This is a genomic window from Novosphingobium mangrovisedimenti (assembly GCF_025153475.1).
GTDB classification, from domain to species: domain Bacteria; phylum Pseudomonadota; class Alphaproteobacteria; order Sphingomonadales; family Sphingomonadaceae; genus Novosphingobium; species Novosphingobium mangrovi_A.
In genome coordinates this window covers 1-54,714 of record NZ_JANZXA010000009.1, presented here as the reverse complement: position 1 = coordinate 54,714, position 54,714 = coordinate 1, and the positions used below count along the sequence as shown (strand labels likewise).

General features: G+C 62.2%; 55 protein-coding genes and 2 tRNA genes. 40 read left to right on the top strand and 17 right to left on the bottom strand.

The genetic code is table 11. From position 1 onward, the window contains the following. The first annotated feature begins 116 nt into the window (after positions 1-116). The 6 genes from NZK81_RS13650 (at position 117) to NZK81_RS13625 (ending at position 7,963) form a co-directional block, all read left to right on the top strand. The gene (locus NZK81_RS13650; protein ID WP_260046677.1) at positions 117-365 is read left to right on the top strand and encodes a hypothetical protein; all 249 of its coding nucleotides are present in this window, start codon (positions 117-119) and stop codon (positions 363-365) included. A gap of 377 nt (positions 366-742) precedes the next feature. Then, the gene (locus NZK81_RS13645) at positions 743-2,842 is read left to right on the top strand and encodes a type I restriction-modification system subunit M (protein WP_260046676.1); all 2,100 of its coding nucleotides are present in this window, start codon (positions 743-745) and stop codon (positions 2,840-2,842) included. 146 nt (positions 2,843-2,988) lie between these two features. Then, on the top strand, positions 2,989-4,239 hold the full coding sequence (locus NZK81_RS13640) for a restriction endonuclease subunit S (RefSeq protein WP_260046675.1): 1,251 nt from the start codon (positions 2,989-2,991) through the stop codon (positions 4,237-4,239). Then, positions 4,236-5,849 (top strand): ParB N-terminal domain-containing protein, encoded by a 1,614-nt coding sequence (locus NZK81_RS13635; protein WP_260046674.1) that lies wholly within the window; start codon positions 4,236-4,238, stop codon positions 5,847-5,849. Before NZK81_RS13640 ends, NZK81_RS13635 begins: the two co-directional genes overlap by 4 nt. A 501-nt stretch (positions 5,850-6,350) precedes the next feature. Continuing rightward, a complete protein-coding gene (locus NZK81_RS13630) occupies positions 6,351-7,100 on the top strand; it encodes a phosphatidylserine decarboxylase (protein ID WP_260046673.1) in 750 nt (249 codons plus the stop codon). Between the two features lie 80 nt (positions 7,101-7,180). Beyond that, on the top strand, positions 7,181-7,963 hold the full coding sequence (locus NZK81_RS13625; RefSeq protein ID WP_260046837.1) for a CDP-alcohol phosphatidyltransferase family protein: 783 nt from the start codon (positions 7,181-7,183) through the stop codon (positions 7,961-7,963). Here NZK81_RS13625 and NZK81_RS13620 read toward each other — a convergent pair. Together NZK81_RS13620 and NZK81_RS13615 are read right to left on the bottom strand one after the other, a co-directional pair. Continuing rightward, entirely contained in the window at positions 7,878-8,150 is a 273-nt protein-coding gene (locus NZK81_RS13620) for a hypothetical protein (protein ID WP_260046672.1), read from the bottom strand. The two genes, NZK81_RS13625 and NZK81_RS13620, sit on opposite strands and share 86 nt — an antisense overlap. Positions 8,151-8,381: 231 nt before the next feature. Beyond that, positions 8,382-8,933, bottom strand: a complete 552-nt coding sequence (locus tag NZK81_RS13615; RefSeq protein WP_260046671.1) for a nucleotidyltransferase family protein — start codon at positions 8,931-8,933, stop codon at positions 8,382-8,384. Positions 8,934-9,152: 219 nt separating this feature from the next. Between NZK81_RS13615 and rpsB the strand changes: the two genes are divergently transcribed. Next, positions 9,153-9,917, top strand: a complete 765-nt coding sequence (gene rpsB / locus NZK81_RS13610) for a 30S ribosomal protein S2 (protein WP_260046670.1) — start codon at positions 9,153-9,155, stop codon at positions 9,915-9,917. A 96-nt stretch (positions 9,918-10,013) separates the two neighbouring features. Beyond that, a complete protein-coding gene (gene tsf, locus NZK81_RS13605; RefSeq protein WP_260046668.1) occupies positions 10,014-10,937 on the top strand; it encodes a translation elongation factor Ts in 924 nt (307 codons plus the stop codon). 89 nt (positions 10,938-11,026) lie between these two features. On the opposite strand, the gene NZK81_RS13600 is transcribed toward tsf, so the two are convergent. Then, positions 11,027-11,959 carry an acyltransferase gene (locus NZK81_RS13600; protein WP_260046667.1) on the bottom strand — a complete coding sequence of 311 codons (933 nt, stop codon included), beginning with the start codon at positions 11,957-11,959 and terminating at the stop codon, positions 11,027-11,029. A gap of 196 nt (positions 11,960-12,155) precedes the next feature. On the opposite strand from NZK81_RS13600, the gene pyrH reads away from it, so the two are divergent. From pyrH to rpmE, 10 genes are all read left to right on the top strand, one after another. Then, complete coding sequence (gene pyrH, locus NZK81_RS13595) at positions 12,156-12,878, top strand: UMP kinase (RefSeq protein ID WP_260046666.1); 723 nt, start codon at positions 12,156-12,158, stop codon at positions 12,876-12,878. Positions 12,879-12,881: 3 nt separating this feature from the next. Further along, positions 12,882-13,439, top strand: a complete 558-nt coding sequence (frr, locus tag NZK81_RS13590; protein WP_260046665.1) for a ribosome recycling factor — start codon at positions 12,882-12,884, stop codon at positions 13,437-13,439. A gap of 37 nt (positions 13,440-13,476) precedes the next feature. Continuing rightward, positions 13,477-14,151 carry a polyprenyl diphosphate synthase gene (gene uppS, locus NZK81_RS13585; RefSeq protein ID WP_260046664.1) on the top strand — a complete coding sequence of 225 codons (675 nt, stop codon included), beginning with the start codon at positions 13,477-13,479 and terminating at the stop codon, positions 14,149-14,151. 33 nt (positions 14,152-14,184) lie between these two features. After that, positions 14,185-14,943 carry a phosphatidate cytidylyltransferase gene (locus tag NZK81_RS13580; protein WP_260046663.1) on the top strand — a complete coding sequence of 253 codons (759 nt, stop codon included), beginning with the start codon at positions 14,185-14,187 and terminating at the stop codon, positions 14,941-14,943. Next, a complete protein-coding gene (locus NZK81_RS13575; protein ID WP_260046662.1) occupies positions 14,940-16,100 on the top strand; it encodes a 1-deoxy-D-xylulose-5-phosphate reductoisomerase in 1,161 nt (386 codons plus the stop codon). Before NZK81_RS13580 ends, NZK81_RS13575 begins: the two co-directional genes overlap by 4 nt. Before the next feature lies 1 nt (position 16,101). After that, entirely contained in the window at positions 16,102-17,487 is a 1,386-nt protein-coding gene (rseP, locus tag NZK81_RS13570; protein ID WP_260046661.1) for an RIP metalloprotease RseP, read from the top strand. 173 nt (positions 17,488-17,660) lie between these two features. Then, a complete protein-coding gene (gene bamA / locus NZK81_RS13565) occupies positions 17,661-20,291 on the top strand; it encodes an outer membrane protein assembly factor BamA (protein WP_260046660.1) in 2,631 nt (876 codons plus the stop codon). Beyond that, complete coding sequence (locus NZK81_RS13560; protein WP_260046659.1) at positions 20,291-20,995, top strand: OmpH family outer membrane protein; 705 nt, start codon at positions 20,291-20,293, stop codon at positions 20,993-20,995. Before bamA ends, NZK81_RS13560 begins: the two co-directional genes overlap by 1 nt. Before the next feature lie 19 nt (positions 20,996-21,014). Further along, positions 21,015-21,467 carry a 3-hydroxyacyl-ACP dehydratase FabZ gene (fabZ, locus tag NZK81_RS13555; RefSeq protein WP_260046657.1) on the top strand — a complete coding sequence of 151 codons (453 nt, stop codon included), beginning with the start codon at positions 21,015-21,017 and terminating at the stop codon, positions 21,465-21,467. 113 nt (positions 21,468-21,580) lie between these two features. After that, a complete protein-coding gene (gene rpmE / locus NZK81_RS13550) occupies positions 21,581-21,808 on the top strand; it encodes a 50S ribosomal protein L31 (protein WP_260046656.1) in 228 nt (75 codons plus the stop codon). 57 nt (positions 21,809-21,865) lie between these two features. Here the strand turns inward: rpmE and NZK81_RS13545 are convergent, their stop codons facing one another. Further along, positions 21,866-22,213, bottom strand: a complete 348-nt coding sequence (locus tag NZK81_RS13545; protein ID WP_260046655.1) for a PilZ domain-containing protein — start codon at positions 22,211-22,213, stop codon at positions 21,866-21,868. A gap of 273 nt (positions 22,214-22,486) precedes the next feature. Between NZK81_RS13545 and NZK81_RS13540 the strand changes: the two genes are divergently transcribed. Continuing rightward, a complete protein-coding gene (locus NZK81_RS13540) occupies positions 22,487-23,035 on the top strand; it encodes a superoxide dismutase family protein (protein WP_260046654.1) in 549 nt (182 codons plus the stop codon). 42 nt (positions 23,036-23,077) lie between these two features. On the opposite strand, the gene NZK81_RS13535 is transcribed toward NZK81_RS13540, so the two are convergent. Continuing rightward, complete coding sequence (locus NZK81_RS13535; protein WP_260046653.1) at positions 23,078-23,710, bottom strand: prolyl hydroxylase family protein; 633 nt, start codon at positions 23,708-23,710, stop codon at positions 23,078-23,080. Positions 23,711-23,888: 178 nt separating this feature from the next. Here NZK81_RS13535 and NZK81_RS13530 point away from each other — a divergent pair. From NZK81_RS13530 to NZK81_RS13490, 9 genes are all read left to right on the top strand, one after another. Continuing rightward, positions 23,889-23,965 (top strand) — tRNA-His (locus tag NZK81_RS13530). Positions 23,966-24,086: 121 nt separating this feature from the next. After that, positions 24,087-24,818: a heme ABC transporter permease CcmC gene (ccmC, locus tag NZK81_RS13525; protein WP_260046652.1), complete on the top strand. Its 732-nt coding sequence runs from the start codon at positions 24,087-24,089 to the stop codon at positions 24,816-24,818. Then, entirely contained in the window at positions 24,818-24,958 is a 141-nt protein-coding gene (locus NZK81_RS13520) for a hypothetical protein (RefSeq protein WP_260046651.1), read from the top strand. Before ccmC ends, NZK81_RS13520 begins: the two co-directional genes overlap by 1 nt. Positions 24,959-24,960: 2 nt before the next feature. Beyond that, positions 24,961-25,413 carry a cytochrome c maturation protein CcmE gene (gene ccmE, locus NZK81_RS13515; RefSeq protein WP_260046650.1) on the top strand — a complete coding sequence of 151 codons (453 nt, stop codon included), beginning with the start codon at positions 24,961-24,963 and terminating at the stop codon, positions 25,411-25,413. Next, positions 25,410-27,359 carry a heme lyase CcmF/NrfE family subunit gene (locus NZK81_RS13510; RefSeq protein ID WP_260046649.1) on the top strand — a complete coding sequence of 650 codons (1,950 nt, stop codon included), beginning with the start codon at positions 25,410-25,412 and terminating at the stop codon, positions 27,357-27,359. Before ccmE ends, NZK81_RS13510 begins: the two co-directional genes overlap by 4 nt. Further along, positions 27,356-27,922 carry a DsbE family thiol:disulfide interchange protein gene (locus tag NZK81_RS13505; protein WP_260046648.1) on the top strand — a complete coding sequence of 189 codons (567 nt, stop codon included), beginning with the start codon at positions 27,356-27,358 and terminating at the stop codon, positions 27,920-27,922. The genes NZK81_RS13510 and NZK81_RS13505 overlap by 4 nt, the downstream gene beginning before the upstream one ends. Continuing rightward, entirely contained in the window at positions 27,919-28,353 is a 435-nt protein-coding gene (locus tag NZK81_RS13500; protein WP_260046647.1) for a cytochrome c-type biogenesis protein, read from the top strand. Before NZK81_RS13505 ends, NZK81_RS13500 begins: the two co-directional genes overlap by 4 nt. Beyond that, a complete protein-coding gene (locus NZK81_RS13495; RefSeq protein WP_260046646.1) occupies positions 28,350-29,012 on the top strand; it encodes a tetratricopeptide repeat protein in 663 nt (220 codons plus the stop codon). The genes NZK81_RS13500 and NZK81_RS13495 overlap by 4 nt, the downstream gene beginning before the upstream one ends. A gap of 103 nt (positions 29,013-29,115) precedes the next feature. Then, entirely contained in the window at positions 29,116-31,071 is a 1,956-nt protein-coding gene (locus NZK81_RS13490) for a potassium transporter Kup (RefSeq protein WP_260046645.1), read from the top strand. Positions 31,072-31,431: 360 nt separating this feature from the next. On the opposite strand, the gene NZK81_RS13485 is transcribed toward NZK81_RS13490, so the two are convergent. The 6 genes from NZK81_RS13485 to NZK81_RS13460 all read right to left on the bottom strand — a co-directional run bounded on the left by NZK81_RS13485 (position 31,432) and on the right by NZK81_RS13460 (position 37,871). Further along, positions 31,432-32,079, bottom strand: a complete 648-nt coding sequence (locus tag NZK81_RS13485; RefSeq protein ID WP_260046644.1) for an inner membrane-spanning protein YciB — start codon at positions 32,077-32,079, stop codon at positions 31,432-31,434. After that, positions 32,079-33,044 carry a signal recognition particle-docking protein FtsY gene (gene ftsY, locus NZK81_RS13480; protein ID WP_260046643.1) on the bottom strand — a complete coding sequence of 322 codons (966 nt, stop codon included), beginning with the start codon at positions 33,042-33,044 and terminating at the stop codon, positions 32,079-32,081. The genes NZK81_RS13485 and ftsY overlap by 1 nt, the downstream gene beginning before the upstream one ends. Then, positions 33,041-34,219, bottom strand: a complete 1,179-nt coding sequence (locus tag NZK81_RS13475; protein ID WP_260046642.1) for a MiaB/RimO family radical SAM methylthiotransferase — start codon at positions 34,217-34,219, stop codon at positions 33,041-33,043. The genes ftsY and NZK81_RS13475 overlap by 4 nt, the downstream gene beginning before the upstream one ends. Then, complete coding sequence (gene dapF / locus NZK81_RS13470) at positions 34,216-35,046, bottom strand: diaminopimelate epimerase (protein WP_260046641.1); 831 nt, start codon at positions 35,044-35,046, stop codon at positions 34,216-34,218. Before dapF ends, NZK81_RS13475 begins: the two co-directional genes overlap by 4 nt. A 54-nt stretch (positions 35,047-35,100) precedes the next feature. Next, the gene (locus tag NZK81_RS13465; RefSeq protein WP_260046640.1) at positions 35,101-36,810 is read right to left on the bottom strand and encodes a putative bifunctional diguanylate cyclase/phosphodiesterase; all 1,710 of its coding nucleotides are present in this window, start codon (positions 36,808-36,810) and stop codon (positions 35,101-35,103) included. Between the two features lie 125 nt (positions 36,811-36,935). Further along, a complete protein-coding gene (locus tag NZK81_RS13460; RefSeq protein WP_260046639.1) occupies positions 36,936-37,871 on the bottom strand; it encodes an isopenicillin N synthase family dioxygenase in 936 nt (311 codons plus the stop codon). Positions 37,872-37,934: 63 nt separating this feature from the next. Between NZK81_RS13460 and NZK81_RS13455 the strand changes: the two genes are divergently transcribed. Both NZK81_RS13455 and NZK81_RS13450 read left to right on the top strand, forming a co-directional pair. Next, positions 37,935-38,348: an EVE domain-containing protein gene (locus NZK81_RS13455; protein WP_260046638.1), complete on the top strand. Its 414-nt coding sequence runs from the start codon at positions 37,935-37,937 to the stop codon at positions 38,346-38,348. 97 nt (positions 38,349-38,445) lie between these two features. Beyond that, positions 38,446-38,664 (top strand): hypothetical protein, encoded by a 219-nt coding sequence (locus NZK81_RS13450; protein ID WP_260046637.1) that lies wholly within the window; start codon positions 38,446-38,448, stop codon positions 38,662-38,664. Positions 38,665-38,671: 7 nt separating this feature from the next. Here the strand turns inward: NZK81_RS13450 and NZK81_RS13445 are convergent, their stop codons facing one another. After that, positions 38,672-39,985: an MFS transporter gene (locus NZK81_RS13445; RefSeq protein ID WP_260046636.1), complete on the bottom strand. Its 1,314-nt coding sequence runs from the start codon at positions 39,983-39,985 to the stop codon at positions 38,672-38,674. Positions 39,986-40,185: 200 nt separating this feature from the next. Between NZK81_RS13445 and pgsA the strand changes: the two genes are divergently transcribed. Then, positions 40,186-40,779, top strand: coding sequence for a CDP-diacylglycerol--glycerol-3-phosphate 3-phosphatidyltransferase (pgsA, locus tag NZK81_RS13440; RefSeq protein ID WP_260046635.1), 594 nt, complete (start codon positions 40,186-40,188; stop codon positions 40,777-40,779). A gap of 37 nt (positions 40,780-40,816) precedes the next feature. On the opposite strand, the gene NZK81_RS13435 is transcribed toward pgsA, so the two are convergent. The 3 genes from NZK81_RS13435 to NZK81_RS13425 form a co-directional block, all read right to left on the bottom strand. Beyond that, the gene (locus NZK81_RS13435) at positions 40,817-41,713 is read right to left on the bottom strand and encodes a hydrogen peroxide-inducible genes activator (protein ID WP_260046634.1); all 897 of its coding nucleotides are present in this window, start codon (positions 41,711-41,713) and stop codon (positions 40,817-40,819) included. After that, positions 41,710-42,933 (bottom strand): ribonuclease D, encoded by a 1,224-nt coding sequence (gene rnd, locus NZK81_RS13430; protein ID WP_260046633.1) that lies wholly within the window; start codon positions 42,931-42,933, stop codon positions 41,710-41,712. Before rnd ends, NZK81_RS13435 begins: the two co-directional genes overlap by 4 nt. 72 nt (positions 42,934-43,005) lie before the next feature. Beyond that, on the bottom strand, positions 43,006-43,230 hold the full coding sequence (locus NZK81_RS13425) for a hypothetical protein (protein WP_260046632.1): 225 nt from the start codon (positions 43,228-43,230) through the stop codon (positions 43,006-43,008). 182 nt (positions 43,231-43,412) lie between these two features. Between NZK81_RS13425 and aspS the strand changes: the two genes are divergently transcribed. From aspS to NZK81_RS13390, 7 genes are all read left to right on the top strand, one after another. Then, positions 43,413-45,239, top strand: a complete 1,827-nt coding sequence (aspS, locus tag NZK81_RS13420; protein WP_260046631.1) for an aspartate--tRNA ligase — start codon at positions 43,413-43,415, stop codon at positions 45,237-45,239. A gap of 148 nt (positions 45,240-45,387) precedes the next feature. After that, complete coding sequence (locus tag NZK81_RS13415) at positions 45,388-45,624, top strand: acyl carrier protein (protein ID WP_039282540.1); 237 nt, start codon at positions 45,388-45,390, stop codon at positions 45,622-45,624. 125 nt (positions 45,625-45,749) lie between these two features. Continuing rightward, complete coding sequence (fabF, locus tag NZK81_RS13410) at positions 45,750-47,009, top strand: beta-ketoacyl-ACP synthase II (RefSeq protein WP_260046629.1); 1,260 nt, start codon at positions 45,750-45,752, stop codon at positions 47,007-47,009. A 16-nt stretch (positions 47,010-47,025) separates the two neighbouring features. Beyond that, the gene (gene mltG / locus NZK81_RS13405; protein ID WP_260046628.1) at positions 47,026-48,000 is read left to right on the top strand and encodes an endolytic transglycosylase MltG; all 975 of its coding nucleotides are present in this window, start codon (positions 47,026-47,028) and stop codon (positions 47,998-48,000) included. Continuing rightward, positions 47,997-48,545, top strand: coding sequence for a 2'-5' RNA ligase family protein (locus tag NZK81_RS13400; protein WP_260046626.1), 549 nt, complete (start codon positions 47,997-47,999; stop codon positions 48,543-48,545). Before mltG ends, NZK81_RS13400 begins: the two co-directional genes overlap by 4 nt. A 99-nt stretch (positions 48,546-48,644) precedes the next feature. Further along, a tRNA-Met gene (locus NZK81_RS13395) sits at positions 48,645-48,721 on the top strand. A 178-nt stretch (positions 48,722-48,899) separates the two neighbouring features. Next, positions 48,900-50,153: a tyrosine-type recombinase/integrase gene (locus NZK81_RS13390; RefSeq protein WP_260046625.1), complete on the top strand. Its 1,254-nt coding sequence runs from the start codon at positions 48,900-48,902 to the stop codon at positions 50,151-50,153. A gap of 15 nt (positions 50,154-50,168) precedes the next feature. Here the strand turns inward: NZK81_RS13390 and NZK81_RS13385 are convergent, their stop codons facing one another. Together NZK81_RS13385 and NZK81_RS13380 are read right to left on the bottom strand one after the other, a co-directional pair. Then, complete coding sequence (locus tag NZK81_RS13385; protein WP_260046836.1) at positions 50,169-50,360, bottom strand: DUF5818 domain-containing protein; 192 nt, start codon at positions 50,358-50,360, stop codon at positions 50,169-50,171. An 18-nt stretch (positions 50,361-50,378) separates the two neighbouring features. After that, a complete protein-coding gene (locus NZK81_RS13380) occupies positions 50,379-51,038 on the bottom strand; it encodes a lytic transglycosylase domain-containing protein (protein ID WP_419181681.1) in 660 nt (219 codons plus the stop codon). A 127-nt stretch (positions 51,039-51,165) separates the two neighbouring features. Here NZK81_RS13380 and NZK81_RS13375 point away from each other — a divergent pair, with 127 nt between their 5' ends. Together NZK81_RS13375 and NZK81_RS13370 are read left to right on the top strand one after the other, a co-directional pair. After that, the gene (locus NZK81_RS13375; RefSeq protein WP_260046623.1) at positions 51,166-52,074 is read left to right on the top strand and encodes a DUF7146 domain-containing protein; all 909 of its coding nucleotides are present in this window, start codon (positions 51,166-51,168) and stop codon (positions 52,072-52,074) included. 103 nt (positions 52,075-52,177) lie between these two features. Further along, the gene (locus NZK81_RS13370; RefSeq protein ID WP_260046621.1) at positions 52,178-54,634 is read left to right on the top strand and encodes a strawberry notch-like NTP hydrolase domain-containing protein; all 2,457 of its coding nucleotides are present in this window, start codon (positions 52,178-52,180) and stop codon (positions 54,632-54,634) included. Positions 54,635-54,714: the final 80 nt, after the last annotated feature.

Here is a 54,714-nt window from a genome sequence, read left to right as displayed (position 1 = left end):
TGACTATCAATCCACGGAGTATTAATCCCGCTGTTAAGATTTAGCGCTATTTTTCGGTGGGAATCGTCCTTCGCACTTCGCTTTTCGTCGTGCGAGGCTTGAGCGGGAGAACGACCGTGTTGGAAATCGCAGGCGGAATTTTGATTGCCGTCGCCGTGCTTTTCGCGCTTCCGTACATTCTGGCGGGCGCATATTGGGCAGTGGTAATTGGCTTGGGGCTGGCGTTGGCTGTCGGGCTGTGGCTCGGTGTCGCGTCGGTCGTCGGTAGCGGATGGGCATGGGCGATAACGGCTGCCGCTGTCGTGATTTGGCTGGGCTGGACAAGCGATGATTGGGCCGACGAAAATCCAAAGAATGAGCCGTAGCCGTTGATAAATTCCCGGTGCCGGGGAAATCCGGCGTGTCGGCTGCCTGCGTTACGTAAATCCCGTCTCCGAGCATTACGGTTTTCCAAGCTCGGCGGACGTCCTTGTCAGCGGGCTTGAGCAATAGGCCGCCAGGGCTAAAGATCCGCCCCGTCTCCGCTGATTTATCAATTTAGCGGCTGACTTCCTGAGTTGTGATTGCCGACAACCGGAATGTAGCTGGATCATCTCAAGATTTGCCGCCATGCGCGCCCACACCGATGATCGGTAGAAAAAACTTTGGAGCCGGTTTGGCTGCCCGCCCAATTCGACTATCAACGGTTCACGTTCCAAGGGGCAAGCGCAACGCGCTTGTGCCATCTCATGAGAAATGTTCGATGAAACAAACTTCTAGCGCTGCCTGGCTTCAAAGCGCGATCGATGGCGGCCATATCCAAATACTGGCAAGCGGACGATCGGAAAAGGTTCGATATGTCGCGCCAAATGTTTCAGAACGCTGGTCTGACCCAGAAGAAAAAGTTCGCGCCTCATACTATGCTGAGCTCGTATGTCGTTATGGATACGATCCTGAATGTATCGGTATTGAAGTTACCGTGCCAGATCGCGTTCCTCATGATAGAGCAGATATTGTTCTGTTTCGAGACAAGGCTAAAACTAAGCCGTATGCCGTTATCGAGTGTAAGCGGGACGGCGTTACCGATACTGAGTTGAAGCAGGCCATTGAGCAGGCTTTTGGCAACGGACATGCGCATAAATTTAGGGCTGAGTATATAGGCGTCATCGCGGGGCAAACGCGCGCCTTTTATGATTGTTCAGATCGCTTCGGCGTGCTCGAACGAGAGGCTAACATTATTGCCGATTTGCCAGTGAAATACGGCAAGCCCGAAGAATTTAAATACTATCACGCGGCACCTCCCAAGCCTGATATCAGCGCGGTCGGTCGCGACGATTTGATCAAGACAATTCGTAAATGCCACCAGACCCTTTGGGGTGGTGGCAGGCTGTCACCTCCGACTGCATTCGGGGAGTTATGCAAGCTCATTTTCGTGAAAACGCGCGACGAGAAAAAGCCGAGGAAGCGGGGAGAGGCGTACGAGTTTCAGATCAAATCTAATGAAACGCCTGATCGTCTGGCTAAAAGAATTCGCAGTCTCTATGATATTGAACGAGAGCGAGAGCCCGACGTTTTTACAGACACTATCAAAATCGATGATGTCACATTGAAGAATGTCGTCCTCCACTTGGAAAGCGTGAATCTCACCGCGACTGACCTCGACACAAAGGGGGTTGCATTTGAACAGTTCATGGATGGTTTTTTTAAGGGTGATTTTGGTCAATATTTCACGCCTAGGAATATCATCGCGTTTGCTGTGCAGATGTTGGGGATTGATGCTGAGGACACGGTGATCGACCCGGCTTGCGGTTCTGGAGGTTTCCTCCTCCACGCCCTTGATCATGTTCGTGCGCAAGCGGGACAATACTACGACGAAGGGACCTCTCAGCATTTCAACTACTGGCACGATTTTGCCGAGAAGCGACTGTTTGGGGTTGAGATCAACGAGGAAATTGCTCGCGTCGCAAAGATGAACATGATTGTCCACGATGACGGCCATACGAATGTCATCGGCAACGATGCGCTGGAACCGTTGACTGAAATCGCGGACAAAAACGAAGCCTTTGCTCGCATTCTTGGGATCGATCGTGCGACCGGCAAGAGGGATGAAACCAAGGGGTTCACAAAGATTCCGACCAATCCTCCATTCGGGGCGGTTGTGAAGGAAGAACTCCACACATATCTCAGCAGTTACGAGCTTTCCCGGTACGTCGCTAAAGGCAATGCCGACGATGAACTATCCGATGATGGTTGGGACCCTCGTTCTGCCAAGAAGGCGGTGAAGCAGCGAGCAAGCGTCAAAACAGAAATCATTTATGTCGAGCGCATTTGGCAACTGCTGAAGCCAGGGGGGCAGGCGGCTGTGGTCCTGCCCGATGGTTTGCTCACGAACGCCAGCTTGCAAGGAGTTCGAGATTGGCTGCTCGAACGCTTTAAGGTGCTCGCAGTGATTTCGCTTCCGCAGTTTGCATTCGCCCATTTCGGCGCGGGCGTGAAATCTAGTGTAGTGTTCTTGGAGAAGCGCCCTTTTTCGCGAGTCAAGCAGCGGCAAGGAGAGCTTATCGTCGTCGACGAAATCAGTGACGACGAACCAATCTTCATGGCGATGGCCGAGAACGTTGGGTACGACGCCGCAGGTCGAAACACGTACGAAGTCGAAGTACTGCGTGAAGACCCAAATGTTGAGCGTGTCGAGCGTCATCGCTGCGACCTTTTTGATTGGGAAGTAATATTCGATTGGAAGGTGGGAGAAGGGAAGAAGCCGGGTGACTGGACCGAGCGCCATCGCAAGGTAATGCCAAGCACTGGCCTGTTAGGTCAGTATGCAAACTTCCAGAGGGACCCAACGCCTTTTTTCGTCTGACCCCCGTTCCCGCAGGGCAGGCAATCTGCTTTGCGGTGCAGCGGGGGGAAACCGGCGCGAGATTCGATCCACAGTATCTCGAACTGCAACGGCGTAAGGAAATACGCTATGGCAGTCCGCGATACAGGCTAACCAAAATCGGCGCCTTGGCCGATTTCGTCCAATACGGCATCTCTAAGCGGGCCAATACGGATGGCCTTGGTGTGCCGATGATCCGCATGAACAACCTCCAGCCATTGGGTTGGGATTTCTCGGACTTGAAGCACATCGAGCTCAGTCATTCAGACCTTGAAAAGTACCGCCTTGAAAAGGGTGACATCCTTTTTAACCGGACGAACTCGAAGGAACTGGTGGGCAAATGTGAGGTATTCTCAGAAGACGGAGACTGGGTTTTCGCATCTTACCTCATTCGTGTCCGCCTCGATACGTCACGCGTATTGCCGGAGTTCGTGTCGGCTTTCTTGAACACAGATGCTGGTCGTATGCAGATTGATCAGGTCAGCCGCCAGATCGCTGGAATGTCGAACGTGAATGCGGAAGAATTGAAAGAATTGGAGATTCCTCTTCCTTCACTTGCGGATCAAAAATCGATTTTGAATGATCTTCGCCAAGCGCTCAATGAGCGGGACCAGCTGTTGACCGAAGCGCGGCATCGTCTTGCGTCAATTCAGCAAATCATCACCAAAGAAATTGGGGTGGGCGAAAAAATCCATGGGCAAAAAGTATTTGGGATCACTCGTTCTGAACTCCTCAGCTCATTGAATCCCGAACGTTATGCAGTTTTGCCGATTGAGAACCAACTAGGGGGGCAGCAATCTGTCGCTGATGCGGGCGAGATTATCCAAAAAAAGGTCTTTGCAAACAAGAAATACCCAGGCGAGCGTGTCGCATGGTTGAGGATCGACGACTTAGAAAATGAGCCGATTGGCGTCGAGAAATTACGGTATGAACTGTCTGAAGAGATAACAGGTGCGCTGATTGAGGTTCAAGAGGGCGACCTTCTTGTCGCAAGATTGGGGCCAACGATTCTAAATGGTAAGGCAGTGTTAGCACCAAGTGCTAAAGTACCTATTTTGGCCTCGCCAGAGTTTCATGTTCTGCGTTCTAATAAAAATTGGAATTCTACTTTCCTTCTTTGGCTTATTAAAACAGCAACGTACCGGTCAATTATGTATGGTCGGAGTCGCGGCGGCACGCCTAGTCGTTACAGGTTGTCATCCGACGACTTCGCGTCAATTCCGCTGCCAAGCATTTCGTTGCCCAAACAAGAGGAAGTTGCGGATGCTTGCCAAAGAGAAGTGATGCTATCCATCAGCTCGCGGCTTCGTGCCAATGAAATTTGGCAGTCGGCTCGAGTCAGGTTCGAAATCCAACTACTAGGTGAAATTCCCGCATGATCCTCTCAGGTATTCTGCATTCGACTTTGGGCGGATTTACTGTCATTCGTGGCGTGGCGCCCCTTGGCGAACTTGCAAGATGCTCGCGCTTCGATCCCGCCTATCAACGCAACCTGATCGAGACTCATCGCGATGAGATTGAGCAGTTCCTCGCAGATCGGCAATTTCTGTTTTTTCCCGAAGTGGTCCTGTCCGCATCGCTTCAGTTTGACTTTGACAAGGCGCGAGGCCGTGCCGTTGATCCGCTGGGGGATATCTTTTCAGGAAAAGGGTTCACTTCGAACATCAATGGGCTGAAGATCACGGTTCAGCATCCGAAACTGCCGAAAGCCATGGAAACTGTAGGCGGAGCCAACGCTCCGACGTTGGTTTACCTTGATTTGCCCGAGGAATTTCTAGCCACCGACGACGATATCAAGCTGTTTCGGATAGACGGGAATCACCGCTTAAGTGCGGTCAGCGAAACCAAGCCGGGCGAGGCAAACTACGGTCTCGAAACTCCGTTTTGTGTGGTTTTGCATCAGGACCGGTTGCTGGCACGGCAATTTGAGAAAGTTGTGTTTCACAACATCAATGCGAAGCAGATACCGTTGACTTCTGAAGAGAATCTTCGGCTCATTCTTGAAGATGGGCCAGAGGCGCTTTTTCGGGATAACGCGCTACTTGAAAATCCGAGTTTTGGCCCAGCGTACTTGTTAGCGCGAAAGCTTCTGCCGGATTTGGATGGAAAATTTTTGACGGGTCTCACCAAACACCTTGAGAACCGGTACACCCTTGCACTTGGTCTGACCCAGTATCTTTCGACTAAGGACGCTGCCTTGGCCGCCGTTGCTTCGACCGAGGATGTTGATGCCCAAATTCCTCGGCTGCGCGATGCGATCAAGCGAGCCAATGCTATGTACGAACAATCGCCGCACGCTCAACTTCGCGATGCGGCTTGCTTAGGTGTGCTTACCGCTACCGTGCATTTTGCGCTCAAGGAAGAAGGTGTGCAATTGCCAGCGTTCGCCCTTTGGATGCGGAATAATCGCATCGATCGGCTTAAGCCGACCGGGACGACCAAGGGGCTGGGCTATCATTATCATCTCGGTCAGACACAGGCGATTGACGCCTCTAGCCTGGTCGAAGTTTTCGAAAGCATCCAGACGGCGCGCAGCCGCGAGGTTTTTGTTTCGATGGAATTCGGTGATCACACGAGCGCAGTCTACAAAGCAATCGAGGAGGCCATAGGGAAGACCAACGCCACGCACGAGCTGGAGGCACTTGACCTTGCTCTCAAGCCGGTACGGATTGATCGCGTGTCGAAGGGACATTCCTTCACGATCGACAGTGAAATCCTCCGCATTATTGACGGTTCCGGACTTCTGATTGCTGATCTGACGCAAGGCAACAAGAACGTCTATCATGAAGTCGGTTTCATGATGGGCTTGAACAAGGGGCGCGGCGGAGAGCAGGATAATTTTATCCTAATTGCGGACCAGAGCAAATTGCAGGGTGACAGCGATATCGGGTTCAATTTGCGTGCTTGGCAGCAGTTGCGCTTCAACGATACCTTAGACCTAGTGGCAAAGTTGGTTGATGCTCTTGAAAATTATTACAAGTTGAAATGATGTTCGGCGTTTGGAAATCAGGGCGCGTTGGCAGGCGAGTTCTATGAACTGACGGGAGTAGGCGGCAGGGTCGCTTTGGGAAAATTGCGTCTATCCTGTGTGGCCACATGGATCAGTCTGCCCATGCCACTATCGAAGTCATCCCCCCCGGGAGGGTGGAAGTTGAGCGGGTCCCTTTTTGCATTTTTTCCGGGGCAGTTTTGGCCACACAAGCAAGAGTTTCCTCGCCCTTCGCCGTCACGACGACAAGCAAGGTTTTGCTCTCGACTCGTCCAATTATTTGAGTGCGAGCGGTGAAACCTTCGGAATTCTGTGGGGGTGAATGTGGGGGTATTTGTTTTGGTTTGAAAATAATTATAGGTATTACAAATAGTTGGTAAAAATGTTCGGTTCAAGCCCTGCCACCACCAGCTTCTTCAGAGACAGCCATGGCAAGGCAAGCCGGCCTGCTTACGAGCAGGCGGCATTGCGGTACTTGTGCACACCGACTAGATGGAAGCGATGCCCTCAGACATTCTCGATAATCAGGGCCGCGGCGAAGCTTCGTGGCAATGGCCCTCCATTCATGCCGAAGGGCGCAAGTTCGGCGCCATCGCCGGCGGTATTGCGCTGATCGCCTGGCTGCTGCTGGGCCCGTGGTTCGGTTGGCCGCTGGCCGTGCTGACACTGTGCGTGCTGGCGTTCTTCCGTGATCCTGTGCGCGTTACGCCGCTGGACGAACGCAGCATCGTCGCGCCTGCGGACGGCCTCGTCACGCTGATCCAGAAAGTGTCGCCGCCGCGCGAGCTGACCGTCGACGATGGCAGCGGTTCCGCGCCTATGGCCGGCGATCCGGTGACGCGAATCTCGATTTTCATGTCGGTGTTCGACGTGCACATCAATCGCGCGCCGATCGGCGGCACGGTCAAGCGGGTGATCTATATCCCCGGCAAGTTCGTGAACGCCGATCTCGACAAGGCGAGCGAGGAAAACGAGCGCCAGCACATCCTGATCGAGCGCGGCGATGGCGTGCGGATCTGCTTCACGCAGATCGCGGGTCTCGTGGCGCGGCGGATCGTGCCGTTCATCAAGCCGGGCGACATCATCGCGGCCGGGCAACGCATCGGCCTGATTCGTTTCGGCAGCCGGGTCGATGTCTATCTCCCGGCCGGGGTCGAGCCTCGCGTGCTGATGGGCCAGAGGATCGTTGCCGGAGAAACGGTGCTGGGTGAACTGGGTCACGCGCCGATGATCGAGGGCATTGCCCAGTGACTTCCGGTTCGCCCGAAGACCCTGACGGTTTTCCCGAAGGGCGAACCAGCCCGCAGCGCCGTCTTGCGCGCGCGCTGTCGATGCGGGCGATCGTGCCCAATGCGATTACCGCCGCGGCGCTCTGTTCGGGCCTGACGGGGATCCGCTTTGCGATCGGCGGTGATTTCGAGCGGGCGGTGCAGGCGGTGATCCTTGCCGGCCTGCTCGACGGGATCGACGGGCGTGCGGCTCGCCTGCTCAAGGCCCAGACTCGCTTCGGCGCAGAACTCGACAGTCTTGCCGATTCGATTTCCTTCGGTGTCGCGCCTGCGCTGATCGTCTACTTGTGGAGCCTCAACCAGCTCCCCAGCGTGGGCTGGATCTCCGCGCTGGCCTTCGCGATATGCTGTGTGCTGCGGCTTGCCCGCTTCAATGCCCGGCTCGACATGCTCGATCAGCCGCACAAGCAGGCGGGTTTCCTGACGGGGGTTCCTGCGCCGCTCGGCGCGGCGCTCGCGTTCCTGCCGATGTACTTGTGGATCGCCAGCGGCCGTCCCGAGTTTTCCGACCCGATCGTGGTAAGCGTCTGGATGGTCCTGATCGCTTTTCTGATGATTTCCAGTCTGCCGACGCTAAGCTGGTCGCGCATGAGCCCGCCCAACAGTTTGCGCCTGGGCATGATCGCGGGCGCGGGGCTTACCGTGGCGGCTCTGCTGACCGAGCCCTGGTTCACTCTGGCCGCGCTCACTATCGGGTATCTGTTGCTGATCCCGCTGGGCATCGCGACTTACGCGAAAGTCAGGCGGCGCGCGCCATCCCCGGCCATTCCAGCCCCGGAGCCTGAACGCTTCGACGAGCACGACGCGCCGCTCGGTCCTTCCTGAGCGAAGCCAGCGTGGGCAGGGGGCTGCGCTCGATCACGCGCCAGTGGATTTCCGTGTATTCCGGGCAGGCCTTGAGCTGCGCGCGCAGGGCGAGTGCGCCTGCGCTGTAACGCCGCCAGCTCGCGGCAATGATCCAGACCGAAGCCAGCGCGGCCAGGGTGAAGAGGCAAGCGGCAAACACAGTCATGACCGATCCTTTCGAACCATTGCCCAAGGCCTGTTGCCAGATCAGTGGACAGCTTGTGGAAAACGGGAATCTGTTCTATCAATGTTCTTGAGACGAGTTGTTCTCTTTTTGTTCCAGTCTGTCAAGTGGAATTTGAGTTCCGGGTGCGCGCGCCTTTCATGCGCCCGGAAGGGGCCTTTCAGGTAACGGTCTGCCTGGATGAGCAGGAGCAGCCAACGAGTCGTCGCCGGGTCAGGCAAGCACGAGCGCGGGATAGCGTTCCAGCCAGCGTTTCTTTGTTACTCGCAGATCGAAGGTCGGGCGTCTGGCCCCGGCAAAGTGTGCCGTCGGCCTGAGGCGCAGGGAGAAGAGGTCCGCGAGGCCTAGAGGGGCGTTGATCTCCAGTCCTCCGCCCGTATCCAGCCGCGCGGCGACGGCCGTTGCGGTTTCCGGCCAGTGCGTCATGGCGTCGGCCGTGCTGCGATAGGGTCTGTCGCCATTGCGCGGATGCATGCGAGCCTGGTTGCGGACCGACCAGTCCAGCCCGGGCATGGACGCGCGCAGGCGCGCTTCGAGGATCTCGTCGTAGGAGTGCCCGGTCCGTTCGCGGGAGTGCCAGATCACATCGACGTCGCCGACAGGCGGTCTTGCGCTATGTCCATGTAGCCGGTCCCACACGGCGTCGCGGACGAATCCCGCGCCGATCCAGCCATCGGGCAGGTCGAGCGCACGGACCGCACGCAGTGCCTCCATGCGTAGCGGGTCGGCAGTCAGCAGCGAGGCGAGTTCGGCTTGCAGGTCCATCGCCGCAATCTATCCGGATCCGGGCGTTCTGTGCGTGATGAAATGGGGGTGGATTTCTGCGGAAAACACGTCTAAGGGCGGCCCCGCTAGGGCGAAGTGTGCCGATCCGCGGCGTACCCGGTCTGGCAAATCCACATGGAAAGCACTCATACCGGTGCCGCAGCGGGCAGATCCGCACGGTTCCAGCTTTCCAGAGGCATAACCGGAAAGGAAATGATTATGGCGGCTCCCGTCGTCACCATGCAGGAACTCATCGAGGCCGGCGCACACTTCGGCCACCAGACCCACCGTTGGAACCCGCGGATGAAGCCGTACATCTTCGGCGCCCGCAACGGCATCCACATCATCGACCTGTCGCAGACCGTGCCGCTGATGGCGCGCGCGCTGGATTTCGTCTCGGCCACCGTGCAGGCCGGAGGCAAGGTGCTCTTCGTCGGCACCAAGCGCCAGGCGCAGGAGCCGATCGCCCAGGCCGCGCGTTCCTGCGGTCAGCACTTCGTCAACCACCGCTGGCTGGGCGGCATGCTCACCAACTGGAAGACGATCTCGCAGTCGATCAAGCGCTTCAAGGCTCTTGAAGAGCAGCTTGCCGGCGACACCCACGGCCTCACCAAGAAGGAAATCCTTCAGCTCACCCGCGAGCGTGACAAGCTTGAGCTGTCGCTCGGCGGTATTCGCGACATGGGCGGCATTCCCGACGTGATGTTCGTGATCGACGCCAACAAGGAAGACCTGGCGATCAAGGAAGCCAACACCCTCGGCATCCCGGTCGTCGCCGTGCTCGACACCAACGTCAGCCCCGAAGGCATTGCCTTCCCGGTTCCGGGCAACGATGACGCCAGCCGCGCCGTGCGCCTGTACTGCGAGGCCGTGGCCAAGGCCGCGACCAAGGGCGGTCGGGAAGCCGTGATCGATTCGGGTGCCGACATCGGCGCCATGGACGAGCCGGTTGCCGAAGCTGCCACCGAGACCGCCGAGGCCTGATCGGCCCGACGCATTCGGCATTTTCGTCATTGAAATGTCGCGCGCCGGGTCCATCGGACCCGGCGCGCCTGTCAATTACAGAGAAGGATAAAAGCGATGGCTTACACCGCCGCTGACGTGAAGAACCTGCGCGAGCGCACCGGCGCCGGCATGATGGACTGCAAGAAGGCTCTCGACGAGACGAACGGCGACCTCGAAGCCGCCGTCGACGCGCTGCGTGCCAAGGGCCTGGCCGCTGCCGCCAAGAAGTCGAGCCGCACGGCCGCTGAAGGTCTGGTTGGCGTCGCCATCTCGGGCACCCGGGGCGTTGCCGTCGAGGTCAATTCCGAAACCGACTTCGTCGCCAAGAACGACCAGTTCCAGGACTTCGTGCGCAGTGTCACCGAGGTCGCGCTGGGCGTGGACGGTGACGACATCGAGGCGCTCAAGGCCGCTGCCTACCCGACCGGCGGTACCGTTGCGGAAGCGCTGACCAACAACGTCGCGACCATCGGCGAGAACCAGCAGGTTCGCCGCATGAAGACGGTCGAGGTCGCCCAGGGCGTCGTCGTTCCCTACATGCACAATGCCGCCGCACCGAACCTCGGCAAGATCGGTGTGCTCGTCGCGCTGGAGTCGGAAGCGCCTGCCGATGCGCTCGAAGCGCTGGGCAAGCAGATCGCGATGCACATCGCCGCCGCCTTCCCGCTGGCGTTGACCGCCGATGACCTCGACGCCGACCTCATCGAGCGCGAGCGCAAGATCGCTCAGGAAAAGGCAGCCGAGAGCGGCAAGCCCGAGAACGTCCAGGCCAAGATGGTCGAGGGCGCGATCGCCAAGTACGCCAAGGAAAACGCGCTGCTGTCTCAGGTCTTCGTGATGGACAACAAGACCCCGATCCAGCAGGTCGTCGACGCGGCCGGCAAGGAAGCGGGCAGCAAGATCGTCCTCAAGGACTTCGTGCGCTTCCAGCTCGGCGAAGGCATCGAGAAGGAAGAGAGCGACTTCGCGGCGGAAGTGGCCGCTGCGGTCGCGGGCTGATCTTTCAGTCCTTCCTTCGGGAAACGAGCAAGGCGGGCCGGGGAGCGATGGCTTCCCGGCCCGTTTTGATTCCGGCTTCGGGGCCGGGGCTATCCCAGTACGATGCGTGTTGCCGGAACCAGTCTGCGCGCCGCATAGACAATCGCCAGGCTGGTCATGAAAGCCACGGCCGCGTGCAATAATGAGCCACGGGGGAGGATCAGTCCGCTCAGCGACAGAATGATGATGTGCACAAGGTAGACGCCGAGCATGCAATCGGCGACAGGCTGTATGCTCAGGCTGTCCGGCCACAACCGTTTCCCGAAAAATACGGCGGCTGCGGTCAATGGAAGGCCGAGGCAATACGTCAGGGTCATCCCGGAAACCGGCTTCAGGATCAGGATCGCAAGCCCGAGCCCGATCAGAATGAGGCAGGGATAGGCCAGTCTGCCGGCACGCGGCGCGATGCCTATCGCAGTTCCGGCAAAGACGGCTCCGGCGACATGCGCCCACTGCGGGAGGGGGACCGGCCATGTCAGTGCGAGTGGCCTCCAGAGGTAAGCGCTGGCGATGGTTGCGAAAGCGAGCAGGCTGCTCGCGACGAAGACTGTTTGCGCCGGCACGCGCTGTTTGAGGCTTCCCTGCACGACCAGTACGCCGAATATGAAAGGCAGGAACCACAAGTGTTGGGAAGTGCCCATCAATACGCCGAGGATCGGGGCGTCCGGCGGAAGGACCGGTTTGTGCCGTACGATGGCAAATACGCCATAGACCGCCATCCAGAACGCCCATGGCAGCAGAAGGCTTCTGGCCAGAGCGGCGGTCGGACGGATCCGTTCCCAATTGTAGTTTGCGTCGATCATGGGGGAGAGTGCGACGAAGACGATCAGGCCGGTGTAGGCCAGTGGCGCCCATTCGCCGCCACCATGGAAAACAACGATGCCAAAGGCAGACAGTACGCGCAGTGCTTCCACGGTCTGGTTGCGTTGCGCCTTGGGTTTGGCTTTTTCTGTCGTTGCGGAAGCCACTTGGGTGGTTGCCATTCGCCAATTGCCTTTTCGTACCAAACCGTAAGCAAGTGTGCGCAGGTGCAGCGGCGATGACAAGCGATTCAAGCCGCAATACCTGAATACATGCGCATTCCCGATGTATTGGGCTCTCTTCGCCGCCCTCCCTCTTGGCAATCCGCGCGCGCGCTCCTAAAGCCGCAGCGACCCATTCCCCAGGAGACCCAGCGGTATGTCATCCTCCCCCTATAAACGCGTCCTGCTCAAGCTGTCGGGCGAAGTGTTGATGGGGAGTCAGCAGTTCGGGATAGACCCCGAATTCGTCGCCGAACTGGCCAAGGAAGTGAAGGCGGCCAAGGAAACCGGGCTTGAAATCTGCCTCGTCATCGGTGGTGGCAATATCTTCCGCGGCATGGCGGGCGCCGCCAAGGGCATGGACCGCGCGCAGGCCGACTACATGGGCATGCTGGCAACGGTCATGAACGCGCTCGCCATGCAGAATGCGCTGGAGCAACTCGGTGTCGAGACCCGCGTGCAATCGGCGGTGCAGATGGACCAGGTCTGCGAGCCGGTGATCCGCCGCCGTGCCGAGCGCCATCTGGAGAAGGGGCGCGTGGTGATCTTTGCCGCAGGTGTCGGCGCGCCTTATTTCACCACCGATTCCGGCGCCGCGCTACGCGCTGCCGAAATGCGCTGCGATGCGCTGCTCAAGGGTACCAGCGTCGATGGTGTCTATGATTGCGATCCCAAGAGCAATTCGGATGCAAAGCGTTATGATTCAGTCGATTACGACACAGTCCTAGCCGATAACCTGAAGGTGATGGACGCCTCCGCCGTGGCGCTGTGCCGCGACAACTCTATTCCGATCGTCGTGTTCTCGATCCGCGAGAAGGGCAATCTTGCCCGGGTTCTCAAGGGTGAGGGGACGCAGACCATCGTCCAGAAGGGAGCCTGACCAATGGCCAAGTACGACAAGGCCGATCTCGAACGCCGCATGAAGGGCGCGGTGGAATCGCTCAAGGGCGATCTTGCCGGTCTGCGCACCGGGCGCGCGAGCACGCAGTTGCTCGATCCGGTGCAGGTCGAAGTCTATGGCGCGATGATGCCGCTCAACCAGGTCGCCACCGTTTCGGTGCCTGAGCCGCGCCTGATCTCGGTGCAGGTCTGGGACAAGTCGAACATCGGCCCGGTCGAGAAGGCGATCCGGTCTGCCGGGCTTGGGCTCAACCCGATCAACGACGGCAACACCCTGCGCCTGCCGATCCCGGACCTGACCGAGGAGCGCCGCAAGGAACTGGCCAAGCTCGCCGGCCAGTATGCCGAGAAGGCCAAGGTCGCGATCCGCAATGTGCGCCGCGACGGCATGGAAGCGCTCAAGGCCGACGAGAACAAGAAGGAAATTTCCGAGGACGAGCGCAAGCGTTCGGAAGGCGATGTCCAGAAGCTGACCGACGACCAGATCAAGGCGGTCGACGACGAGTTCGCGCGCAAGGAAAAGGAAATCCTCAACAAGTGATCCTTCGACAGGCTCAGGATGAGCGGGCGGAGATGCTATGACGGCCGCGCGCCATGTCGCCATCATCATGGATGGCAACGGACGCTGGGCGAAGAAGCGCCTCCTGCCGCGCGCGCTGGGCCACCAGCGCGGCGTGGAGGCGGTGCGCCGTGTCGTGCGCGGCGCGCGCGAGATGGGGCTGGAAGCCCTGACGCTCTATGCCTTTTCGACCGAGAACTGGCGCCGGCCGGAGGAAGAAGTCTCCGACCTGATGAGCCTGATGAAGCGCTTCATCCTCTCCGATCTCGAAGAATTTGCCGAAGCTGGCGTTCGACTGAAAATCATAGGCGATTACAAGGCCTTCAAGCCCGATGTGGTCGAATTGGTTGAAAAGGCGATAGCGCGCACGGCGGAAAATTCGGGCACCACGCTGGCGGTCGCGCTGAACTACGGTTCGCAGGACGAGATCGCCCGCGCCGCCACCAAGGCTGCCGCCAAGGGGCCGATCACGCCGGAAACGATTTCCGCCGAACTCGATACCGCCGACCTGCCGCCGCTCGATCTGCTGATCCGCACGTCGGGCGAGGTCCGGTTGTCGAATTTCCTGCTATGGCAATGCGCCTATGCGGAGATGCTCTTCACCGATGTGCTCTGGCCGGATTTCACCGCCGAGCATCTCAGGGAAGCGCTGGAAGCCTTTGCCACGCGTGAGCGTCGCTATGGCGGACGGTAAGCGGTGGCCCCTTCAAGGAGCCGGGAGGCTTTGATGGCGGAGAAGAAATCCGATCTCGGCGTGCGTACGCTGTCGGCCGTGGTGATGATTGCCGTCGCGGGTACGGCCCTGTGGCTGGGTGGCGCGGTCTGGATCGCGTTCGTCTGCGCGGTGGCGGTGATCGTGCTGTGGGAATGGATCCGGCTGGCACGAAAGGGAACGCAGAATCCGGCTGAGCGCGGTTTCTGGAACTTCGCCGGGATGTTCTATGTCGGGGCTAGTGCGGCCATGCTGCTGGTATTGCGCAATCCCGGATTTACGCTTGCGCCGATCCTTACGGTTCTTGCGAGTGTGATCGCCGTCGATGTCGGCGCCTATTTCACCGGGCGCACGCTGGGCGGGCCGAAGATCGCCCCGTCAATCAGTCCTTCGAAGACATGGTCGGGCCTGCTGGGCGGCATGCTGGGCGCCACGCTCGTGCTGTTCGTCGCGGCGCTGCTCTGGCAGCGCGGGGCGATCTGGCTCACGCCCGCCGGCATCGCCGCCGATGTGCCGGCCTGCTTCGGAATGCAGCCGTGCTGGTACCTTCAGGCGCCGCTGCTGCCGCTTTTCGCGACTTGCCTGATGACCGGCATCCTTCTTGCCGTCTGCGCGCAGGCGGGGGACTTCTTCGAGAGCTGGATGAAGCGCCGCGCAGGGGTCAAGGACTCGGGCAACATCATTCCGGGGCATGGCGGTTTCTTCGATCGTGTCGATGGCCTGCTTGCAGTGCTGTTCGTGCTCGCTCTTATGCTATTGTTCCAGCCGCGATGACGGAACCGCGCACTCTATCCGTTCTGGGCGCCACCGGATCGGTGGGCGCTTCGACGCTCGATCTGGTCCGGCGGCAGTCCGGCGCTTGGCGCATTGTCGCGCTGACGGCGCATTCCAACGCTATCGAATTGGCCCGGCTAGCGCATGAATTCTCGGCGGAAATCGCGGTCGTTGCCGATGAGGCGCGCCTGCCCGAGCTGCGTGAAGCGCTCGCGGGGACGGGCGTCGAGGCAGCGGGTGGTCCGGCGGCGCTGGTCGAGGCGGCGGCGCGCGGCGCGGACGTGACGGTTGCCGCGATCGTCGGCTGTGCAGGCCTTGCCCCGACAATGGCGGCGATCGAGCAGGGGGGCGTGATCGCGCTCGCCAACAAGGAAGCGCTGGTTTCGGCAGGCGAGGTCATGACGGCCGCCGTCGCCCGGCACGGGGCCACGCTGCTGCCGGTCGATTCCGAGCACAATGCGATCTTCCAGTGCCTGCAGGGCAACGATGCGCAGCACGTGCACTGGATCACGTTGACGGCGAGCGGCGGACCGTTCCGTGACTGGTCGTGGGAGCAGCTCACAGCGGCCACGCCCGCGCAGGCGATCAAGCATCCCAACTGGGACATGGGCGCCAAGATCAGCGTCGATTCGGCGACCATGTTCAACAAGGGGCTCGAACTGATCGAGGCCCATCACCTCTTCCCGGTCGGCCTCGACCGCCTGCGCATCATCGTCCACCCGCAGTCGATCGTCCATTCGATGGTCGAATACCGCGACGGCTCGACGCTGGCGCAGCTCGGTCCGTCCGACATGCGCGTGCCGATTGCCTCGGCGCTGGCCTGGCCGCAGCGCATGGACACACCCTGCGAACCGCTCGACCTTGCCGCGATCGGAGAGCTGACTTTCCGCAGCACGGACGAAGAGCGCTTCCCGGCGACCCGGCTGGCGCGCGAGGCGGCGCAGGAAGGCGGCGGTATCCCGGCGGTGCTCAATGCCGCGAACGAGGTTGCGGTCGCCGCATTTCTCGACGGTCAGATTTCGTTCACGAGGATTGCGGCACAAGTGGAACATGTGCTCAATGCCTACGTGCCGCCTCCGCCCGGCTGCCTGTCCGACGTTCTCGCCGTCGACAGCGAAGCAAGGGCAAGGGCGCGGCAATTGATGGAGACTGCCTGACTTGACCGGTTCGCCCAACCTGCTGACGACGATCTTCGCGTTCCTTCTGGTGCTGGGGCCGCTGGTCCTCATCCACGAGCTTGGTCACTATCTCGTCGGCCGCCTCTTCGGCGTGAAGGCCGATGCCTTCTCGATCGGCTTCGGCAAGGAAATCGCCGGCTGGACGGACAAGCGGGGCACCCGCTGGAAACTCTCGACCCTGCCGCTCGGCGGCTATGTTCAGTTCGCTGGCGACATGAACCCCGCCAGCGCGCCATCGGCGGCCGAGGACGGGCTGACCCCAGAGGAGCGCTCGCACACGTTTCACGTCAAGCCCTTGTGGCAACGCGCGCTGATCGTGCTGGCAGGGCCGGCCACCAACTTTCTCCTGTGCGTCGCCATCCTGGCGGCCTTTTCCTTTGCCAACGGGCGACTCGTAGCGGATCCGGAAGTTGCTGATTTCACGGAAAATTCCGCAGCCAAGGCGGCCGGGATGGAAATCGGCGACCGCATCGTCGCGATTGATGGCGACAAGATAGACAGCGTCACCGACATTCCGGAGCATGTCGTCTACTTCGGCGGGAAGACCGTCTCGGTCACGGTCAAGCGCGACGGGCGCACGCTGGACCTGCCAGTCACGATCGCCAGCGAGGAAGTGAGCGACGAGTTCGGCAATACCGCCAATGTCGGTGAACTGGGCGTCGATTTCGCCGCGCCCGTGGTTGGTGGCTTCGTCGGCGAATCGCCGGCAAAGGCGGCGGGGATGAAGGTCGGTGACCGGATCGTTGCGGTGGGCGATGCCGATGTGCGCAGCTTCCGGAACATTCCCGACCTGATCCGGCCGTCCCCGGGGCAGCAGGTGACGATAACCGTGCTGCGCGACGGCGAAGCGAGGGTTTTCCCGGTAACGATCGGCAAGGCCTTCGAAGAGGGGCAGGACGGGGGCCGCAAGACCATCGGGGTGATCGGCATCCGGGGCGGCTATGGCCATGTCGTTCCGGTCGGTCCGGTCGAGGCGGTGGGGCTGGGCGTGTCGCGCAGCTTCGCGATCATGGGTACCATGGTGACGGGAATCCGCCAGATTTTCACGGGTGATCGCTCGGTCAGGGAACTGGGCGGTCCGATCAAGATCGCGAAATATTCGGGCGAACAGTTCAGCCTCGGCTGGGAGGCCTTCGTCGGCTTCGTGGCCCTGATTTCGATTAACTTGGCATTCATCAACCTCCTGCCAATTCCAGGCCTCGATGGCGGGCACCTGGCGTTCTACGCGGCCGAGATGGTCCGTCGCAGGCCGCTTGATGTGCGCAGTCAGGAATGGGCGATCCGCACGGGCGTGGCACTGGTCCTCGCGCTCATGCTGTTCGTCACGGTCAACGATCTGGTGTCTCTGCCGATTTTCGGGGGATAGCCTGGAGGTTTTATCCAGCGATCACAATCTCGCCGGGTTTGGCTGCTTGATTGGATGTCTTCCATCGGGCAGATGGCTGCGGTCGACTGCCGGGCGAATATCTCGCTTGCCGGGCCGGACGGGATCATCGCGAGAGCGGAAACGGGATTTTGCGTAGAATGATGGGATGGGAAATGGTTCGCAGCACTGATGCCCGCCATGCGTCGCAGCTTGCGGCAGTGCTTCTTGGGACCACGATCCTCGCGGGCGTTCCCGGTGCAGCCTTTGCCCAGGATGCCGAAGAAGCCGCGGCGCCGGCTCCCGAAACCGTCACGCCGGCGGAGCCGACGATCCAGTCGATCCAGGTGACGGGTTCGGAACGTCTCGAGCCGCAGACGGTGCTTTCGTACATCAAGATGCGCGTCGGCCAGCCTTACTCCAAGGCCGCCGCCGACCAGGTGCTCAAGGATCTCTACTCGACCGAGCTGTTCAAGAACGTCGAGGTGACCAACGACGGTGGCAATGTCACCATTGCCGTCCAGGAAAACCCGGTCGTCAACCGCATCATCCTTGAAGGCAACAAGCGCATCAAGGACGACAAGATCCTTCCCGAGATCAAGGTTGCCCCGCGCCAGATCTTCACGCGCTCGAAGATCCGCGCCGACGTGGCCCGCATCATCGAGCTCTACAAGCGCAAGGGCCGCTACGCCGCGACCGTCGAGCCCAAGATGGTCATGCTGGACCAGAACCGCGTCGACATCGTCTTCGAGATCACCGAGGGCGCCAAGTCGAAGGTTCGCCAGATCAACATCATCGGCAACGAGCACTTCTCCGACGGGAAGCTGCGTGGCCAGATGGTTACCAAGCAGTCCCGCTTCACGCGCATCTTCAGCTCGAGCACGAGCTACGATCCCGACCGCATGGCCTTCGACCAGCAGAAGCTGCGCCAGTTCTATCTGACTGAAGGCTACGCCGACTTCCGGGTCGTTTCCGCAGTGGCCGAACTGACGCCGGACAAGAAGGACTTCATCATCACCTACGTGGTGGAGGAAGGTAAGCGCTACAAGTTCGGCGACGTGAAGGTGGAAAGCCAGCTGCGCGACTTCGATGGCGAGAAGCTGGCGAAGAACCTGCCGATGAAGGCGGGCGACTGGTACAACGCCAAGCAGGTCGAAGACACGATCGACAGCCTGAACGAGACCGCCGGCGCTTTCGGTTACGCTTTCGCAGACGTGCGTCCGCAATACGACCGCGACAAGGACAACCTCACCATGGGGATCACCTTCGTGATCCAGGAGGCCCCGCGCGTCTACGTTGAACGGATCGACATCAACGGCAACACGCTGACCCAGGACAAGGTCGTGCGCCGCGAGTTCCGCCTGGCCGAAGGCGACGCCTTCAACTCGCTGCAGGTCAAGCGCTCGACCAACCGCATCAAGTCGCTCGGCTACTTCCAGGAGAAGTTCGAGATCGAGCAGAAGCCCGGCAGCGCCGATGACCGCATCGTCCTCGAAGCGAACGTCGAGGAAAAACCGACCGGCGAACTGCAGCTTTCGGCCGGTTTCTCGAGCCTCGAGAGCTTCATTTTCCAGGCCTCGATCCGCCAGCGCAACTTCCGCGGCCGTGGCCAGACGGTGGGTCTGTCCGGTAGTTATTCGCGTTATTCGAAGAGCGTGCAGGCGAGCTTCGTCGAACCCTACCTGTTCGACAAGAACGTCTCGCTCGGCGTCGACATCTACCGGCGCGACTACAACAGCTTCAATTACTACAACTCGGACCGCAAGACGACCTACAAGCAGGCGACGACCGGCTTCCAGGTTCGTGCCGGCGTGCCTTTGACCGAATACCTGACCGCAGTGGGGCGCTATACGCTCAACTACGACGACGTGTCGCTGGATAAGGGCACATACTATTCCTATCGCCTCGATCCGAACGTCCTGCAGTGCGATCCGCTCTATGCGGGCCGCTATCTGTGCGATGCGATCGGCAAGCGGCTGAGCTCGATCATCGGTCTCTCGCTGATCTACGACACGCTCGATAACCGCGTACGCCCGTCGCGCGGCGAAACGGCGTCGGTCAGTGTCGATTTCGCGGGTCTCGGCGGCGATGTGCACTATGCGCGCCTGCGTGGTAACGCGGCGAAGTACTGGCCTCTGGGCGGTGGTTTCGTCTTCTCGGTGGCCGGCGAAGGCGGCATCATCAAGGGGCTGAACGGCGACGACGTGCGTCTGACCGACCGCTTCTTCCTGGGCGAGCCGCAGATGCGCGGCTTCGGCATCCGTGGCGTCGGTCCGCGCGTTTTGCGCAAGCGGCTCGTCGATGAGAATGGCGATGGTGTTCTTATCCCGTCGACCAAGCGCAGCGACTGGACCGACGATGCACTCGGCGGCAAGTACTACTACAAGGGACGTGCCGAACTGGAGATCCCGCTGGGCTCCGGCGCACGGGAAATGGGCCTGCGCCCGTCCATCTTCGCCGATGTCGGCGCGGTCTGGGGCGTGAGAAAGCCGCAGCTCACGCAGTGCGACCCCGGGTGTAACCCGACGTATTACGTTCGGGATGCTGATGGCAACAGCACCACCACCACTACCCTGGAAGCGGTCGATTCGACTACCGGTGTCGCCAATGAACCGACCGGTGCCTATCAGTTCCAGTTCGTCGAGGAATTCGCCGGTGATACCTGGAAGCCGCGCGTCGCGGTGGGCTTCGGCGTGAACTGGAACTCACCCTTCGGTCCGTTCCGCATCGATATTTCCAAGGTCCTCCTCAAGGAGGACGGTGACAAGACCAAGACCTTCACATTCAACGTGGGAACGCAATTCTGATGAAAACGATAACCAAGTCCGTCGCGCTGGGTTCGGCCCTTGCGCTGGCCACGCTTTCCGCACAGCCCGCGCTGGCTGCCAAGGCGGCTCCGGCCGCGCCGTCCGACAGCGGCACCATCGTTCCGGGGCTGGGCATTGCCAACCTCGATGCCGTGGTCGTCAATTCGAATGCCTACAAGGTTGCCGAGCAGCAGCGCGAAACCACCTACAAGGCGCAGTACGACCAGGCCAAGACCCGCAACGACCAGCTGACCGCGCAGATCAAGCCGATGGTCGACAAGTTCAACACCGACCGCCAGGCTGCCAACCCGAACCAGGCCTCGCTGCAGCAACAGGCCGCGGCGATCCAGCAGCTTCAGGAGCAGGGCAAGGCCGAACTGCAGCAGATCCTCCAGCCGGTGGCCCTGTCGCAGGCCTATGTGCAGGAGCAGATCGAGGACAAGCTGAACGACGCGCTGAAGTCGGCGATGAAGAAGCGCAGCATCTCGATCGTTCTGGCGCCCGATTCGGTCATCGCCTTCAACGGCAACGCCTACAATCTGAACCAGGACATCCTGAACGAACTCAACACGGCCATTCCTTCGGCGCAGCTCGTGCCGCCGGCGGGTTGGGAGCCGCGCCGCGTTCGCGAGGCACGCGCGCAGCAGGCTGCGGCGCAGGGACAGGCCGCTGCCGCCACCAGCCAGCAGCCGACCGGCCGCTGAGAACAGGCGAGAGACGGGCATGAGTGACACGGCCGAGGCGGAATACGATACCGCGAAGATCCTGGCGGCGCTTCCGCACCGCTATCCGATGCTGCTGGTCGACCGGGTGGTTTCCTTCTCCGAGGAGGAGATCCACGCGGTCAAGGCCGTCAGCTTCAACGAGGACTTCTTCCAGGGCCATTTCCCCGGCCGTCCGATCATGCCCGGCGTTCTCCAGATCGAGGCGCTGGCGCAGACGGCCGGTATCCTCGCGATCGAGAGCCTCGGTCTGGCAGGGGCCGGCAAGCTGGTCTACTTCATGGCGATCGAGGAGGCGAAGTTCCGCAATCCCGTGACGCCGGGCCACTTGCTCGACCTGCGCGCCGGCTTCGTCCAGAAGCGCTCGCGCGTGTGCAAGTTCTGGGGCAAGGCTTCGATCGGCGACAAGGTGACTTGCGAGGTGAACTTCACCGCGATGATCGCCGACGCCTGATACGGCGAGGGGGAGTCCTTTGGACACCCTTGCTTTTTGCGGTTCGTGGCGCTATGCGCGCCGCTTTCCAAGGCAGGCCGGTCGGAACCGGCCAAATGCGAAAGAGATACGACATGAAGGCCGATACGCATCCCGACTACCACATGATCACGGTGCAGATGACCGATGGCACCACCTTCCAGACCCGCTCGACCTGGGGCAGCGAAGGCGACACGCTGGTTCTCGAAGTCGATCCGACCTCGCACCCGGCCTGGACCGGCGGTACCCAGCGCGTCAACGAAGGCGGCCGTGTGGCTCAGTTCAACAAGCGTTTCGGTGGTCTCTCGCTCAAGAAGAAGTGAGCGAGCGGCTTCATCGCCCATACGAGAAAAGGCGGCCTTCAGGCCGCCTTTTTTGTTTCAGCCCTGAAGGCCGAAGTCCATGAGTTCATGCCACTCGGTTCTGTCGGGCGGCACCGAGCGCAGGAATTCCATCCCGGCGGCCTTGCCGCGTACCCAGCGCACGATGGCGGGCAGCATCGGTTCGCCGTAGAGACCGATCGAGACGAAGGCCCCTTGCCGGACAGTTTCGGCATCCGTCTGGACGGAGCAGCCGTGCAGCGAAACGTCGGCCAGCAGCACCGGATGCCGCCTGCCTTGCGATGTCTCGATAATGGCTTCGAAGCGCGTGGCATGACGCGTTTCGCGGCGACGATCGTCCAGGTTGTCCGGTGTCGTGGCGTAAAGCCGTCCAATAGGTGCGTTCACGATTTCCTGTTCCTGGCGTCGCTTCGGATCGCCGGTATTCTCCGCTTTTAAACGTTAATCCCCGACCACGAGATAACCTTGCCCGCGCGGTAACCATTTCGTTCGAATGCGTGCAATTGCCTTTCCGCCAGACATGCGTAGCGTAGCGCGGTGCATGGCCGAGGGGGCGCCTTGCACGGGAACGCGCCGACCGGGCCCGGACTTGCGGAAGGTCCCCGCCGGCGGCGTCAAGCAATTGAAAGAGCCGTAAAGGCTCCGACAAGGAGAAGCGCAATGATCCGAACTGCCCGTATTGCCGCCGCATGTGCCCTGGCCCTGTCCGCATCCGCGGCGCTTGCAGGGGAAGACCCGGCATCCGGTGAAGGCAAGACGGTCGAGGCGAACGTTATCGGTCTCGATGGCAACTCGCTCGGCAAGGTGACGCTGGTCCAGACGCCCACCGGCGTGCTTGTCAGCACGGATCTCAAGGGATTGCCGGAAGGCGAGCACGGTTTCCATTTCCACGAAAAGGGCGTGTGCGACCCGGCGGAGGGTTTCAAGACCTCGGGCGGGCACTTCGCCGCAGGCGCGCACGAGCATGGGTTGATGACCATGGGCGGCCCGCACGGAGGGGACATGCCCAACCAGTATGTCGGCCCCGACGGTGTGCTCAAGGAGCAGATCTTCAATACCGGCGTCACGCTCACGCCCGGCCCCAAGTCGCTGCTGGACGCCGACGGATCGGCCCTGGTCATCCACGCGGGGGCGGACGACTACACGAGCCAGCCTGCCGGCGCGGCGGGCGCCCGCATTGCCTGTGCCGTGATCAGCCCCGGCGAATAACCGCAAGCGGAAGGGGGAAGGCCGTGGGTGCGCGTTCTTCCCTTACCCCCAGGGACGTTCGCGGTACCACTGGGTGATTACGTACTTGAGGCCCTTGCGAACTTTCATCGCGTGATGGAGCGTCGCGGCGTTGAGGCTCTGGTCGGGGCGGCGGTTGTTCCACGCGACGAGCTTGCCGCATTCCGGCTGGATCGTCTTGCCGATCACGCGGAACCGCGTTGCGCCGCCGGCCTCCACGTCGTTCAGATAGATCATGAAGGTCCAGGTGCGCTGCCCGGAAACGCTGCAATAGGTTTCGTAGTCCGCGCTCTTGGGTTCGAAGTAGTCGGTATGGGCTTTGAATTCCTGCCCCACTTCGTAGCGCTGCCCCTGCAATGGCTCGGCGTGGGGCGGCGCGATGCCAGAGATCTGCGCGAGCTTGGCTGCCAGTGCAAAGACGGCGGGAACGCCGGGGTCCAGGTCGCATGTCGAGCTGGTGCGGAAGGCCTCGTCGCCATTGGCATCGGCGATGGTCGAGGGACGGTGCTGGGCCTCGATCAGGGCAACGAGCGCGTCACACTCCGCGCGGGACAGGAAATTGCGCATGACGAACAGGTCCAGCCGCGAGGAGGGGAAGCGCTGCATGCCGGGATATGAAAGCAGTTGCGTAGCCGATGATTCGCCAGGTCCGTTCATGATGGCACCCATAGCGGCCCGTTTGGGACGGGAAAATTGCGAGAGTCGCGGCGCGATCCGTTTTTTTGCTTTGCAAGAGGCCCCGCCATGTGCAAAGGCGCGCTCCCGTTCCGGTCACTGCTTGCAGAGGCCGATGCGGAGTTCCAGCACGCGGCGCAAGAAGCCCGCGGTGCTTGTGGCGATCGTAGCTCAGTTGGTTAGAGCGCCGGTTTGTGGTACCGGAGGTCGTGGGTTCGAACCCCATCGATCGCCCCATTTCTTCTTTCGACATGCTGCCTCGCCCCGGTTTGCGCGGGGGCGATTCGCCGGGGACAGGCTTTGGTCTTTGGTACGAGGCACTTGCTCCTTTCGAAACGGTCTTTAGAAGCGCGCTGTTATGCATGGCTTTGCCAACCCAGCTCGTTTCCTTCGCATCGCCCGATGGCTGATGCCGCTCTGCATGGGGGTGGGCATCCTCGTTGCCGGCGCGGCTCTGGCCTGGGGCCTGTTCGAAGCGCCCGCGGAGCGCCTGCAGGGCGAGACGGTGCGAATCGTCTACCTCCACGTTCCGGCAGCCTGGCTGGGTATGGCCGGCTGGATGGGAATCGCCGTCGCCAGCTTCATGCAGATCGTCTGGCGCCACCCGCTGGCGGGAATCGCGGCAAGGGCCTGCGCCGTGCCGGGCGCGGTGTTCACCGCCGTCTGCCTCGTCACCGGTTCGCTGTGGGGCCGACCTGCCTGGGGCACATGGTGGGTGTGGGACGGGCGGCTGACCAGCATGCTGGTGCTGCTGTTTCTCTATTTCGGCTGGATGGCGTTGTCGCAGGCAAGCGAGGCCTCCGACGGGGGGCAGAGCAGTGCTCCCGCGATCTTCGGTCTGGTGGGCGCGGTCAACATCCCGATCATCCATTATTCGGTCACCTGGTGGAACAGCCTGCACCAGCCGCCCAGCATTACCATGGGCAAGTCGGCGATGTCGGGGGCTTTCCTGTGGCCCTTGCTCTTCGCGATGCTGGGTTTCACGTTGATCTTCGCGGGCGTCGTGCTGGCGCGCATGCGGGCGATTCTGGCCGATCAGCAGGCCGAGGCGCGGCTGCGTCGCAAGGCTCTGGCGGCAGGGGACCTGTAATGCGCGAAGCGATGGATCCCTGGATTTTCGTGGCAGCATCCTATGCCATAGGCATCGCTGCGACCGTTACCATGGTGGCGTGGTCGCTGCTGTCGATGAAACGCGCCGAAAAGCGCCGTGACGAGGCGAGGAAGCGCTGACGATGGCAATCAAGGCAAAGCACCAGCGACTGGTACTGCTCGTCATCGCGCTTGTCGTGCTGATCGGAGCAGGGCTGCTGGCGGCCTGGGCACTGCGCAATCAGGCGAGCTATTTCTACGTTCCCGCCGAAATTACGGCCAATCCGCCCGAGTCCGACCGCGCCGTGCGCCTGGGCGGCATGGTGGAAAAGGGCTCGATCAAGACCGAGCCCGACGGCGTCACTATTGCTTTCGTCGTGGAAGACGGCAAGGCGCGCGTTCCGGTGGTCTTCAAGGGCATCGTGCCCTCGCTCTTCGTCGAGGGGTCGGGCGTCGTGGCCGAAGGCAAGATGGGCGCGGACGGTACTTTCGTGGCGGACAACCTCCTGGCCAAGCATGATGAGAATTATGTCCCGCGCGAGATGCAGAACATGACCGAGGCACAGGCCAAGCAGGTCGTGGCCGAAACCAAATGATAGCCGAACTCGGTCTTGCCGCCCTGTGGCTGGCGGCCGCGCTGGCGGCGCTGCAACTCGTTTCGGGCGCGCTCGGGCTGACCAGGCATGGCGAAACACTGGCCGGCGTGACGCGTCCGGTCGCGGTCGCGCAGGGGCTGCTCGCGCTGATCGCCTTCCTGTGCCTGATCTACGTCTTCGCCGTTACCGACCTGTCGGTGAAGCTGGTCGCGCTCAATTCGCATTCGATGAAGCCGCTGGTGTTCAAGATCGCCGGGGCCTGGGGCAATCACGAAGGCTCGATGCTGCTGTGGGTCACGGTCATGGGCATGGCCGGAGGCTTCGTGGCGCTGATCGAGAAGCGGCTGCCGGAGCCGACCATGCTGGCGACGCTGGCCGGGCAGGCCTTCGTTTCGCTCGGCTTCTATGCCTTCCTGCTCATTGCCTCGAACCCGTTCGAGCGGCTTTCGCCGGTGCCGGCGGAAGGCAATGGTCTCAATCCGCTGCTGCAGGACCTTGGTCTCGCCTTCCACCCGCCCACGCTCTACCTCGGCTATGTCGGTCTCTCGATCGCCTTCAGCTTCGCGATCGGTGCGCTGATCACGCGCGAGGTCGGGCCGGCCTTTGCCCGGGCCATGCGGCCCTGGGTGCTGGGCGCGTGGATATTCCTCACCATCGGTATCACCGCCGGTTCCTATTGGGCCTATTACGAGCTGGGCTGGGGCGGCTGGTGGTTCTGGGACCCGGTCGAGAACGCCTCGCTGATGCCCTGGCTCGCGGCGACCGCGCTGCTCCATTCGGCCAGCGTCCTGGCCTCGCGCAATGCCTTGCGCGCCTGGACGGTCATGCTGGGCGTCGTGGCCTTCTCGATGTCGATGATCGGCACGTTCCTTGTACGCTCGGGCATTCTCACGAGCGTCCATGCCTTTGCGGTCGATCCCGAACGCGGCACGTTCATTCTGGCGCTGCTGGCGATCAACATCGGCGGTGCCCTGACGCTCTTCGCGCTACGCGCTTCCACGGTGACCGAAGGTGAGCGCTTCGCGCTGGTCAGCCGCGAGGGTGCGTTGGTGTTCAACAACGTGATGCTTTCGGCGATTCTGGGCATTGTCCTGTTCGGCACGCTCTACCCGCTGGTGGCTGAGGCGATGGGCGCCAAGGTCTCGGTCGGTCCGCCTTACTTCAACCCGATGAGCGCGCTCTTCGCGGTGCCGATGCTGGTGGTGCTGGCGATCGGGCCGCTGCTGCGCTGGCGGCGTGACAAGTTCGCGCGCATCGGCAAGCTGCTGGTGATTCCGGCACTGCTGGTAGTGGCCGCGGGCATCGCCGTGGTGGCGATCGGCGGCGTTTCGCTGCTGCCGTTCCTGGGGCTGGCGCTTTCGATCGGCCTTGCCTGGGCGAGCGTGCTGCCTTTGCGCGACCGCAACCTGCGCCGTACGCCGCTGCCGGTCTGGGGCATGGTCTTTGCCCACTTCGGCATTGCCGTTGCCCTGTTCGGGATGAGCAGCGAGAGCGCCTTCACGGTCGAAAAGCTGGTGGCGGTGAGGACCGGCGACGTCACCGAAGTCGGCCCCTGGCACGTGAAGCTCGATTCCATCGAGCCGGTCGCCGGGCCCAACTGGACCGCACTCGAAGCCCGTTTGCTGGTGCGTTACGGCGCCGACGGCAAGGAAACGCGCATGCTGCCGCAATCGCGCAGCTTCTGGGCACCGCCGCAGCAGACCAGCGAATCGGCTCTGCTGACGCGCTGGAACGGCCAGCTCTACGCGGTGCTTGGCGGCGAGGCCGAGGACGGACGCTGGCAGCTCAGGCTGTGGTGGAAGCCCTTCGTGCCGCTGATCTGGATCGGCGGACTGCTGATCGCGCTGGGTGGCCTGCTGGCTCTGGCCGGGCGCGTGGCCAGCGACGTGCGGCGCATCGTCGCCAAGGACAAGATCGCCTACCGCCGTGAAAGGCAGGGCCGATGAGCGGAAAGAAAAACCCGGAAGCTACCTCCAGGCCGAGCGCATGGGTAATCTGGCTGCCACTGGCACTGTTCCTGGGGTTCGTCGCGCTTGTGCTGATCGGGTTGCTCCGCCCGGCGGACAGGAATGTCGCCAGTGCGCTGGTGGGCAAGCCGATGCCGCAGTTCGACCTGCCGCCCGCGTTGCCCGGACGGCCGGGGCTGGACAGCAAGGTGCTCACCAACGGCAAGCCGCATCTCGTGAACATCTTCGCCAGCTGGTGCGTTCCCTGCCGTATCGAGGCGCCGCAGCTGGGTGCGCTGGCCCGGGCAGGTATCCCCGTCGAGGGGATTTCGGTGCGCGATTCGACTGAGAACCTGCAGAATTTCCTCTCGGAAAACGGCGATCCGTACCAGCGGATCGGCGCCGACGACGACGGCAAGGTTCAGCTCGCGCTTGGTTCGTCGGGCGTACCGGAAACCTATGTGGTCGATGGCAAGGGCACGATCGTCTATCAACATATCGGTGAGATCCGCCCGGAACATATCGGTCTTCTGCTGGACAAGCTGAAGGAGGCGGAGAAGTGAGCCGCTTCGTTACCCTTCTGCTTCTGGCGCTGGGACTGGTTGCCGCCGTGCCGGCGCTGGCACAGCAGGAACAGTCGACCGCGCCTTATGCCTATCGTCAGCTCGACGATCCGGCCGAGGAGGAAAAGGCACAGGCACTGATGGAGACGCTGCGCTGCCTCCAGTGCCAGGGGCAGTCGATCGCCGATTCGGATGCGCCGATCGCCGGTTCCATGCGGTCGCTGGTGCGCGAGCGCATAGCCGCGGGTGAGCAGCCGGAAGCGATTCGTGGCTGGCTGATCGAGCGTTATGGCGATTACGTGAGCTATGCGCCGCGCATCACCAGCCTGACCTGGCCGCTTTTTGCCGTTCCGGCCGTGCTCGTTCTGCTGGCCTTCCTGCTTCTGCGCCGGCGGTTCACCGGAAAATCGGGGCAGGGAGAAGAGGCATGACCTGGGTTCTCGTCATCGTCCTGGCCCTGCTGGCCTTTCTGTTCATGGCTTTCGTGTTGAAGGCACCGCGCGGTACCCGCGAAGCCGTCGCTGCGGCCTTGCTTCTCGGTATCGCCGGCTATGCCCTCCAGGGCAAACCGGGCATGCCATCGGCGCCGAAGGCGGCAGCCGAGCCGGTAACCGCCAATTCCGCGGCGCTCGTCGAAGGGCGGATGAAAGTATCCAACAAGGGCATTCCACCTAACAATCAATGGGTTGTTATTGCCGATGGGCTGGCCCGCAATGGTCGCTATGCCGATGCGGCGCAGGTTCTGCGCGGGGCTGTGGAGAAAGATCCAAAGAATTCGGAAGCCTGGCTGGCCATGGCCAATGCGCTGCTGGGACATGCCGACGGCATGCTGACTCCGGCGGCTCTCTATGCCTATCGCCGTGCGGCCATAGCTGACCCGAACAACCCGGGCCCGCCGTTTTTCCTCGGCCTTGCGCTTGCGCAGTCGGGCCGATTCTCCGAAGCGCGCGCATTGTGGGCCGATTTGCTCAAGCGCGCGCCGGACGACACACCCTGGCGCGCACCGCTGGCGCAGCAGCTGCAAAGGCTGGATGCGCTGATTTCCGGCCAGATGGGCGGGCAGGACGATGCGCCCGTGTCCCAGCCTTGAACCGGTCCGTACGCAACGTTGCTTGCCTCAACGCATACTGCTAACGGCCACAGCCTTGCCGCAGCTGCGAGCTGAGGCTGCGAGTCCATGACGGGGCGCACGAATGAGTGATGCAACATCGGATAAGGCTGGCGGCCCGACGCTGATCGATCCGGCGACGGGGGCGATAGCGCCGGCGCACGGGCACGGTTCGGGCAATGTCGCCAAGCTGGCCTTCGGGGCGATCGGCGTCGTTTTTGGCGACATCGGTACGAGCCCGATCTACGCTTTCCGTGAAACTTTTGTCGGCCCGCACCCGCTGGCCATCGACGAACTGCATATCCTGGGCGTTGTCAGCCTGATCTTCTGGTCGATGACGATGGTCGTCTCGATCCAGTACGTCGGCGTGCTCATGCGTGCGGACAACAAGGGGCAAGGCGGCAGCCTGGCGCTGGTCGCGTTGATTTCGGGCGCGATCAAGAAATCGAGCTACGGCGGTCTGATCGTCATGCTCGGGGTGTTCGCGACTTCGCTGTTCTACGGCGATTCGATGATTACTCCGGCGGTCTCGGTGCTTTCGGCGGTGGAAGGCCTTACCGTCGTCCAGTCGAATCTCGCGCCGTTCGTCCTGCCGATCGCGCTGATCCTGCTGATCGGCCTGTTCGTCCTGCAAAAGAGCGGCACGGCCAAGGTCGGCGCGCTCTTCGCGCCGGTCATGGTGATCTATTTCACCACTCTGGCCGTGCTGGGCATATACCATCTGGCGCAGATGCCCGAGGTCCTGGCGGCGCTGAACCCGTGGTACGCGATCCAGTTCTTCCTCACCGACAAGATGCTGGGCTTTCTCGCGCTCGGTTCGGTCGTGCTGGCGGTTACCGGCGCCGAGGCGCTCTATTCGGACATGGGCCACTTCGGGCGCGGACCGATGCGGCTTTCGTGGTTCGCCTTCGTCATGCCGTGCCTGCTGATCAACTATTTCGGGCAGGCCGCGATGATCCTTGGGCTCGACGATGCCGCTGCGGCCGAGGCGATGGAGAACCCGTTCTTCAACCTCGCGCCGGAATACCTGCGCCTGCCGCTAGTCATTCTCGCGACCTGTGCGACGTTCATCGCCAGCCAGGCAGTGATCTCGGGTGCCTTCTCGATCACCCATCAGGCGATGCAGCTGGGCTTCATCCCGCGCCTTTCGACCCGCCACACCAGCGAGCACGAGGTCGGGCAGATCTATATTCCCTTCGTCAACTGGGCGCTGATGACCGGCGTGATCCTGCTGGTCCTCTACTTCCAGAACTCGTCGAACCTGGCATCGGCCTACGGTATTGCGGTGACGGGTGCGATGCTGATCGACACCTGCCTGATGACGGTGCTGCTGATCGTGCTGTGGCGCTGGAAGCTGTGGCTGGCGATACCGATCATCGTCGCGTTTTTCGTCGTCGACGGCGCTTATTTCGCCGCGAACGCCACCAAGATTGCCGATGGCGGCTGGTTCCCGCTGCTGATCGGCGGCGTCGCCTTCACGCTGCTGACGACGTGGAACAAGGGCCGCAAGCTCATGCGCGACCGCATGACGGAGGCCGCGCTACCGCTCAACGTCTTCGCCAAGAGCGCCCACGGCAGCGCTGCGCGCGTGCCCGGAACGGCGATCTTCATGGCCTCGAGCAACGTGGGCGTCCCTTCGGCGCTGCTCCACAACATCAAGCACAACAAGGTTCTGCATGAACGCGTCGTGGTGCTGACGGTCGAGGTTCAGGACGTGCCCTATGTGGAGCCTTCGGAACGCTACGAGGTGATCGAGCTGGGGCAGGGCTTCTTCCGCATGACGCTGCGCTACGGCTTCATGGAAGAGACCGACATTCCCGCCGCGCTGGCCCATTCCGAAATGTGCGGCGCGCCGTTCGAGATGATGAAGACCAGCTTCTTCCTCTCGCGCCAGACGCTGCTTCCCTCGGAGAAGCCGGGCATGGCGATCTGGCGCGAAAAGCTTTTCGCGTGGATGATGCGCAATGCGGCGAGCGCGATGGAATTCTTCCGCCTGCCGACCAACCGCGTGGTGGAACTGGGCAGTCAGCTGGAGATCTAGGCTGCCCGGTTTCCGGATGCCGCCATCAGCGCCGGCGGGTTCAGGTATTCGGTATGTTCGATCACCACGCCATCGCGGACGCGCGGCCTCGTGCGGATGCCTGTGCTGCCGCCCGACCGTGAAACGCGTTGGGCAGGCCGGGTGGCATGAACGGCAGGTGTAGGACGAAATCCGGGGCGACGTCGCCGATAAACCCATCGAAGTCACCCTGTGGCATGTGGGCCAGCGAGTCTTCGACAAGGGCGGTTGTCGCGTTCGTCGCAGCTCTCTCCAGATCTTGACGCAGGCATGGTCACACCCGTGCGGTGGGTGGGGCAAGAGCCGCATCTGGATCGGAAGGACGGGGTGTTCGAGAACCCGTCAGTCGTGCGGCGGGTTTTCGATCAGTTCTTCCTTCGCCTGCTCGCCCATGCCGTGCTTGAGCACCATGGGAAGCTGCGAGAAGGTGAAGACGAACGAGAGCACGGTGAAGCCCCAGAGCTTGGCCTGCAGCCACGTCTCGAAGCTCACGGTGTAGACCAGCGCGGTGTTGAGCACGGCGAGGAACAGGAAGAACCACGCCCAGTTGCGGGAAAGCTTCATCCAGCCCGCCTCGTTCAGCCCCTCGAAGGCTGACTGGAGCAGATACTTGAGCATGGGCTTGCCGCGCCACAGCCCGAAGAACAGCACGCCCGAGAACATCAGGTAGACGGCGGTCGGCTTGATGCGGATCCAGAAGTCGTTGTGGAAGATGACGGTGAGCGTGCCGAAGCCCAGGATCAGCACCGTGGTCAGCCAGAGCATCGGCGAGACATGGCCGAGGCGCCATTTGGAGACGGCCAGCGCGATCACGGTCGCCCCCATGAAGGCAATCGTGCCGTTGATCACCGCTGCCACGGTCGCCAGCGAGTTGCCGCTGCCGGAAGGCGAGAAGTATTTGTAGGTGAGGAAGAACACCAGCAGCGGGCCGAAGTCGACAACCAGGTTGACCCAGGAACTCTTGGGCTTTTCGGGCTCGATGTCACTCATCATGCAATTCCGGCGATCACGCGGGCCAGGAGGTCCGGATTGAAGGGGCGCAGGTCGTCGATCTTCTCGCCGACGCCTATGGCATGGATGGGCAGGCCGTATTGTTCGGCCGCTGCAACCAGAACGCCGCCGCGTGCGGTGCCGTCCAGCTTGGTCATGATCAGGCCGGAGACACCCGCCACTTCCTTGAAAATCTCGATCTGCGACAGCGCATTCTGGCCGTTGGTGGCATCGAGCACAAGCACCACGTCATGCGGCGCCTCGGGATTGAGGCGACCGAGCACGCGGCGGATCTTGGCCAGTTCGTCCATCAGCTCGCGCTTGTTCTGCAGGCGCCCGGCGGTATCGACGATCAGCGCGTCGATACCCTGATCGGTCGCGGCCTTGACGGCGTCGAACACCACGGAGGCGGGATCGCCGCCTTCGGGGCCCTTGACGATGGGTATGCCGAGCCGGTCCGCCCAGACCGCAAGCTGGCCGATTGCGGCGGCGCGGAAGGTGTCGCCGGCAGCTAGCATCACCGAATAGTCCTGCTCCTGGAACAGGTGTGCAAGCTTGGCGATGGTGGTGGTCTTGCCCGAACCGTTCACGCCGATCACGAGAATGACCTGCGGGCGCGGAAATGCGACGATGTCCAGAGGCTTGGCCACCGGACGCAGGATCTCGGCGATTTCGCGGGCGACAACTTCCATGATCGCGCGCTCGTCGGCATCGCGCTCGAAGCGCTCTTCGGCAAGACGGTCGCGAATGCGCGCGGCGGCGCGTGGTCCCAGGTCCGAGGTGATGAGCGCGTCTTCCAGATCGTCGAGCTGCGCGTCGTCGAGACGCGTCTTGCCGACGATGCCGGACAAGTTGCCCGTCAGGCGCTCAGAGGTCTTGCGAAAACCGCCGAAGAGGCGCTGTGACCAGTCATCGCCGGCATTGCCTGCGGTCTGGCCGTCGGACGGCGAGCCGTCGGTACTCATGCTTCCAGTATTCCTTCGACTACCCTTGCAGGTGTAACGCGGATCAGCGCGCCGGGCTGTGTGCCAGCCGGCAGGCGCACGGGCGCAAAGTTTTCCGCATGGCCGGTTCCACCCTTTTCGGCAAGAACCCATAGCGGCTTGCCCGATTGCGCGGCAAGCCAGCGCTGTCGCATTCCCGCGACCTTTTCCCTCAGATCGGCGGCGCGCGCCTTGACCGTGGCCGGATCGACCTGCGGCATGCGCGCGGCGGGAGTGCCGGGACGCGCGGAAAAGGGGAATACGTGACCGTGGACGATCTGCAGCTCTTCGATGATCGAAAGGTTCGCTGCATGTGCCTCGTCGTCCTCGGTGGGAAAACCGGCGATCAGGTCGGCACCGACGGCGATGTCGGGACGGCGCGCGCGAAGGCGTTCGACCAGCGAGACGGCGTCGGCCCGGCTGTGACGGCGCTTCATGCGCTTGAGGATCAGGTCGTGCCCGTGCTGGAGCGAGAGATGGACGTGCGGCATCATGCGCGTCTCGCCGGCGATCAGGTCGAACAGCACGTCGTCGACTTCAGCCCCGTCGATCGAGGAAAGCCGCAGGCGCGGCAGCGCGGGGAAGCGCGCGAGGATCGCCTCGCACAGGGCGCCGAGACGCGGGCTTTCGGGCAGGTCGCTGCCCCATGAAGTGAGGTCCACGCCGGTCAGGACGATCTCGTTCACGCCCGCGTCGAGGTGGACGGCGACGTCTTCGAGCACCTGCGCGACATTGTGCGAGCGGCTGGGGCCGCGCCCCTGCGGGATCACGCAGAATGTGCAGGAATGATCGCACCCGTTCTGCACCTGAACGAAGCCGCGCGTGTAACCGCGCTTTTCCCGTGGCGGCGGTGCCGAAGGCACGTTCCACGCGCGCGGGTCCAGCTTGGCGGTGTTGGGTACCAGGCCGTCCACTTCGGGCATGGCGCCGAGCATGTCGCGCTCGACCTGCGCGGCGCAGCCGGTGACGATCAGCCGGGCATCGGGACGGGCCTTGCGGGCGCGCCTGATCGCCTGTCGGGTCTGGCGCACGGCTTCGCTGGTGACGGCGCAGGAATTGACGACGACAAGATCGCCCGCGTCGCCCAGCATGGCACGCAGGGCTTCGCTTTCGGACAAGTTGAGGCGGCAGCCCAGCGAATGGACTTCGACGGTCAACCCGTGCTCCCTGCCGTCAGCCCGTAGTCGGCCGGATCGAAGCTGCCCCGGAAGCTTTCCGTCGCGGGGCCGGTCATGACGATCTCGCCGTCTTCGCGCCATTCGATCGCCAGAGGGCCACCGGGCAGGGTAACGGTCACCTTGCGGTCGACGAGGCCGCGCTCGATCGCGCCGATGGCGGTGGCGCAGGCGCCGGTGCCGCAGGCACGAGTGAGGCCGGTACCGCGCTCCCACACGCGCAGGGTGATCGCGTCGCGCGCGGTGACCGCAGCGACGTTCACATTGACGCGTTCGGGGAAAAGCGGGTCCGTTTCGATGAGCGGGCCCAGACGCGCCATGTCCACCGCGTAGGGATCGTCGACGAAGAAGATCACATGGGGATTGCCGACATTGACCGCGACCGGGTTTGCCAGGTCTTCCCAGGCCAGCGGCATCGTGTGCGTGTCCATGGCATAGGCCAGCGGAATTGCTTCCCAGTCGAGCCGGGGCTTGCCCATTTCGACCGAAATGCCCTGTTCGGAAGGGCTGGCGGAGATCACGCCGCCCAATGTCTCGATTCGCGCGGGCTCGCCATGGAGCAGGCCGACAGCGCGGGTGGCGTTGCCGCAGGCTTCCACCTCGCTGCCGTCGGCATTGAAGATGCGCATGCGAAAGTCGCCGGTATCCGACGGTTCCAGCAAGATCAGCTGGTCGCAGCCGATGCCGGTATGCCGGTCTGCCAGTGCCGTCGCCAAGGCGGCATCGATGGGGGGAAGGGGCTGCGAGCGCGCGTCCAGCACCACGAAATCGTTGCCCAGGCCGTGCATCTTGGTGAAGTCGATCCGCATGATGCGCGATCTAGGTGTTGGCGAGCCTCAGGTCCAGAGGTTCCGGGTTAAAGTTCAGGCCTGGCTGGCGTGCCTGGGAGCGGCGTGTGCGTCCTTGGCCGGTTCGATGCCGGCAGGCACGGGCGATGCCTTGTCTGGAGCAGGCGCCGCCACGGCGACCGGCTCGGAACGGATCGGCGAGGTCGCATGCTCGCGCAGCAGCTCTGACAGTTCGCCGGCCGGGCGCGGGTGGCCGTAGAGATAGCCCTGGCCCTTGATATGACCGTACTGCAGGAGGTGCTTGAGAACCTCGCTGCTCTCGATGCCCTCGGCGGTAACCGGCAGTTCCAGATCCTTGCCGAGCATGGCGATGGCATGGACGATCGCGGCGTTGTCCTTGTTCTCGATCAGGCTCGTGACGAAGCTGCGGTCGATCTTGATGCGGTCAAAGGGCAAGCTGCGCAATTGGGCAAGCGAGCTGTAGCCGGTGCCGAAGTCGTCGAGCGTGACCTTGATTCCCTGGTTCTTGAGGCTGGTGATGAGCGAGCGGGCCTGGGGCAGGTTCTGATGCAGGCAGCTTTCGGTGATCTCGATCTCGAGCCGGTGCGGCGGGAAATTCGCTTCCACCAGCATGCGCAGCAGCTTCTGTGCGAACCAGGGGTCGCGCAGCTGAACCGGCGAGATGTTGACCGACAGGCCCAGTTTCGGGTCCCAGTCCTTGGCGTCTTCCAGAGCCTGACGGATCACGCTTTCGGACAAGGCGGCGATGGCACCGATGTCCTCGGCGACGGGGATGAAGATCTCCGGAGAAACGAGGCCGAAATGGGGCGAATCCCAGCGGGCCAGCATCTCGAAGCCGGTGAGCTCCCCGGTCTGCAGGTCGATCTGCTGCTCGTAGTAGGGCAGGAATTCACCGCGCGGAATGCCCTGGCGGATGCCCATTTCCAGCTCGTTGCGGAAACGCATCTCGTCGGCCATCACCCCTTCGAACCAGAAGAAGCTGTTCCGGCCCTGGCGCTTGGCGTGGTACATGGCGATGTCCGCCATCTCGAGCAGGGCAAGGGCGTCGGGCTTCCTGCCGTCGACATCGGGGACGTCCGACCGGGCCAGGCCGATCGATGCCGTGACCTCGATGCTGATGGCGTTGATCTTGGTGCTTTCGGAGATTGCCTTGACGAGGCCGGTCGCGATCTGGTCGATCGTTTCGTCGCGGGATTTGTCGAAGGCGAACGCCGCCGCGAATTCGTCGCCGCCGATACGGCCGGCCACGGCATGCTTGGGCAGGCTGGCGCCGATCCGGTGCGAGCATTCGCGCAGCAATACGTCGCCGGTGCTGTGGCCGTTGAAGTCGTTGACCTGCTTGAAGTTGTCGAGGTCGATCATGATGAGAACGACGGCCTGGCCGTTCCCCTCTGCCGTATCGATCAGCTTGTCGACGCGTTCGTTGAAGTTGCGGCGGTTGAGGAAGCCGGTGAGCGGGTCGGTCTGGGCCATCTGCCGTGCCTGCCGTTCCGAGGCCCGGCGCAGCCTGATTTCGGCGCTCAGCTGGCGATAGCGGCTCCAACCGAAGATGATGATGGCGATGTTGAGAAGAAAGGCGTTGAGGATGAAATTGTCGGGCCCGGGGCCGCGGTCGAGCAGAGAGTCGACCACGCGTGGGCCGACTTCGCTGCCGGTGGCTACAAACATCAGGATCGCGGCGGTGACGATACCAAGAGCGACGACGTCGATCTGTTGCTCGCTTTCGCCAGCTTCGTCCCTGAATGCGATATTGCCAGCCGTCACCCTATAGCCCCCTTGGCTTGCTGCCCAAGGAAAGGTCGCTAATCGGTTACTCTGAAATTTCGGTTAAATGCCGATGACCGGCCCGAGGTGAATCGGCCCGGTCAAAGTCATGTTTACCATTGAGATCAGGTTATTAGGCCGATCTCCCGCAGCCGTTCCTGCAGGTAGTCGTCGGCCGTGATAACCTCGGGGTAACGATCCGGGTTATCTGCGGTGACGCATTCGGGCAGCGTCACGAACTGGAAATCGCTGCGCAGATGCAGGAAGAACGGCATGGAATAGCGGCTGTGCGCGGCCCGGTCGCCGGATGGATTGCGCACGCGATGCGTGGTCGAAGGCAGCACGTGGTTGGTCAGCCGTTGCAGCATGTCGCCGATGTTGATGACCATGGCCCCTTCGGGCGGTGCAATCGAGAGCCACTGGCCGTTCTTGCCGAGCAGTTCGAGTCCCGCCTCCTGGGCACCCAGCAGCAGGGTGATGAGGTTGATGTCCTCATGCGCCCCGGCACGGATGGCGCCGCCGGCCCCTTCGCCCACGGGCGGGTAGTGCAGCAGGCGCAACACCGAGTTTCCGTCCTCGATGGCCGGATCGAACCAGCGCGCGTCGAGCCCGAGGTCGATGGCGATGGCCGACAGGATTTCGGCGCCGGCCTTGTCGAACTGGGCGTAGAGCTGGGTGAAGGTTTCCCGGAAGCCGTCGATTTCGTCCGGCCAGATGTTGGGCTGCATGGTTGCCGCTAGTGGTGAGCCCTCGGGCAGGTCCCGGCCGATGTGCCAGAACTCCTTGAGATCCTTTTCGGTGGCGCCCTTGGCAACTTCGGTGCGGAACGGCGTGTAGCCGCGCGCACCGCCCTGGCCGGACTGGAAGTACTTCATCTTGGTTTCGACCGGCAGGGCGAAGAACTGTTCGGTCAGTGCCCATGCCCGGTCGATCAGGCCCTGATCGATGCCGTGGTCGCGGATCATCGCGAATCCGAACGTACGGAAGCTTTCGCCGATCAGGGGAGGCAGGTTGTCCCGGTCCGCATCGAGGCTCAGAACGGGGATTTCGGCAAGGTCCATGGTGGTGCAATCCGTGATGAATCGGTTATGCGGCTCTCGATAGTCCAAATGGAAAGGTAATGCATGTCGAAGCACTACTGGCTGATGAAGTCCGAACCGGACGCATATGGCTGGGACGATCTGGTGGCTGAGGGCGAGGGAACCTGGGACGGTGTGCGCAATCACCGGGCCGCCAACAACCTGCGGACGATGGAAGTGGGCGACGAGGCGTTCTTCTACCATTCGAACGTCGGCCGGGAGATCGTCGGGATTGCCACCATCAGTCAGGCGGGGCTTGTCGATCCGACCGATCCCGAAGGCAAGTGGGCGGCGGTGAAGGTGAAGCCGGTGCGCAAGCTGGCGAACCCCGTGACGCTCAAGCAGATCAAGGCGGACCCCGAACTTGCCGGTATCGAACTGATCAAGCTTTCGCGCCTGTCCGTGGCCGTGATCACGCCCGAAGAGTGGGAACATATCCTGGCCATGTCGGAAGGCTGATCCGCGCAGCCGGGGCGCTCGTCCCGTTTTGGGATGGGCGCTGCAAGCCGCTTGGCGGAAAAGTAAACAAAGCGTTAAAATCGGCGTCATGCAAAACATGACACGCCGAGCACTGGTTCTCACGCACGAAGCGGCCGGGCATCCGTTCCGGCAGTCACTCCCCCAGCACGTCTTTACCGAGCCTCTCGGGATCGACGTCGAAGCCGAAGAGAATGCCCAGGCCGCGCGCCGCTGGCGAATGACCGGAGGTGACTGGCGCGGCTTTCTGGCCGCTTATTGCGCCAGCTTCGTTGCCGTAAGCATCTTTATCGCGTGAGTGCGGTTCAGGCGGTTGCCGCGGACCGTTCGGCACGGAACAGCAGGTAGCCCAGCCAGGCCGACGCACCGCAGCTGAGCGCCACGATCAGAAGCTGCCGCACTACCGGCAGGCCCATCAGGGTCATCAGTTCGGTCAGCAGTGCGCCAACCACCATGGCCCCGGAATTGACGATGTTGTTCGCCGCGACCGTGCGCGCGGTCTGCGACTTGTCGACGAAAGTCGTCAGGAAGGCATAGAGCGGCACCACGAACATGCCGCCGCAAACGGCGATGCCCAATAGCGTCAGCAGCAATGGAATGGCCAGCGGCTGAACCACGAAAGTGGCCACGTCCATCAGCTCTTCGGGCCCGTTGTGCGGCGGCCACAGCGCGCAGACCTGCTGGAACGCGACAAGGAATACGCCCATGCCGATCACCGAGATGGGTGACCAGCGTGCCGAAACCGTGCCCTTGAGCAGCGCGTTTATCACCATTGCGCCGATGGCAACGCCGACCGAGAAGATGACCAGGAACAGGCTGGCCACCTGCTTGCTGGCCATCAGGATGTTCTTGGCCAGTGGCGGGAACTGGACGAACAGCACGGTCCCGATCGCCCAGAAGAAGCTGATCGCGCAGATCGCCAGATAGACGCGGCGGTCCTTCATCGTGGTGCGAACCAGCGTGATCGACGAACGCAGGACATGGAAGTCGATCGGCTCCGGCTTGCACATCGGGGGCGCGGGGGGGACCTTGCTGCCCGCCAGAAAACCGATCGCGGCGACGCCCACGACGGCGGCCGCGGCGGCTTCCACGCTGATCCAGCCCGCCACGATCGTGCCGGCCAGTACCGCGAGGTAGGTTCCCGCCTCGACCAGCCCGGTCCCGCTCAGGACCTCTTCCTTCTTCAGGTGCTGGGGAAGGATGGCGTACTTGATCGGGCCGAAGAAAGTGGAGTGAATGCCCATCGCGAAGAGTGCCAGCAGCATCAGCGGGATCGCCAGTGCATGCAGTGCGATTCCCTGCCAGGCGAGCACCAGACCGGTGCCTCCCACCAGCATGATGGCGATTTCGCAGGCCTTGATGATCCGGATCAGCCGGGCCTTGTCACGCATGTCTGCCATCTGCCCGGCAAGGGCCGACAGCAGGAAGAAGGGAATGATGAATATGGCCGAGGCAAGGGCGCTGAAGCGGGCTTCCTGCGCCTCGGAATGGTAGACCTCGTACACAACGTAGAGGATCATCGCGTTCTTGAACAAGTTGTCGTTGAACGCGCCGAGCAACTGGGTGACGAACAAGGGGAGGAAACGCCTTGCCCGTATGAGTTTGGTCGTCGTGGTCATAACGGTATGTGCAACAGGCCTCACTCTCTCGTCGCGCGGACCCTTAATGAGGCGGGCGAAGGGCACAACCCTTTAATTCCAGGTGAGCCTTTAATTCCAGCTCGGCCCGGAATCTGTCTGGCAAGGCGAAGGGCATGGAGTGACGGGACGTCCATTGGCGGCTTTCGTAACGCGCATCGAGCCGCTATGGGCAGACTCGCATGCTCACCCTTCCGAATATCCTGACGCTTTCGCGCATCCTTACCGTTCCGCTGCTGGCCTTCCTGCTGTGGTGGCCGAAATGGGAGTTCGGATACGGCCTTGCCTTCGGGCTCTACTGCCTGATGGGCATAACCGACTATTTCGACGGGTATCTCGCGCGTTCGAGCGGGACTGTCTCCAAGCTCGGCATCTTTCTCGATCCGATCGCGGACAAGATCATGGTGGCAGCGGTGATTCTGGTGCTCACGGCGCAGGGTATCCTCACGGGGCCCTATGTCGGCGACATGCACGTGATTGCTGGGCTGGTAATCCTGATCCGCGAGATCGCGGTCTCGGGCCTGCGCGAGTTTCTCGGGCCGCTGCAGGTTTCCGTGCCGGTCAGCAAGCTGGCCAAGTGGAAGACCGCGTTCCAGATGATTTCGCTGGGCGCCCTGATCCTGGGGGCGGCGATGCCCTGGTGGAACGTCTTCATCGGCGGGCTGGACATCAACATCCCGCACACCGTCGGTCTGGCGACCCTTTGGGCGGCGGCGGTGCTGACGCTGGTTACCGGCTGGGACTATCTGAGGGTCGGCCTCAAGCACATGGATTGAGGGCGCGGGCTTTTCGTCCGCGATCCGCGGGCGATGGCTACCCGGCGCGCAGCTCGTCCGCCAACATCCGGAATTCGTCCGATCGCGGGGAGTTCTTGCGCCAGACCAGCGCGATCTCGCGGTTGGCGTTGGGCGAGTTCAGGGGCCTTGCCACCACATTGGTGCCGTTCAGGATACCGGCGTCGAGGGCCATTTCCGGCAGCATCGTCAGGCCAAGACCGTTGTCGACCATCTGCACGAGCGTGTGCAGGCTGGTGCCGATCATGGTCGCCGAGGCCCTGAGTTCGGGCCGGTTGCAGGCGGCAAGGGCATGGTCCTTCAGGCAGTGCCCGTCTTCCAGCAGCAGCAGCCGGTTCTCGTCGATCACTTCGGGCAGGACTTCGGCGGGCGGGTTGCGCGGATCGTCGTGCGGGAAGGCGACGAAGAAGGCGTCGAGCTCGATCGTTTCCTTTTCCACTTCGCCGGTGGCGTAGGGCAGGGCCAGCAGCACGCAATCGGCGCGGCCGTGATGGAGCGATTCGATCGCCTGCTGGCTCGGCTCCTCGCGCAGGAACAGCTTCAGGTTCGGCCGCTCGCGGCGCAGGCGCGGCAGCATGCGCGGCAGCAGGAACGGCGCGATCGTCGGGATCACGCTCATGCGCACTTCACCGGAAAGGGGCTTGCCGCTCGACTGCACCAGTTCGGAAAGTTCCTCGGTCTCGCGCAGGATGCGATGCGCCTTGGCGACGACCTGATTGCCCAGCGGCGTGAAGCGGACCGCGCGCTTGGTGCGTTCTACCAGCGTCACCCCCAGCAGCGTTTCCAGATCGCGCAGGCCGGCCGAGAGAGTCGACTGGGATACGAAGCAGGCTTCGGCGGCACGGCCGAAATGCTCATGCTCATGCAGCGCTACAAGGTATTGCAGCTGCTTGAGCGTGGGCTGGTAGACGGTCATGGGGTGGCTTGGCTGTCCGCTTGTTCGGCGATACCGTCATCGCCTTGCTTGGCATCGTCGACGTGAGTCATCTTCAGCTTGCCGTTTTCGACGGCGAAGGCAAGCTTGCCTTCGACCAGATCGACGGCATCGTGCCCGAAGACCTCGTAGCGCCAGCCCTGCATGACGGCGAGGTTCTTGCGCACGCCGGCGGCCAGCATCTCCAGTTCGTCGCTGCGGGAAAGCAGGCGGGCGGCGACGTCGATCTCGCGCGCGCGGATCTTGAGGAGCAGCTTGAGCAGGTCAGCGACGAGCGCGCCTTCCTTGCCGAGCGGTGCTCCCCGCGGCGTACGCGGCGGCATTTCTTCTTCGGACAGCGATTGTGCGCCCGCGATCGTGGCCATCAGCCGCTTGCCGATCTCGTTGTCCTTCCAGCCCTGCGAGAGGCCGCGCACCTTGGCAAGATCGGCCTGCTGCCTGGGCGGATGACCCGCCAGATCGGCCAGCGTCTCGTCACGGGCGATACGGCCGCGCGGGATGTTCTTGCTCTGGGCTTCGTGCTCGCGCCACTCCGCGATCGCCTTGAGGCGGCCCAGGACGGTGGGGTTGCGGCCCGAGGCCTTGATCCGTCGCCACGCCTGTGCGGGATCGTTGCGGTAGTTTTCCGGATCGGCGAGCTTTTCCATTTCCTCGTTGAGCCATGCTCCGCGCCCGGTCTTGACCAGCCGCTTGAGGATCTTGGGAAAGATCTTCGATAAGTGGGTGACGTCGCCGATGGCATAGTCGATCTGCCGATCGGTCAGCGGACGGCGCGACCAGTCGGTGAAGCGCGCGCCCTTGTCGACCGTGATGCCAAGCCAGGACTCGACGAGGTTGGAATAGCCGATCTGTTCGGACTGGCTGATCGCCATCATCGCGATCTGGGTGTCGAAGATCGGGTGCGGGGTGCGCCCCGTGGCGTTGTAGATGATCTCCACGTCCTGTCCGCCGGCGTGGAAGACCTTGAGCACGTCTTCATTGTCGGTGAGCAGGTCCAGCAGCGGCGAGAGGTCGATGCCCTGGGCCATCGGATCGATGGCCGCGGCCTCTTCGGTGTTGGCGATCTGGACAAGGCAGAGTTCAGGCCAGTACGTGTTTTCGCGCATGAACTCGGTGTCGACGGCCACGAAGTCCGATTTCGCGAGGCGCGCGCACAGGTCTGCGAGGTCCTGGGAATTGGTGATCAGAGGATGAATTTTCATTGAGCAGGGGCGTTACGCCTAACGCGCCGGGGGATCAACGTCCGCATTGACGTTTCCCCAACGGATATGCGGTCATCGGCGCCGGAGGAGGCGCTGCAGGAGGCTGGGTTTCTCTGCCCCGGCAAGGTCGGCGATGCTTTCGGGGGTGACGAAGCGGCGGCGCAGTTGCGCGCCCGAAGCGTGGGAACCCGGAGTGGGCGTTTCCGAATGGTCCGGGTCGGGCTCTTCTACGATGCTATCGATTTCAAGATGGAATTCGTCTTCCGCCCATTCGGCGCTCGCGGCGTTTGCCGGCATTTCCTGACTCCTTATGACCCGTGGGATCAGGGTAATTAGGTAAGGGTTTATTTGAGGTTACCCGAGCCTTCACCCGGCGGCGCGGAGGCCGCCGCGAAAACGGCATCTGGAAATCGGGGCGGCACTCGACTAGGGGGCACGGCTTGCACATCATATTACCAGTGAAGAAACGCGAAACCGCCATGACCCATCCCTATCGTTCCCACACCTGCGGCGCCTTGAAGGCGGCCGACGTTGGCCAGACGGTCCGCCTTTCGGGCTGGGTGCACCGCAAGCGCGATCATGGCGGCGTCCTGTTCGTCGACTTGCGCGATCACTACGGCATAACGCAGGTGGTGACCGACGCCGACAGCCCGGCGCTGGAACTGCTCGATTCGCTGCGGCTGGAAAGCGTCGTAACGATCGAGGGCAACGTGAAGGCCCGCACGCCCGAGACGGTGAACCCGAACCTTCCGACCGGCGAGATCGAGGTCTATGCGCGCTCGGCCACAGTGCTGGCCAGGGCCGAGGAGCTGCCGATGCCGGTGGCGGGCGAGCAGGAATACCCCGAGGACATCCGTCTCAAGTACCGCTTCCTCGACCTGCGCCGCGACACGCTGCACGCGAACATCGTCAAGCGCACGAAGATCATTTCGGACATGCGCAAGCGCATGGAAGCTATCGGCTTTACCGAATATTCGACGCCGATCCTGACCGCCTCCAGTCCCGAAGGCGCGCGCGACTTCCTGGTGCCGAGCCGTATCCATGCCGGCAAGTTCTACGCGCTGCCGCAGGCGCCGCAGCAGTACAAGCAGCTGCTGATGGTCGCGGGCTTCGACCGCTATTTCCAGATCGCCCCGTGCTTCCGCGACGAGGACCCGCGCGCAGATCGCCTGCCGGGCGAGTTCTACCAGCTCGACCTCGAAATGAGCTTCGTCACCCAGGAAGAGATCTGGGAAACGATGGAGCCGGTGGTTCAGGGCATTTTTGCCGAGTTCGCCGAAGGCAAGCCGGTGACGCCCTCGGGCGAGTTCCGCCGCATTCCATATGCGCAGGCGATGCTCGACTATGGTTCGGACAAGCCCGACCTGCGCAACCCCGTGATCATCAAGGACGTGACCGGGCATTTCCAGGGCTCGGGCTTCGGCATCTTCGCCGGCATCGTCGAGAACGGCGGTGTGATCCGCGCGATCCCGGCGCCGGGCGCGGGCGCGGGCAGCCGCAAGTTCTTCGACGAGATGAACAACTGGGCGCGCGGCGAGGGCTTCTCCGGCCTTGGCTACATCAACATCAAGGACGGCAACCCGGGTGGTCCGATTGCCAAGAACCACGGCGAGGAAAAGACCGCGGCGCTGATCGAGGCACTGTGCCTCGGTCCCAATGACGGCGTGTTCTTCGCCGCGGGCAAGGAAGAGCAGGCGGCCAAGCTTGCAGGGCTCGCACGCACTCGCGTCGCCGAACAGCTCGACCTGATCGATCAGGACCGCTTCGAGCTGTGCTGGATTGTCGACTTCCCGTTCTTCGAATGGGACGAGGACAACAAGAAGGTCGATTTCGCACACAACCCGTTCTCGATGCCGCAGGGCGGGATGGAAGCGCTGACCGGGCAGGACCCGCTCACCATCAAGGCGTTCCAGTATGACCTCGTGTGCAACGGCTATGAGATTGCTTCGGGCTCGATCCGTAACCAGTCGCCGGAACTGATGGTTGCCGCGTTCGAGAAGGTCGGTCTGTCGAAGGCCGATGTCGAGGAACGCTTCGGCGGCCTTTACCGCGCCTTCCAGTACGGCGCTCCGCCGCACGGCGGCATGGCCGCCGGTGTCGATCGTATCGTCATGCTGCTGTGCGGCGCGCAGAACCTGCGCGAGATCACGCTATTCCCGATGAACCAGCGCGCCGAGGACCTGTTGATGAGCGCGCCGTCTCCGGCCGAACTCAAGCAGCTTCGCGAACTGCACCTGCGTGTGGTCGAACCGCAGAAGACGGCGGCAGCGACGCCGGGCCACATCGTGGCTCCCGACGCGGGCTGACGAATTATGGCAGGCCGCCCTTTAGTGGCGGCCTGCTGCCGAATCGCCGGACCGCCCCAAAGTGCAGCGTGGCACTTGCCAGCGCTGCGGCTTCTCATTAGGGCGACTGGCGAGATTTCATCCTCCGCATTGTGAAGGGGTCAGAAGAATGAGCGATACCGCCGATCGGGTTAAGAAGATCGTCGTCGAACATCTGGGTGTGGAAGCCGACAAGGTCACTGAAGACGCAAGCTTCATCGACGATCTGGGTGCCGACTCGCTTGACATCGTCGAGCTGGTCATGGCCTTCGAGGAAGAGTTCGGCGTCGAGATTCCGGACGATGCGGCCGAGAAGATCAGCACTGTCTCCGATGCCATCAAGTACATCGAAGAAAACAAGGGCTGATCCAGGCCTTGCGTTCCTGAAGCACCTTCGGTCCACGGCCGAAGGCGAAGAAGGCCGCAACCCGGATTGAAATCGACAGGCTCGACCTCTAAGGGGGCGGGCCTGTTGCCGTTTCGGAGAGCGTAATGCGTCGTGTTGTTGTCACCGGTCTTGGTCTCGTTACCCCGCTTGGGGCGGACGTGGAAACGACATGGAAAAACATCCTCGCCAGCAAGAGCGGGGCAGGGCCGATCACCAAGTTCGATGCCTCGGATCAGAAGTGCCAGGTTGCCTGCGAGGTGAAGCCGGCCGATCACGAATATGGCTTCGACGCCAACAAGCGTGTCGATCACAAGATCCAGCGCCAGGTCGATCCCTTTATCGTGTTCGGCATCGATGCCGCTGGGCAAGCGATCGAAGATGCCGGTCTCGAGGACATGGACGAGGCGACCAAGCTGCGCGCGGGTTGCTCGATCGGTTCGGGTATCGGTGGCCTGCCGGGGATCGAGAGCGAATCGCTGGTTCTGGCCAATCGCGGCCCGGGCCGCGTCTCGCCGCACTTCGTGCATGGTCGCCTGATCAACCTGATCTCCGGTCAGGTCTCGATCAAGTACGGCCTCAAGGGCCCGAACCACGCGGTCGTCACCGCCTGTTCGACCGGTGCCCACTCGATCGGCGATGCCGCGCGCATGATCCGCGACGACGATGCCGACATCATGCTGGCCGGTGGCGCGGAATCGACGATCTGCCCGATCGGTATCGCCGGCTTCGCGCAGGCGCGCGCTCTGAACTGCACTTTCAACGACCGCCCGGAACAGGCCAGCCGTCCCTACGACAAGGACCGCGACGGCTTCGTGATGGGTGAGGGCGCCGGTGTCGTCGTGCTTGAGGAGTATGAACACGCCAAGGCGCGCGGCGCTAAGATCTACGCCGAAGTGGTCGGTTATGGCCTGTCGGGCGATGCCTATCACGTGACCGCGCCCGATCCGGAAATGGACGGCGCGTTCCGTTCCATGTCCGCCGCGCTCAGGAAGGCGGGCATGACGCCTGCCGATATCGACTACATCAACGCCCACGGCACTTCGACCATGGCCGATACGCTCGAACTGGGCGCGGTGCGCCGCCTGTTCGGCGATGCCATGGACAATGTCTCGATGAGCTCGACCAAGTCGGCCATCGGCCACCTGCTCGGCGGTGCCGGCGCGGTGGAGGCGATCTTCTGCATCCTTGCCCTGCGCGACCAGATCGTGCCGCCCACGCTCAACCTCGACACTCCCGACGAGGGCTGCGAGGGCGTCGATCTCGTACCGCACGTTCCCCGCAAGCGCGAGGTGCGCGCGGTGCTCAACAATAGCTTCGGGTTCGGCGGCACCAACGCCAGCCTGATCATGCGCAAGGTCGACTGAGGACCGGAGCAGGACGATGATGTCCCGACGCGGGTGCGGGCTGGCTGCGGTTCTTGCCGCAGCCGCCATGCTTGCCCTGTGGAGCTTTCTGGGCGGCTGGTTCGGTTCCGGCCCGCTTGAGAAGGATCGGAACTTCGTCGTTCCGAACGGCGCCAGCCTGACGGCTGTGGCACAGCATCTGGAGGACAACGGGATCGTCCGTTCTGCAGATGGCTTCGTGCTGCGCGCGCGCATTTTCGGCGGTGGCGGCGGGATCAAGGCGGGCGAGTTCAGGATTCCGGCGCATGCCAGCCCGAGCCGGGTGCTTGCGATCATTTCCAGCGACGACGTGATCCGCCGCTACGTCACCATTCCCGAAGGCATGCCCTCGATCATGGTGCAGGAGCGGCTGATGGCGGTGCCGCAGCTGACCGGCGAAGTCGCGGTGCCCGAAGAGGGCTCGGTGCTGCCCGACAGCTATGCCTTCGACAAGGGTGAGAGCCGCGAGGCGGTGCTGCGCCGGATGCAGGCGGCCATGAGCCGCACGCTCAAGGAGCTGTGGGCGGCGCGTGGCTCCGATATCGCGGTCGAAACGCCCGAACAGGCGGTGATCCTCGCCTCGATCGTCGAGAAGGAAACGGGCAAGCCCGAGGAGCGCCGCATGGTCGCCGGCCTCTATTCGAACCGCCTCGAAAAGGGCATGCTGCTGCAGGCCGATCCGACGATCATCTACCCGATCACGAAAGGCAAGCCGCTTGGCCGGCGCATTCGCCAGTCCGAGATTCAGGCGGTGAACGACTACAACACCTACACCATGGTCGGCCTGCCCAGGCATCCGATCACGAATCCCGGCAAGGCCTCTATCGAGGCCGTGCTCCATCCCGCGAAGACGGACGATCTCTACATGGTCGCGGATGGGACCGGCGGGCATGCTTTCGCCAGCACGCTGGAGCAGCACAACGCCAACGTCGCCAAATGGTTCGCGATCCGCCGCAAGCGCGGGGAGCTGTGAGCGCCCCCGGCGGCGACTGGATCGCAACGGGGCCCCGGAAGCCCGGGGCGCCCCTGCTTATCACGGCGGAGCTGCCGCCCGACGTCCTTGGCTGGACCGACGCCCTGCGCCGCGAGCACTATCCCCCCGAGCGCAACCGGCTGCGCGCGCACGTCACGCTGTTCCACGCTTTGCCACCATCGGTGGAGGCGGAACTGCTGCAGGTTCTTTCCGACCTCGCTCGCTGCCCGGCGCCGCCCGCACGCATCACCGGACTGATGAAACTCGACCGGGGCACGGCCCTGGCGGTCGAGAGCCCGGAGATGGTGATGCTGCACCATGCGATCGCAGAACGCATGCACGGCCTGCTGACCGATCAGGACACCCGTCCGCTGCGCCTTCACGTGACCATCCAGAACAAGGTCCCACGCGAAGCCGCCAGGGCGTTGCAGGCCAGCCTTGCACCTGATTTGCGTCCTGTTTCCTTTCGCTTCCGGGGGTTCGGCCTCTATGCTTGGGAAGAGGGTTTGTGGCGTCCGATACGAACGATCGCATTTCGAGGCTGAATCGTGTTTTTTCAGTGTTGACCGCAAGCAACCTCCACCCTAAAGGACGCGGCCTGCACCGGCGCTGATCCGGTGCGGCCGGAACAGGCCATCTGGTATGGCGGAGTAGCTCAGCCGGTTAGAGCAGCGGAATCATAATCCGCGTGTCGGGGGTTCGAGTCCCTCCTCCGCTACCATTCCTTGATCCGGAAGCTTCCACTAGCTTCCGCATTTTTCCAAAAATCGAAAGAAAAGCAAAGGGTTGCGGGTGATTCGCGTCCGCATGCGCCCATGGTCTTCCACATGCAGCCAGATTTGGTGTGGGGGTATTTTGGGGGTATTTTCGCGGAGTATCGGAAAGGAGCGATACCCCCAATGCCTCTCACGGAGATTCAGGCCCGAAATTCCAAGCCACGCGAGCGCGCCTACAAGATGGCCGACGGGGAGGGCTTATTCCTGTTCGTACAGCCGAACGGGTCAAAGTTATGGCGGATGAAGTACCGCTTCGCGGGCAAGGAGAAGTTGCTCTCGTTCGGCGCTTACCCAGATCTCGGGATAGCTGCCGCGCGCGACAAGCGCACAGCCGCAAAGGCGTTGCTAGCCGAGGGCAAGGATCCAATGAAATCCAAGGGAGAAGTGATCTCGCAGGAAGGAGCCACCTTCTTCGAGGTCGCAAAGCGCTGGCATGAAAATCGAAAGAGCGCGTTGAATGCCGCGCACGCCGAACGCGTCTGGTCGCGCATGGAAAGGGACGTGTTTCCAGCCATCGGCGAGAAACTCGTTCATGAAATCACGGCGCCCGACGTCCTGGCAATGATCCGCAAGATCGAAGCAAGAGGCGCGCTCGATATCAGCCGGCGTGCGAAACAAGGGGTGGGGCAAGTCTTCCAGTTCGCAATCGCGTGTGGTCTTGCCTCGAACGATCCGACGACGCATTTGCGCGGGGCTCTAAAGCCGCGACCAAGAGTGAAGCATATGAGTCGGCTGCCGCTCAGCGAGTTGCCCGCATTCATCGAGAAGCTGCATGCCTACCAGGAAGAGGGCGAACGACGGTCCGCGATCACCCGTGACGCAGTTCTCTTTGCGCTACTGACTTGGGTTCGAACCAAGGAACTGCGTTTCGCCGCCAAATCCGAGTTTGAAGACCTGGGCGGAAAATCACCTGTCTGGAGAATACCAGCCGAGCGAATGAAGATGGGACGAGAGCATTTGGTACCCCTCTCGCAGCAGGCAACGCACATCGCGAAATCCATGATAGCAGCAGCGCCTGGCGAGTTTCTCTTCCCGGGCAACGGTCCGAACAAGCCGCTTTCAGAGAACACAATGATCTACGCGCTCTATCGCCTCGGATACCACAGCCGCCAAACCATACACGGCTTCCGGGGCTTGGCGAGCACTTGGGCCAATGAGCAGTTGGTCGAGTTCGGTAAGCCGCCCATGTGGATCAGGAAATACCATGAGGATTGGGTCGAACTACAGCTCGCGCATTCGGAGAAAAACGACGTGCGTGGAGCTTACAATGCCGCTGAATACCTGGCTCCCCGGCGCCGGATGATGCAGGACTGGGCTGACTATCTGAGCGGCGGGAAGGTGGTCGACATCAAGAAGGCAGGGAAGCGCGCAGCCTGATAGCGATGGCTTCGATCAGACCGGTCCAATCCAGTCTGCGCGCAAACGATCTCGACCTGCGACAATTCCCTCGACAATCACCGCTGATCCGACGAATTCGCATTCGGGTTCTTCGCTCTCGATGATCCAGACGACTTCGTCTGTCGTCGTCAGAAACAACCCGCGTCTACCACGGCTCAAAATTCCCGAGACGCGTATTCGACCCACGCTCACAGCGTCCCCCGTTCAAAAACGCCAATGGCGCAGCACTTCACGCACATAGGCCGGTGTCTCGCCATTGCGAGGAATACCGCCTGCGCGCTCGACGGCACCTGGACCTGCGTTGTATGCGGCGAGGGCCAGATGAACCACCCCGAACTTGTCCAGCATCTGGCGTAGGTATCGGGCCGCACCCAAGATGTTCGCCTTGGGATCGAAGCGATTTGAAACGCCAAGGTCCCGCGCTGTCCCTGGCATCAATTGCCCCAAGCCTGCGGCCCCGGCCTTGCTGATGGCCATCGGATTATATCGTGATTCCGTCCATACAAGAGCGTCGAGAAGGCCGCTTGGTAGCGAGTATTGAGCCTCAGCAGCGTAAACATGAGGAAGGTAGCTTGCCCGACGGAAGCCCGATGGCGCGCTGTCTTGGGGCTTTGGATATCGATAGGGCAGATAGGCTCGACCCGCATCGGTAGCCGGCGGCTCGGACGAGGCCGTTGGAGGCTTTCTCCAAATGCCATGTTCGACGAGAAGGAAGCCATCAGTCCCTTCTGCAACGCGGAAGCCATTGGTCGTCAACTCCGAGGCAACGGTCATCTGAGTGGGCTCAAGTTCCTGCGCGTGAGCGGGGAGCGCGAGCCCAAATCCTACCGTTGCCGCTGCAGCTACTGCCCATTTCAGTCTCATTCCCGAATCCTTTGATGGTCGAATCGGGAAAGAACATATATAGAACATATGATGTAGGAAAATGAAACGTCAGCGACGCAGAGCGGAGGCTGCGCGGGTGGAGGCACGTTACGATGGAGATGCCCTCATGCACCAACACCGATCAACCCAATTCCAAGGTCTGCAGCTGGAAACCCGCGCGCGCAAGATAGTCGAGCAGTTGGGCGGTGTTTGGTCGCGTTCGCGCGGAATGTGCTGCTGCCCGGCCCACGACGATCGCACTCCTTCGCTAAGCATCACACTCGGCAAGCGCGCAATTCTTGTTCATTGCTTTGCCGGCTGCACGAACGAGGCGGTGATAGAAGCCATGGCCGGGCTCGGAATACGAATTGCGGACCTGTTCGATGGCACGAGTGGTCCGATCGTGGCCGAACCGCGCGAGGAAGTCGCCAATCGCAATGCGCTGAGGCTCTGGCGTGAGGCGTCGACCATCGCTGGCAGCCCCGCCGAGAAGTACCTCGTGTCCAGAGGCATCACGATTTCTTCGCCGGAGCTGCGTTTCCACCCGCATATGCCGCTGGGGCCAAAGGGTGCTGTGCGGTTTCTACCCGCGATGGTGGCGGCCGTGCGCAATGATGCCGGAATTCTGGCGCTGCACCGCTCCTTCCTTGACCTCGACAAAACCAGCTTGGCTTCTTTCGATCAGCCCAGGCGTGCGTTGGGCAGCCCCGGTTCTGGGGCGGTGCGTTTCGCGTACCCGAATGGGGGACGCCTTGGCCTCGCAGAGGGAAACGAAACGGCCCTCTCAGCGATGCAAATGTTCAAGGTTCCCTGCTGGGCGACGCTAGGAAACGAACGCTTCGGCTTGGCCACAATCCCGGAATCGGTGCATCAGCTGTATCTCTTTGTCGACAATGATGCGGGCGGGCACCTTGCTGAAGAGCGTGCGCGAGAGGCCTACGCTTGCGAAGGGCGGCTGATTGTCACCAGGCGTCCGGAGCTAACCGGCGACGACTGGAATGATGTGCTCATGCGCTCAGTCCGAGCTGCGGTCTGAATGTCGGTGAGAGGAAAGCGGGCGTGGGGCCTTATGAGGCCCCCGGGCGGATCCATCCGAACGGACACCCGGACAAACCCAGGGCCTCTTCAGGAGGTCTCTCATGTCACACGCAAATACCGCTTTCGCATTCTCCGATCCCGCCGAGCCGCAAGTGCTGGCAGCGGCGAGGGCGCTGGCCGCGCGGCTCGCTGCAGATCAAGCAATTTCACGGCTCACTGTGAACGCAACAATGGCCGATCACTTCGGCGGTAGCGACGCCGAAGGACGCTGGTCCGTACGCGATGCCCATGCCGCACTTGAATTGGCGCAGGTGCTGTTCCTGGCGCAGGCAACTGAATTCTCACCTGCAATGTCATCCAGCTTTGCCGATGAGGCTTTTACGCGCCTTGAAGGTCTGGTCCCGACCCAGTCCAACCGGAGCGACGAGCAGATCGAGTGGCAACAATTCGCGACGCCGCCCCGTCTGGCCTGGATGGCTGCAAAGGCATGCGCGATTTCTGCCGCTGAACTGGTTCTCGAACCGTCGGCCGGGACCGGGATGCTGGGCGTATGGGCAGCAAAGGCAACTGCGCGTCTTGCTCTCAACGAGATATCGCCGCTGCGCCGCGAATGCCTGGGCGTCGTGTTTCCGGAGGCGACAGTCACGGGATTTGACGGGGAACTGATCGACGAACTTCTCACGCCCGACGTGGGTCCGAGCGTGGTGCTGATGAACCCGCCATATTCACACGGTATCGAGAGGGGCCACGATAGCCGCACTGGCGACCGGCACTTACGTTCTGCCTGGAAGCGCCTTCTGCCCGGTGGCCGCCTCGTCGCTGTGATGCCCGAATGGTTCGAGCTTCCGAAGTTCCTCGCCGGGATCGCTGGTCCCCTCTCGTTGCGCCTCAACGCGACGATCGAGCGCGGTTTCATCAAGCAGGGCACCTCAATCTCAACCCGGCTCCTGATTCTCGACAAGGCTGAGGATGGTACCAGCCCGATCATCGCCCAGCCGGCAAACTTTGCCGAGCTTCATCTGCTGATCGATATGCTCCCTGACCGCGTAAGCCTGCCCGAGGGACCCAGCATCGGCATCAAGCCAGCATTGCCGCTTCGGCTGGTTGCGAACAAGACGAAACCAGTTCCACTTAAGGTCCATCCAACCGATGCGGCGCCGTCGATCCTGCCGCTTGATTTTACTCCGCTCGAAGCACCTGCGCCGATCGAAAGCCAGGTTGGGCATTATTTGCCCTACCGGCCGAGCCGGATCTCAATTGCAGATGCTGTCCCGCATCCGACCTCCCTAGTCGAATCCGTTGCGATGGGTTCGATAACCGCACCCGTGCCCGAAGTGGTGCCTCAGCTTCCGTCGAGCCTCATTGCTGGGGGCGTCCTATCCGCTGCGCAGGCCGAGACCCTGATCTATGCCGCAAGCGCGCATGCCCGCGATCTGCCGGGACGGTTTGAGCCCGACGACAAGGGCTGCGCCTTGAAGGCGAGCGCCGAGGGGCACGCCTACCGCATGGGCTACTTTCTTGGTGACGGAACTGGTGCAGGGAAAGGACGGCAGGTCGCTTCCGTCATCCTCGATCGGTGGGTGAGGGGCGAACGGCGCCACATCTGGATTTCCAAGAACGAAGCTTTGCTCGAAGATGCCCGCCGCGACTGGAGCGCGCTCGGCGGCCTTCCCATCGACGTCCAGCCCCTTGGCCAATGGAAGCTCGGTGTCCCGATCGGGATGCGCGAGGGCATACTCTTCGTGACTTATCCGACACTCCGTTCGGGTCGAAGCGACGCGACCCGGCTCGATCAGATTCTCGAATGGGCAGGGGAGGACTTCGACGGGCTCATCGTCTTCGACGAAGCCCATGCGATGGCCAACGCCGCAGGCGGGGAGGGCTCACGTGGTAAGGTCAAGGGATCGGAGCAGGGCATTGCCGGTGTTCGCATCCAGAATCTGCTGCCGCGCGCCCGCGTGCTCTACGCTTCGGCGACCGGGGCATCCGACGTCAATAATCTCGCCTATGCCACCCGTCTTGGCCTTTGGGGTCCCGAGACGGCTTTTGCCAATCGCGAAGCCTTCGTCGCAGATATCCGCGATGGCGGTATCGCTGCAATGGAACTGGTCGCGCGCGATCTGAAGTCACTGGGGTTGTATGCGGCGAGGGCCCTTTCATTCGCCGGAGTTGAGTACGAGATTCTCGAGCATTGCCTGACCCCCGACCAGGTAGCGGTTTATGACGCCTATGCAGACGCCTGGGCAATCATTCATGCCAACCTGCGCGAAGCTCTCGAGGCAACGCGGATCGTCGACACTGACAGTGGCGAGACACTCAATTCAGGTGCCAAATCGGCTGCGTTTTCGGTGTTTGAAGGCACCAAGCAGCGCTTCTTCGCGCAGCTCCTTCTATCCATGAAGCTGCCGAGCCTGCTGCCTGCGATTGATACGGCACTTGCCGACGGCAACGCTGTTGTAGTGCAACTTGTCTCGACCGCCGAAGCCATGCTCAACCGCCGCCTCGCTGATCTCTGTAGCGCGACAAACAGGATGAGGATTGCGCGTCAATCAGGATGAGAATGTGATTGTCGCGGCGCGTCATTCAGTGCCGATTTTAATTGTCGCTGGCAAGGTCCTCGTTCTCATCCTGATTGTCG

Bases quoted from the DNA above. Each gene is read 5' to 3' on its own strand.
- NZK81_RS13645 (WP_260046676.1), top strand. From the start codon at position 743: ATGAAACAAACTTCTAGCGCTGCCTGGCTTCAAAGCGCGATCGATGGC.
- NZK81_RS13635 (WP_260046674.1), top strand. From the start codon at position 4,236: ATGATCCTCTCAGGTATTCTGCATTCGACTTTGGGCGGATTTACTGTC.
- NZK81_RS13630 (WP_260046673.1), top strand. From the start codon at position 6,351: ATGCCCTCAGACATTCTCGATAATCAGGGCCGCGGCGAAGCTTCGTGG.
- NZK81_RS13625 (WP_260046837.1), top strand. From the start codon at position 7,181: ATGCGGGCGATCGTGCCCAATGCGATTACCGCCGCGGCGCTCTGTTCG.
- NZK81_RS13620 (WP_260046672.1), bottom strand. From the start codon at position 8,150: ATGACTGTGTTTGCCGCTTGCCTCTTCACCCTGGCCGCGCTGGCTTCG.
- NZK81_RS13615 (WP_260046671.1), bottom strand. From the start codon at position 8,933: ATGGACCTGCAAGCCGAACTCGCCTCGCTGCTGACTGCCGACCCGCTA.
- rpsB (WP_260046670.1), top strand. From the start codon at position 9,153: ATGGCGGCTCCCGTCGTCACCATGCAGGAACTCATCGAGGCCGGCGCA.
- tsf (WP_260046668.1), top strand. From the start codon at position 10,014: ATGGCTTACACCGCCGCTGACGTGAAGAACCTGCGCGAGCGCACCGGC.
- NZK81_RS13600 (WP_260046667.1), bottom strand. From the start codon at position 11,959: ATGGCAACCACCCAAGTGGCTTCCGCAACGACAGAAAAAGCCAAACCC.
- pyrH (WP_260046666.1), top strand. From the start codon at position 12,156: ATGTCATCCTCCCCCTATAAACGCGTCCTGCTCAAGCTGTCGGGCGAA.
- frr (WP_260046665.1), top strand. From the start codon at position 12,882: ATGGCCAAGTACGACAAGGCCGATCTCGAACGCCGCATGAAGGGCGCG.
- uppS (WP_260046664.1), top strand. From the start codon at position 13,477: ATGACGGCCGCGCGCCATGTCGCCATCATCATGGATGGCAACGGACGC.
- NZK81_RS13580 (WP_260046663.1), top strand. From the start codon at position 14,185: ATGGCGGAGAAGAAATCCGATCTCGGCGTGCGTACGCTGTCGGCCGTG.
- NZK81_RS13575 (WP_260046662.1), top strand. From the start codon at position 14,940: ATGACGGAACCGCGCACTCTATCCGTTCTGGGCGCCACCGGATCGGTG.
- bamA (WP_260046660.1), top strand. From the start codon at position 17,661: ATGGTTCGCAGCACTGATGCCCGCCATGCGTCGCAGCTTGCGGCAGTG.
- NZK81_RS13560 (WP_260046659.1), top strand. From the start codon at position 20,291: ATGAAAACGATAACCAAGTCCGTCGCGCTGGGTTCGGCCCTTGCGCTG.
- fabZ (WP_260046657.1), top strand. From the start codon at position 21,015: ATGAGTGACACGGCCGAGGCGGAATACGATACCGCGAAGATCCTGGCG.
- rpmE (WP_260046656.1), top strand. From the start codon at position 21,581: ATGAAGGCCGATACGCATCCCGACTACCACATGATCACGGTGCAGATG.
- NZK81_RS13540 (WP_260046654.1), top strand. From the start codon at position 22,487: ATGATCCGAACTGCCCGTATTGCCGCCGCATGTGCCCTGGCCCTGTCC.
- NZK81_RS13535 (WP_260046653.1), bottom strand. From the start codon at position 23,710: ATGAACGGACCTGGCGAATCATCGGCTACGCAACTGCTTTCATATCCC.
- ccmC (WP_260046652.1), top strand. From the start codon at position 24,087: ATGCATGGCTTTGCCAACCCAGCTCGTTTCCTTCGCATCGCCCGATGG.
- NZK81_RS13520 (WP_260046651.1), top strand. From the start codon at position 24,818: ATGCGCGAAGCGATGGATCCCTGGATTTTCGTGGCAGCATCCTATGCC.
- ccmE (WP_260046650.1), top strand. From the start codon at position 24,961: ATGGCAATCAAGGCAAAGCACCAGCGACTGGTACTGCTCGTCATCGCG.
- NZK81_RS13510 (WP_260046649.1), top strand. From the start codon at position 25,410: ATGATAGCCGAACTCGGTCTTGCCGCCCTGTGGCTGGCGGCCGCGCTG.
- NZK81_RS13505 (WP_260046648.1), top strand. From the start codon at position 27,356: ATGAGCGGAAAGAAAAACCCGGAAGCTACCTCCAGGCCGAGCGCATGG.
- NZK81_RS13495 (WP_260046646.1), top strand. From the start codon at position 28,350: ATGACCTGGGTTCTCGTCATCGTCCTGGCCCTGCTGGCCTTTCTGTTC.
- NZK81_RS13490 (WP_260046645.1), top strand. From the start codon at position 29,116: ATGAGTGATGCAACATCGGATAAGGCTGGCGGCCCGACGCTGATCGAT.
- NZK81_RS13485 (WP_260046644.1), bottom strand. From the start codon at position 32,079: ATGAGTGACATCGAGCCCGAAAAGCCCAAGAGTTCCTGGGTCAACCTG.
- ftsY (WP_260046643.1), bottom strand. From the start codon at position 33,044: ATGAGTACCGACGGCTCGCCGTCCGACGGCCAGACCGCAGGCAATGCC.
- dapF (WP_260046641.1), bottom strand. From the start codon at position 35,046: ATGCGGATCGACTTCACCAAGATGCACGGCCTGGGCAACGATTTCGTG.
- NZK81_RS13460 (WP_260046639.1), bottom strand. From the start codon at position 37,871: ATGGACCTTGCCGAAATCCCCGTTCTGAGCCTCGATGCGGACCGGGAC.
- NZK81_RS13455 (WP_260046638.1), top strand. From the start codon at position 37,935: ATGTCGAAGCACTACTGGCTGATGAAGTCCGAACCGGACGCATATGGC.
- NZK81_RS13450 (WP_260046637.1), top strand. From the start codon at position 38,446: ATGACACGCCGAGCACTGGTTCTCACGCACGAAGCGGCCGGGCATCCG.
- NZK81_RS13445 (WP_260046636.1), bottom strand. From the start codon at position 39,985: ATGACCACGACGACCAAACTCATACGGGCAAGGCGTTTCCTCCCCTTG.
- pgsA (WP_260046635.1), top strand. From the start codon at position 40,186: ATGCTCACCCTTCCGAATATCCTGACGCTTTCGCGCATCCTTACCGTT.
- NZK81_RS13435 (WP_260046634.1), bottom strand. From the start codon at position 41,713: ATGACCGTCTACCAGCCCACGCTCAAGCAGCTGCAATACCTTGTAGCG.
- rnd (WP_260046633.1), bottom strand. From the start codon at position 42,933: ATGAAAATTCATCCTCTGATCACCAATTCCCAGGACCTCGCAGACCTG.
- NZK81_RS13425 (WP_260046632.1), bottom strand. From the start codon at position 43,230: ATGCCGGCAAACGCCGCGAGCGCCGAATGGGCGGAAGACGAATTCCAT.
- aspS (WP_260046631.1), top strand. From the start codon at position 43,413: ATGACCCATCCCTATCGTTCCCACACCTGCGGCGCCTTGAAGGCGGCC.
- NZK81_RS13415 (WP_039282540.1), top strand. From the start codon at position 45,388: ATGAGCGATACCGCCGATCGGGTTAAGAAGATCGTCGTCGAACATCTG.
- fabF (WP_260046629.1), top strand. From the start codon at position 45,750: ATGCGTCGTGTTGTTGTCACCGGTCTTGGTCTCGTTACCCCGCTTGGG.
- mltG (WP_260046628.1), top strand. From the start codon at position 47,026: ATGATGTCCCGACGCGGGTGCGGGCTGGCTGCGGTTCTTGCCGCAGCC.
- NZK81_RS13390 (WP_260046625.1), top strand. From the start codon at position 48,900: ATGCCTCTCACGGAGATTCAGGCCCGAAATTCCAAGCCACGCGAGCGC.
- NZK81_RS13380 (WP_419181681.1), bottom strand. From the start codon at position 51,038: ATGAGACTGAAATGGGCAGTAGCTGCAGCGGCAACGGTAGGATTTGGG.
- NZK81_RS13375 (WP_260046623.1), top strand. From the start codon at position 51,166: ATGCACCAACACCGATCAACCCAATTCCAAGGTCTGCAGCTGGAAACC.
- NZK81_RS13370 (WP_260046621.1), top strand. From the start codon at position 52,178: ATGTCACACGCAAATACCGCTTTCGCATTCTCCGATCCCGCCGAGCCG.